This is a genomic window from Bacillus sp. 22475, assembly GCF_052044835.1.
GTDB classification, from domain to species: domain Bacteria; phylum Bacillota; class Bacilli; order Bacillales; family Bacillaceae_G; genus Bacillus_A; species Bacillus_A cereus.
In genome coordinates this window covers 1-56490 of the sequence record NZ_JBQENW010000027.1, presented here as the reverse complement: position 1 = coordinate 56490, position 56490 = coordinate 1, and the positions used below count along the sequence as shown (strand labels likewise).

The window sequence follows — 56490 nt, the reverse complement described above, 5'->3', positions numbered from 1 at the left end:
AAATTAAGATTTATACAAGATGAAAACCAATAAAATACACCCGTTTCTTTAAAGGATTGTAAACTTTTCATCTCTTTGTAAATTTAGTGTAAATTTTACTAGCAAACCGTTTACAGTGACTCAAGGTTCAGTTAATAATTACAGCGTACATGAAATTTAAGGAGTGGAATGCGTGGAATATAATGTTCAAGAAATGATCTTCCAATTCATTGGTGGATTAGGTATTTTCTTATTCGGGATTAAATACATGGGCGATGGACTGCAACAAGCAGCTGGAGATCGTCTTCGCGATATTCTAGATCGTTTTACAACAAACCCACTAATGGGTGTACTAGCTGGTATGTTAGTTACTGTATTAATCCAATCAAGTTCAGGAACAACCGCTTTAACAGTCGGACTTGTAAGTGCCGGATTTATGACATTAAGACAAGCAATCGGTGTTATTATGGGTGCAAACATCGGTACGACAGTTACTGCATTTATTATCGGAATTAAAATCGGAGAATATGCTCTCCCAGTTATGGCAGTTGGAGCTATCTTACTATTCTTCTTTAAAAATAAAAAAGTACATTCTGTAGGTCAAGTTGTATTCGGTTTTGGTATGTTATTCTTCGGTTTAGAATTAATGAGCGCAGGTATGAAACCTCTTCGTTCTTTAGAGTCATTCCAAGATTTAATGGTTAGTATGAGTGATAATCCAATTTTAGGAATTGTTGTCGGTACAGTCTTCACTTTAATTGTACAGAGCTCAAGTGCAACAATCGGTATTTTACAAGAACTATTCGGTCAAGGTGCAATCGATTTACAAGCATCTCTTCCTGTATTATTCGGTGATAACATCGGTACGACAATTACAGCAGTATTAGCAGCAATCGGTACTTCAATTGCAGCAAGACGTGCAGCATTAGTTCACGTTATCTTTAATATTATCGGTTCAATTATCTTTACAATTTTATTAGTACCATTTACAAGTTTAATTCAATATTTCCAAACGTCATTAAACTTAAATCCAGAAATGACCATTGCATTTGCACACGGAACATTTAACGTAACAAATACGATCATTCAGTTCCCATTCATTGCAGTATTAGCATGGATTGTAACAAAAATTATTCGCGGCGAAGATTCTGCTATTAATTTCAAACCGCAACATTTAAATCCAATCTTTATTGAACAATCTCCAGCCATCGCTTTAACAGAAGCTCAAAAAGAGATTATCCGTATGGCTGAGTTCTCATTACACGGATTAAAAGAAGCAAACCAATTTTTAAATACACAAGACAAAAAACACGCTGACATGGCTACTCAATTAGAAGGAGCTATTAACAATTTAGATAAAAAGATTACCGAGTATTTAGTTTTACTATCAGAAAAGCCTCTTTCACCTACGGATTCTGAAAAACATTCCGTATTAGCAGGTGTTGTTGGGGATATTGAACGTGTCGGTGATCATGTAGAAAATCTTGTAGAACTTGTAGATTTCCAAATTTCAAATCGTGTTTCACTATCAGACGAAGCATTAGCCGAATTAAACGAAATGTTAGAATTAACGATTTCAACACTGCAAGACTCAGTTGAAGCTTTAACAAACTTCGATACTGAACTAGCTCAAACTGTTATTGCAAAAGAACGCAAAATCGACCAAATGGAACGTGTTCTTCGTAAACGTCACGTATTACGTCTAAACGAACGCAGCTGTTCAGGTGATGCAAGTATCATCTTCGTCGATATGGTAAGTAACTTAGAGCGCATTGGCGATCACGCTGTAAATATCGCTGATGGTGTTTTAGGGGAACAAGGAAAAATCAATTTAAAACAATCATTATAATAAGAAAGAGACGCTAACTTAAGCGTCTCTTTTTTCATTATATTTTAACAACTGTTCTTCCTTTTAACTTTCCTTGCAATATAAGTGTAAACTTCTTCTCTAATTCTTCTAATGTACATTCTTCTGTATAAGATAGTAACTCTTTATTTCCCCATTCATTCGCTAAAAGCGTCCACACATCTCTTCTTACGTCTACTGGACATTGCACAGAATCTACCCCTAAAAGGCTTATGCCTCGTAAAATAAACGGATATACCGTTGTATGTAATTCCTGGCCTGCCACATTACCGCAAGTCGTTACACAACCACCATACTTTACTGTTTTTAAAGCTGTTTCTAACATATGTCCACCTACAGTATCAATAACTCCGGCGTATATCCCTTTTAACATCGGTCTTCCTGATTCATCATTCAATTCCGCGCGATGAATCACTTTTTTCGCTCCTAGACGTAGTAGCATTTCTTCCTCTTCCATTTTTCCTGTCGCTCCTACTACGTTAAACCCTAACTTACTTAATATACTAACAGCTACACTCCCTACGCCGCCTGTAGCACCCGTTACTAAAACATCTCCCATACTAGGCTTTATCCCTGCTCCAATAAGCTTATATACCGACAAAGCAGCTGTAAAACCTGCTGTCCCATACATCATACTTTCCTTTAATGACATTCCTTCTGGTAAAGGCACGATCCAAGATGATGGTACGCGAATATATTCTCCGAAACCACCAGAGGTATTCATACCTAAGTCATATCCCGTTACAATAACTTGATCTCCTATCTTAAAGGCGTTATCTTCACTACTCACAACTTCTCCTGCAGCATCAATTCCTGGCGTATGAGGATACGTTCTCGTAACACCTTTATTACCAGTAGCTGAAAGGGCATCTTTATAATTTAATGAAGAATAATGAACCTGTATTAATACGTCCCCCTCAGGTAAACTACTTACTTCTCTCTCTACAACGTTTCTTACAAACTGCTTACTTTCTGTTTCGTTCACAACGATTGCTCGGAATGGTGTATGATTCATTATGCTCTCTCCTTTATCCGTCAAATTCTTCTTTATTATATAGAAAAAACAAGTAAGCCTACTCATTTCTTCTTGGCTATATTTCAACAAATCTTACTTCCCTATCACTTTCTCATAATATATATTTTCATTTCTACTAAAAGCCCTTATACTTATTCTACATCTGAAAAATAATATATAAAAAATCTGACTTTTTATAAATAAATTGAATTTTTACGAAATGTAAATGATTTGTAATGTTTTTTTTCGCTAAATTTCATTATAATAAGTGGATATGAGTGTCGTATTTCAATCCAAATGAAGGAGTACAGGAAATGGAGCAAAACCCATCTTTGCAAGAAAATACACGCAGTAACCCGAAAAGAAATAAGAAAAAAATAAAAGTTATTATAAGCGCTATACTATTCGTTTTATTAATAGGCGGCGGTTATACTTGGTTTTTAGTAAATAAAGCATCTTCTGCTGTTCGAAATGCCGCACACGATTTAGCACGCGGTGATAAATCTGATTTACGTGATAAAGCTGTAAAACCTATTACAAATAATGTCTCTGTTTTAATAATGGGTGTTGATGAAAGTGATGTCCGGGGAAAAGAATATGGTGACGCTATAAGAACAGATGCGCTTTTACTTGCAACTTTTAATAAAGATAGCAAAACTGTTAAACTATTAAGTATCCCACGTGACACATATACTTATATTCCAATAGAAAAGAAAAAAGATAAAATTACACACGCTCATGCATTCGGTTCTGCTAAAAACGGAAAAAATGGTGGACCACAAGCAAGCATTGATGCAGTTGAAAAATTAATGAATGTTCCTGTCGATTATTTTGTAAAATTTAACTTTAAATCATTTATAAAAATTGTCGATGACTTGGGCGGTGTTGAAGTTGATGTACCAGTTGAATTTACTGAGCAAGATAGCAATGATAATGCTGAGGCAATTCACCTAGAAAAAGGTGTTCAAAAGTTAAATGGCGAAGAAGCTCTTGCTCTTGCTAGAACAAGACACATCGATAGTGACGCAATGCGCGGACAACGTCAACAACTCGTTATCGAAGCTATTTTAAAGAAACTAACAAATGTTGGATCTGTAACAAAAGTTGGCAACATCATTGATGATATTAACGGACAATTCGTTACAAACTTAACATTTGATGATATGCTTTCATTCTATAAATATGGATCGGATGCGGAAATTGAGAAATTACAAATTCAAGGTGATGACTGCTATATGGCAAAAGGTGACGACACATGTAGCAAATCTGCTGGTGGTGGCCGAACTTACTACTACAATCCAGATAAAAAAGAATTAGCTAATGTTACAAATGAACTTCGTACTCATCTTGGACTACCTGCATATACAAAGTCTGACTCAGACTCTGATTCGAAAAAGACAAAAGAATCTAAGTCTGAAAATTCAAGTGAACGCAAATCAAGTAACAATGAAGTGAAAAATAAGAACAAAAATAGCAGTGAAGATACAGAAACATCGTCTAACGACAATGAATAGTAAAGAAGCAGTACTCTATGGAGGTAGAGTACTGCTTCTTTTTATTTCGTCAAAACTAAAAATCAGAACTTTCTAACTATCTTTTTTAATATTTTTAAATTATAATAAATAGTAGCAATCTATTCCAATTATCAGGGGGCTCATACATATGAAAGCTGCAGTAAAACATAACATCTCAGATTTTAAAGACTACTTAAAATCCAACGATATATACATGGAAGAAAATATAGATGAAAATGATGGCTCTGTTCATTTTTCAGTAGGATTAGAGACTGAAGCTGGCGCAAAAATTCAACTTATCGCTGCTTTCCAAAACGAACATCCTACGGTGGATATATACTGCTTCAATGTTGCTCACGTGCCTGATGCAACATCAACAAATGATATTTTACATGTCATCAATGAATTAAATACATCTTATCGCTTTGCAAAATTCACATTAAACAAGCAAAATGCAATTGATATTTCAACATCTCTTGCATTCTCAGAACCAAACTTTAATCCGGCACTTGTCTTTGAACATACGAGAATGCTATATAAATTAGCAAATGACGAATATAAAAACTTAATGAAAGTTATTTGGGCGTAATCAATCTGCCTTCAAATAGCAGGATAAATAAAAGGATGGCGCTGCTTGCAGCCCATCCTTTTATTTCGATAACATATCAATCCACATCTTAACAGCAGTACCTACAATCAAAATCGATAACATATATTGCAGTACTTTTTGATTTATCCTCTTCCCGACTCGTGCTCCAAGTGGCGCAGCAAATATACTGGCAACCGCAATAATTAGAGCTGGAATGATAACTACTTGCCCAGTAATCACTTTTCCTGTAGTAATCCCTATTGAGGAAATAAACGTAATAGCGATAGATGTTGCGATCGTCATGCGCAGTGGTAATTTTAAAATAACTAGCATAATGGGAACTAAAAGGAACGAACCTCCAGCTCCTATAATGCCTGAGGCTCCCCCTACAACGAACGCTAACAAGCTTGCTAACCATTTATTATACTTCACATCTCCACTATTATTTTGTTTCGGTACAAACATCATAATAGCTGCAATTGTAGCTAATGCTGCATAAACAACATTGACTGTATGTTCCTCTAATATGTTAGCACCGAAACTCCCTATGAAGCTTCCTATTAATATACTAGCTCCCATATACACAACTAACGTTTTATTCATATCAGTACTTTTCCGATATGCCCACGCACCTGCAAAAGTTGCAAAGAATACTTGTACCGCTGTAATCCCGCTCACTTCATGTGACGTATAGCCAGTAAATCCTAACAATACTGGAATATATAAGATCATCGGATAATTAATAATCGCACCGCCAATTCCAACCATTCCTGATATAAATGATCCTATAAACCCAATTATAAAAAGTAATAATACTAAGCTCACCTTACATCCCCCGCCTTCTAAAAAGAAGGTGATTTAAATGAATAAGTTTACATTCCCATCCGAAGCATCTGCTAAATATGCCCCTACACCTGCAAACTCTACCCCTTCCATAATCTCTTCCTCTTTTAACCCTAATAAATCTACTGTCATTTGACAAGCTACAAGTTTAATTCCTTGTTCTTTCGCCAAATCAATTAAATCTGGCAAAGGCATTGCGTTATGTTTTTTCATAATGCCTTTAATCATCTTCGGCCCCATGCCAGCAAAATTCATTTTGGATAATCCCATCTTATCAGCACCGCGTGGCATCATTTTTCCAAATACTTTTTCTATAAATGTTTTCTTTACATTCACATGTTCATCTTTCCTTAAAGCATTTAATCCCCAGAAAGTATGAAAAATAGTTACCTCTTGGTCATACGCCGCTGCACCATTTGCAATAATATAAGCAGCCATTGCTTTATCGTAATCTCCGCTAAATAACACGATTGTCGTTTTTTTCTGCTGTTCCATGTTGTTCCTCCTCCAAATTACCTATAGGGGTATTTAATTGTTTATAAAAAGGCTCAAATCTTTTATCTCTATGCTATATGACTTTACCTTCCCAAGCTAACATACCACCTACCATATTGATCGCTTGAAAACCGTAGCTCTCTAAAAACTGAACTGCTCTTGCACTTCTCGCGCCAGAGCGACAAACGATAATATACTCTTTCTTTTTATCCAACTCATGCATTCGAAACTCTAGTAGACCTAACCTAATAGGAAGCACTCCTGGAATTTTCCCTTCCGCCACTTCTTCTACTTCACGAACATCAATTATAAGTAACTCTTCACTTCGTAATAATCTTTCCTCTACTTCTTTCGCTGTTATTTCTTTCATCTTGATACTCCTTCCTTACAAACCATTCATACCACCTGAAACGTTTATTACTTGCTGAAACCCTAGTTTTTTCAACATCTTTGCAGCTTGCTTACTTCTCATTCCACTTTGGCAAATAACGATTACTTCCATATTTTTATCTAACTGACTTGCTCTACTAGCTAACTCATTTAACGGGATATTCTGAAATCCTTTCATATGATTTCCTCTATATTCACCTACTGTACGAACATCGATAAGTTGTTTCCCCTTTTTTTCCACTATATTCTTTAATTCTTTTCCACTGATATTTTGCACACCTTTCACTGGTAAAAATCGTGAAATAACAAACCATGCAGCAAGTACAATGGAAAGCGTACTTACTATCGTGTTCATATAACCACCCTCTCTGCATTTATAACAATATTTTTTCCTACGCCTTCTTAATCCAAAATTTCAGCACATCAGCTTCTTCTACATGCTTTACGATGTCGTGACCACTTTTATTTGCCCACGCTGGAATATCCTTAACTGACCCTTTATCCGTTACATGTATTTCTAACACTTCTCCAGTTTGTAGAGCATCCATCGCTCTCTTTGTTCTTACAATCGGCATTGGACATGCTAAACCTTTCGCATCTAATACTTGTTTTATATTCATCATCAATTCCTCCAATTTGTTATTTTTATAATGACTCATGCACTGCACAACGATTTGGGCCAATCTCCATTTCACGCTCTTCTTCCACACTCGGATGAATTTTCCCCATATTCGTTTGACGAATTTCTTCATATGCATTTGGTTGTGGTGGTAAGTTCTCTGTCACAGTTTTACGAAACTCTACTTCATCAGCAATATTTAACCCTACATTCTCTTTAAATAGATCTTGTAAGCTCGCACTCACAATGCCTCTTTCATCCATTTCACTTATTTTTGAATAATGAGCTGGTAAAACAATTAAATCTTGAGACAGTTCCTTATAAAGTGTATATAACGTATTTCTTAAATCACTCACCCAATCTTCAGCCTTACCAGCAAGGTCAGGACGCCCAATTGAATCTACAAATAAAATATCGCCTGATAATAAATAAGAATCATCTACAATGAATGACGTACTTCCAATCGTATGCCCTGGTGAGTATAACGCGTCAATTACAATTTTAGTACCCCCCACCGTAATAACAGATCCTTCAACAAGCGGTTCGTATGAGAAAACAACTTCCTCTGCATCTTTTGGTGGTAACCAATACGTACCACCTACCTTTTCCGCTAACTTACGTCCTCCGGAAATATGGTCTGCATGTAAATGTGTATCCATTACATTCGTAATCGTAACGCCATTCTCTTTCGCAAACTCCTCATATGCTTCAACCGTTCTTACTGCATCAATAACTGCTGCTTCACCGTTAGAAACAATCATATAAGATAAACAGCCTTTTCCAAGACGATTAAATTGATATATACTTCCTCCGCCCTGTACATCCCCTACTTTTAACGGCTTCACATATTCACTCCAAGCTTTCATGCCACCAGCTAAATAATAAATATTTGCGAATCCCGCCTCTGTTAATTGCTCTGCCACAAATATAGAAGACCCTTCTTTTGCACATACTACTAAAACATCTTTATCTTTAGGTAATTCACTTACAATATGATCTACACCATCTAACAAGTCAAAGTAAGATTTATTAATAGAAGAAACTTGTTTCCCTTCAATTTTCCAATCTTCATAATCCGTCTCATTACGAACATCTAAAATGAATAACTCTCCGAATAAAACTTTCTCTGCCACATCTTTTGCTTGTAACGGTTTAACATTCATTTAATTACCCCCATAGGTATATTTTCGTTCAAAAAAAATTTACTTCTCTATATTCCCTTGCCACTCTATCATACCTGGAATGACATTTTTCACATTTAAATAACCTTTCTCATTCAACATTTGGCAAGCTATATCACTGCGATTACCAGTTCGGCAAATAACATAAATTTGCTTCGTCTCATCTAACACTGCGCTGTCTAATTCACCTAATGGTACCGAAATGGCGGATGGAATATGGCCAAAAGCAAATTCCGCTGCTTCGCGAACATCTAATACAATGCTCTCTTCTCCATGAGACAATATAGACTGTAATTCTGCATTCGTAATTGTATGAGGATATTTCACAACTTCATTCACTTCATGCTCGTTTGCTTTCCTAACATAATGCACCAATACATCCCCCTCTTGTTTCGTCCCGATATATTGATGTCCTACTTTACTCGCCCAACTTTTTATATCTACCGTAGATCCTTTATCTGTTGCCTTAACTTCAATCACTTGCCCTGGTGCCAATCCTTCTATCGCCTTCTTCGTTTTCACAATAGGCATCGGACAAGCCAAACCTTTACAATCTAAACTCATATCCACTTTTATACTCATAATCGATTCCTCCACAATTTATATACATATACCTGTAGGGGTATATTAAAACGTTTTTGAAAATCTGTCAACACTTATGTTTGACAGATTATCGGCTTTTTACAAGTAATTGAACAGCTTCTTTAATTAACTCTTCATTTGAACCATTACCACTTTCAAACTGTTCACGCAAACATTGCTCTAAATTCGTTCCAACAACGAGCCCAATTGTACGATCAAGGGCAGAACGAGATGCTGTTAACTGTGTAATAACTTCTCGGCAATCTTTTCCTTCTTCCATCATACGAAGCACACCACGAACTTGACCTTCAATACGTTTCAATCTATTTTTCATATCTTGATTATATTCCACTATAGACCACCTCCGTAATCGTAACTATATTATACATTACTTTGTAACTTTGTATAATAGCATATACCCTCAAGGGTATATTGTAAAGCTTTTTGTTTTTTGAACCTTTCTAACGTATAGTAAAAATGCAAAAGCCACTGATTTTATTGACTTTTGCATTTCTCAACTACACTGCATTATTATCTTACTTCTTATAAACTCCTTGTAAAACTATAATCCATTTCTCCACCTAGTGCTGCAGCTGTATCACCAGTTTCTCTAAAATCATGTGTATATATTTTTTCAAATGAATCGAAATCTACTTGCTTATAAAATTCAAAACAAGGGAATCCATCATGCTCTCCTTGAATATCAATACTACCATCCTTTTTCACACATACATGTAATAAATAATCTACAGGAGGTGCATATATATTTAATGGATTACTTGCACTCGCACTCATTTTAAATTGCACACCATCAGGATTCCATACGATATTCGTGCACACAATATTTTCAGTACTCGCTTTTCCTGTTCTTTTATTCACAGAACCATCTGGATTCGTAACCTTCTCTGTCGTAATACCCGTGTTCGCATATGAAAACACTTCTTCTTTATAAAAATCCACTACTACCTCTTGCTCAACTCTAGAGCGCATCGCATTTACCGCATACGGTGTGAATTCACGTGAATCACCTTCGAATTGAATTACTTTTCCTGTTTCCATATCCTTCTTAGCCTCAGTCCAAGACATTGGAATAAATACACTGGCTCTAATTTTCACGATATTAGTCATAAGAAACACCTCTATAATTTTATTTTAGATACGGCATAATCTTGAGTAAAACAGCCCACAATCTCGCTATCATAATAAATAGCTTTCTCTTTTACGCTTGCTACTTCCTTCTGAAAAATAGCGCTATATTTACAGCTAGATTATCGTTTTAAAGCTATATTCCATCTCTCCAGCTAGTGCTGCTGGGGTATCATCCGTTTTTCTGAAATCATGTTTGTATATTAATTCAAACGAACCAAAATCTACTTGTTTATAAAATTCATAGCAAGGGAAACCATCATGTACACCTTCAATATTCACAGTACCACTTTCATTAGCTCGTATAGTCAAAAAATAATCAGCTGCAGGTGCTGCTGCGTTTAAAGGGTTACTTGCACTTGCTCTCATTTCAAATGAAACTTCCTCTTCACTCCATACAATATTTGTACATACAATGTTTTCTGTACTTGTTTCTCCCTTTTGATACTCAATTGAGCCATCTGGATTTGTAATCTTCACGGTGACGATACAAGCATCTGCATATGTGAAAATTTCTCTTTTATAAAAATCAATATTTACTTCTTGTTCTAACCTTGAACGCTTTGTGTTCACAGCTTGTGGTGTAAACTCACGTGCATCTCCAGCATATTCAAACACTCTTCCTGTTGCAGGGTCCTTAATAGGTTCCAGCGATGCATACGGTGCAAAGACACTCCCTCTAACTTTTACGATATTGACCATATGAAACCTCCATTGATTCTATATTATATAAATCATTATTTGTTCTACCAACATAATATAGTCAATTTGATTGACTATATTATGTATAGTACAATAGACATTACATATAGTCAACTTAATTGACTACAAGCGCGGAGGTTATATATATGGATCAAAAATTTAACGAGTTAGATCTTACATCGCTTTTATCATTATCATTTAGCACATTAATTACTGAGCTACATGACAAATTAAGTGAATTAGGATTTGAAGATATTAGGCCAGCACATGGTTTTATGTTCAAACGCATCCTTCCTAATGGGGCAACTGGTATAGAGCTAGCTGAGTATTTAGGGATTTCCAAACAAGCTATAAGTAAAATGGTGGATTCTCTTGAGAATAGTGGCTACGTTACACGTAAAACACACCCTACTGATAAAAGGGGTAAAATCATCGTTTTAACCGAACGTGGTTTAGCAGTAATGAAAGCAAAAGAAGAAATAGTAGCTGAAATAGAACAGCGATGGATTGAAAACATAGGTACAGAACGAATGCAAATGCTAAAAGAAGATTTAACAACATTCGTTACTAAAGAAAATACAGAGAAATTATCATCAAATATACGTCCTGTCTGGTAAACAAAAAACGAATCCACTTTGATTCATCTTTTTCAAATACAAAAACTGTCCCGTAAATACGTTCTTCAACATTATTTATGCCTGTCTCTCTATGATATCCGACAAAATCAATACCTACAGGCGGTGTAATATCAACCTTACATACCCCTATTTTGCTCATTTGGATTACTCCATTTCTCTATGTAACTCCCTTTTTTCAAGAATAGAATATTTTTCCTATTTTAAATAAAAAAGAACGGACACAGTATCCTATGTCCGTTCTTCTACTCACACATACTTCCGATGCACCATCTTCCCATCATAAGAAAACACAACGCCCTTACTCTCCACAATGGACTCCATATGCACCGTTCTTCCCCATAGCTGATGAAGATATGGTAATACTTTTTCTAAGTATTTTAAATCGAGCTCGATTCCTTCGTAACTATGTTTAATGTATAATTCTCCGTTCTTTAAGTAGTCTCCATCTTCTACTACTAAGTACGGGAACCCACCATTTGTCCGCATATTTACGAGTTGATCACGCACATTCTCCCATTCTTTATCTATTACTTTATATTCTTTTCCTTGGCGCTGGAATAAGTACATATCTTCTCGCATAACAAGATCTTTATTTAAGTAGTTTCTTAGGAACGATACGTCCCATTCAATTTCGCGTACTTCAAACATTTTATCACGGCCAGATCCTGGTTTTACGCCTCGTCGTTTCATTTCTTCTGTTGGATTGTTGTACCGTTCTTCAATATCTTCAAACATTTTAATACCGAGGTAGTATGGATTAATGCTTGTTTTTGATGGCTGTACAACACCCGCATTTAATTTCGCAAATTCAATTGCTTCATCAGATGTTAAGTCCATTTCACGAAGTATGCGTTGATGCCAGTAGGACGCCCAGCCTTCGTTCATGATTTTCGTTTCAAGCTGCGGCCAAAAATATAACATTTCCTCACGCATCATCGTTAATATATCACGCTGCCAATCTTCTAGCTCACGGCTATATTCTTCAATAAAGAGGAGTAAATCTTTCTCTGGTTGCGGCGGGATTTTCTTCTTTTTACGTATATTAGAGCGTTCTTGTTTTTTATTTCGGTTATCTAAATTCCATAAGTCATCGTATTGTGATACCTTTTTCTTTTCTACTTCTTCCTCTTCTAAATCATCGATACTCCACGCAAGTTTCGGACGCATAAGTGACGGATCAATATGTTCTTGAATAGCGAGCACCGCATCTAAAAATGTTTCTACTTCTGCCTTTCCGTACTTATGCTCATACGCTTTCACACGGTCCGCTGTTGCGGCCATACTCTCTACCATATCTCGCTTCGTATTTGAAAAACGAATATTATTTTTGAAGAAATCACAGTGTGCTAAAACGTGCGCTACAATTAATTTGTTTTGAATTAAAGAGTTCGTATCTAATAAAAAGGCGTAACATGGATCAGAGTTAATAACGAGTTCGTATATTTTACTAAGTCCTAAATCGTATTGTAATTTCATTCTGAAAAATTGTTTTCCAAAACTCCAATGTGAAAACCTTGTCGGCATCCCATATGCACCAAATGTATAAATAATTTCCGCTGGACATATTTCATAACGCATCGGATAAAAATCAAGCCCAAATCCAGTCGCAATTTCCGTAATTTCCGCAATCGCATATTGCAGTGCTTTATCGTCACTTGCTCTCATTATTTTCCCTCCTTACACTTTCCCTTAAGAAAGTGTATGATGAAAAACAAGCTTTCATGAGGATTGATTGCATAATAAAAAGACACCCCCGCAAAAACGAGAATGTCTCATCTATTAACCTTCAATAATCTCCATCTTCTCCGTAATCGGAGTACGAGATTTTCCTTCTGGTGCTTTATCGAAATAGCCGATATGAAGAATTCCAACGATACGTTGGCCTCTTGTTAAACCGATTCCTTCTATAAATAATGGATTGTAGTTTAATCCGCCTGATTTCCAAACACAACCTAATCCACGTTCCCAAGCAAGAAGTTGGAAGTTTTGCATAAATGCACATGTTGCAGCGTAATCTTCGTCACGCTGAATTTGACGTGGATCTTCATTCATATATACAACGATTTGTGCAGGTGTGCTTAAAAAACGATCTGATAAAATTTTACCGCGTTTCGCTCTTTCTTCTTCTGTGAAAGAGTTTAATACTGCATCCACTAATTTCTTGCGTCCTTCTCCAATGTATAGTTTACAATTCCATGGTTCACGGTGCTTATGATTAGGTGCCCATGTTGCGTCGTTTAATAGTTCAATTAATAAATCTTTTTCTACTGCTTTATCTGTAAATGTACGTACAGAACGTCTTTCTTTAATCACATTTGCGATGGAAGTATATGTAGTCATATTTATCTCTCCCTTATTTTTATCTATATGTATAAGTTTATCGTTAGTATTGATATTGATTTTCAATTTCGATTATACCTTAGTTTTTTACTATTAATCAATGTTTTATGTTGGAAAACTTCTAAAAACATCATTCCATACTGTGAATAAAAAAACTTGATTTGTTCACAAGTATTTCACATTTTATGGAAATGATATGTGTACAGTTTTCTACATTATCCATCTAGGAGGAGTTTACATGTACAAAAAAATCGCAGTAAGTATGACTATGGCAGCATTATTATGTGGGATATCCACCTTCCCTACGTCCGCTGCCACACCGAAAGAAGTAACAATGCATCACCATAAACCAATTTCAGAAGAAGAAATGCAGTCGCTAGAAAAGCTCGGCTATAACAAACATGAAATTTGGAAAGCTGCCCACATTGCAAAAATTAGTAAAAAAGAAATAAAAGACGTTTTAGCTTACTATAAACAAAATAAATCTTGGGAGAAAACAGCCGAGCATTTCGGTGTAGATCCAAGTAAGCTGAAAAAGCATCATATGAATAAAGAAACAAAGCAAGCACTGCTACAACAGTTAGCAACTATGCAAAAATCCACACCGGATCAGCTAAAGCAAAAAATGAAAGAATATAACATCAAATTGCGTCACCTTACTGTGTTAACAATCATCTCTCAAAAAAGCAATACCCCTCTTGATGATGTATTAAAAATGAAAAAAGATGGAATGGACATTAAACAAATTGCCGAAAAATTAAATGTAAAAAGAGAAGATATACGAGCGGAAATGATGAAATTAGTGAAGTCTATTAAAGAACAAAAAACAAATTAAAATGCTAAAAAGGAAGAGCCATTCACCACTCTTCCTTTTCTTTATGAACTTTCAATTTTTAAGTATAAATTCCCGTCTTTCCCAAAAACTAACACAAGTAAATGATGTAAGTTAGAGGTGAGAAAATGTTCGGTTTATCATCTAAGAAATCAAAAAAGACTAATACAAAAACACTTTGTTCTATTCCAGAATTTATACAAACCATGAAAGAATCAAGCGATTTTGTCTCTTATAACATACTTAAAGATGAAACGTTGTGCTTGTTTTATTATAAATCTGTCGTGGAAGCACTTATTATTAAACAATTCATTTTAACTCCTATAAAAAAGGAATCGGAACAAATCCAAAACATCTCTGATTTATGTAATATCATCTCTATTGAAGACATTATTACCTCCCCTTCTATTGATGATATTCGTGAAAAATTATTAGGTGGATATATTTTAATACGCTTAAAAAACAATTCGAATCCTGATCAATATGCTTTAATTCGTGCCGAAAGTACTGTTTTAGGAAAACGATTATATAACGATACAGAAAATGAGTATAGCGTAATCGGGCCTAAAATCGGTTTCGTTGAAAACCTTGATACAAATATCCACTTATTACGCCGAAATATCGTAACTGAGCAACTCATTTTTAAAGAAGTTACCGTCGGATCTATATCAAAAACGAAAGTAGCAGTTGCTTATATAGAAGGAATTACAAATGAACAATTTGTCAACACCGCACTTCAACGGCTAGAAGACATTGACTTTGATGTCCCATTTGATTCAACTATGATTGAGCAATTTATTAGTGATAATAGCAATTCACCTTTTCCTGTTCTATTACCTACAGAACGATTAGATCGAGCTGTATTTGCATTAATTAACGGGGAAGTTTTAATTTTAACAGATGGCTCTCCATATGCTTTATCAGGACCAACAACGTTACTGGATTTTTTCATTTCACCAGAAGATTATTATTTACCGTGGATGATTGGATCGTTCTTTCGTATTATTCGTTTTTTCGGAGCTATATTTTCTCTTTTTTCCTCCGCTATTTATACAGCGGCTTTAACATATCATTATCAAATGATTCCTGCCGATTTACTAGGTCCTATTATTTTCTCGAGAGCTAACGTACCTTTCCCTCCTATTCTAGAAGCACTCTTTTTAGAAATTACAATTGAATTGCTTCGTGAAGCTGGAGCGCGTTTACCGACAAAAGTCGGACAAACGATTGGGATTGTTGGGGGGATTGTAATTGGCCAAGCATCCGTGGAGGCAGCTTTGACAAGTACAATTTTATTAATTGCAGTTGCTTTATCCGCTCTTGCATCTTTCACAACACCAACCGTAAAGATGTCTTCTACTATCCGGTTGTTACGCTTTCCGCTTATCCTTTTAGCCGGTGCATTCGGAGGATTAGGCCTTATTGTCGGATTTGTATTTATTTTAGCTCATTTAATTAAATTAAAATCACTTGGATCACCTTATTTATTACCTTTATATCCATTTCGTGGTTTAGGTACAGCAGAAGGTTTTCTTCGATTACCATTTAGTCAAACGGCTCAAAGACCTTCTTTCCTTAGACCAAAATCAAAATGGCGATATAATCCAAACAAAGCGAAGCAAAAACGTGATGGTGAGAATGAATGAAGAAAATTTTATTGCACCTTATTATCATTATCTTCTTCATTTTACAAACTGGCTGTACACAAACGTATATAGTGGATACGCAGCGTATTATTCATGTCGCTGGATTTGACATCACAAAAAACAAAAGATTCCAAGGAACTATTCTCTTCCCAGAGTACACACATGGTGTAAAGTCTAAACCAGAAACTCAATCAACATCTGCCCGTTCACTTGAGACAATCGCTTCACGATTAAATGCAAAATCACCTCACAATGTCGTTGTAGGTCAAATGCGTGTCGTCCTATTTGGAAAGGCTCTAGGAGAACGCGGAATGGGAGAGATTATTACTAACTTACAACGTGACCCAAATATCGGGCGCGATGTACAATTAGCAATTGTAGATGGATCAGCTGAGGAACTTTTAAATTACGGAAAAAAAAATGGATCTTTATACATTGCTGATTTACTTGAACAAAATATCCGAAATGAGAACATTCCACAAACCGCATTAGACATTTTTTTATATAATTACTACTCTTCTGTATGTGATGCCTATGTCCCTTATCTTAAAATGGACGATAATCATTCCGTCGCTGTCAAAGGACTTGCTTTTTTAAAAGGCGATAAAGTCGTTATGTATACGGATAAAAGACATTCTGTTTTAACAACATTACTTATTAATCCTACGAAAAATGGACGTTACGAAGCAGCGATAACAAAGGATAAACATAAAGGTATGGTTGTTATACAAAACTTAGCTGGGGAAAATAAGTATGATATAGATCAAACTGGCGACATACCAAAAGTAAAAATCCATTTAAAATTAAATGGATTAATTAAAAATTCTCCAAATTGGATTGATCTAAGAAAAAAAACAAATATCAACTATATAAAAAAACAAATTGAACGAAATGTTGAAAAAGACTGTGAAGATTTAATAAAACAATTTCAAGAAAAGGAAATTGATCCTTTAGGAATACGCGATGAAATTAGAAGTCATACGAGAAAATGGAATATAAAACAAATTCGAAATATGTATAAAAACGTAGCGGTGGATATAAATTTAGATCTTAATATTGTACAATCTGGAATCGGGGAATAGTGAGGTGAAATGAGCAATGAATACAATGAATAAAACAAAAACTGTCTCTCCATATTTTGCATTTATTTTACTGCATTCTCTCCAAGTCGGAATAGGAATTCTCGGATATCAACGTGTAATTTTGAAAAATGCAGGTTATGATGCTTGGATTTCTCTTATTATTGCAGGTATTGCAACTCATATTGTACTGTTTTGTATGTTAAAAATGCTTGAAAAAGACGGAGATTTAATTAGCATTCATACAACAACCTTTGGAAAATGGATTGGCTCTATATTTTCTGTAATTTTCACTCTTTATTGCTTATTATTTTGCCTTACTGTTCTTCGTACATATATGGAAGTAATACAAGTTTGGATCTTTCCTACCATTAAGTTATGGAAACTTACCCTAATGTTTTTATTGGTCACTTACTACATTATAAAAGGTGGCTTCCGCTCTGTGACAGGGATATGCTTTTGGGGTATTGTACTTCCTATTTTTGTTGTATTCTTTTTAATCTATCCGATGAAATATGCACATTTCCGTAATATCTTGCCTATTTTTACACATTCACCTTTTGACATGCTTATATCAGCAAAACAATCTGCATTAGAATTTCTCGGATTTGAAACAATTCTTATCTTCTATCCCTTTATTGAAAAAGGAAAATCTTTAAAAAGATGGGCTCACGCAGGGATTGTTTTTAGCACTCTAATTTATGTAGTTTTAGCTATTGTATCATTTATGTATTATAGTGAAGGACAATTGAATCACACTATTTGGCCTACTTTAACGATGTTAAAAATAATTAAAGTTCCTTTTATTCAACGGTTCGAATATATTATTATTTTTGTTTGGTTTTTAATAATTTTGCCGAATCTTTGTTTAACTATTTGGTCATCATGTCAAACGATGAAGCGTTCCTTTCATATTTCATTTAAATTTACACTACCATTTTTTATTTTCATCGTTTTTACAGCTTCTTTATTTTTTAAAAATCGGGAAAGTATCAACGCATTAAATACTGTACTATCTCAAGCGGGATTGTATATTGTATACGCTTATATCCCACTTTTATTTCTATTCCATTCGCTAAGATGGCGCTTCAAAAATCAGTCAAAAAAATCTTCAACCGATACACCGTAATCTCTGATACAATTTGATTAATACATTTGTAAAGGGGACAAGCGAATGAAAAAGTATGTATTTTCTTTACTTGCAGTACTGAGCTTAATTCTTGCTGGATGCGGAAGTACTGGTACAAATGACCAAAAATCTTCTGAATCAAAAAAAGAAGAACATGACCACGCATCGCACACTCAGCAAGCTGACATTCAAGAGAAAACAAAAGGAGTCGACACACTTCCGACCTTCCTAGATAAGCTTGATCCACAAATGAAAGATATCTACACCGTCGCTGGACAAAATGCAGAGCTATTAGATTGGATTCCATGCTATTGTGGTTGCGGTGAAAGTGTAGGACATAAAAATAATAAAAACTGTTTTATCCGTGAAATTAAAAAAAATGGTGAAGTTGTTTGGGATTCCCACGCAACGACTTGCGTCAATTGCCTAGAAATCGCAGTTGAATCTGCTTCCATGAAACAAAAAGGAAAATCAACGCTGGAAATTCGTAACTATATCGATAATAAATATAAAGAAGGCTATGGTAAACCAACACCTACGCCAATGCCAAAAGCTTAAAAAACGAGGAAACTCCTCGTTTTTTCTTTTCATTCACTTTTTTTCTTAACAAATTCTTTCAAGTGTATTTCTCCTTACTTATCACACACTATATATAACTCTCGGTAAGGAGGGTACACAGTGCAAACATATAACGACTATGATAAAGCTCTCTATTACACGTATTGCTGTAATTGGGATAAATTACTCGTTCTCATGGTTCAAACGAACGATCAATTATTTTCTAAGCGTATTGAGCATTTTTTACACGCTTATCAATACAGTAAAGAACTCCCAGAAGTTGATAAACAATTGCAGCTCCTATTTCAATATATTGACCACGCATCCCAAAAGTCGCATGTAGAAGAAGTAGAACAAATTCAAATGTAAACTATAGCGCTATTCTCTTCCGGAGAATGGCGCTTTTTTTAATATTTATATCAATAAAAGTTTCTCCTTATAAAACTTTTATTGATAAACATATTTTTTCTTTCTTTTCCATACCACTTCATACTATAATTTAGTATGTAACTATTATAAGAGAGGTATAAAATATGGGACGAGAAAAAAAGCAAGAATATGCTTTACTTACCGCATGGGGAGCTTCTTTTATCGCTACACTGGGAAGCCTTTATTTTTCCGAAATCATGAAATTTGAGCCTTGTGTACTTTGTTGGTATCAACGTATTTTTATGTATCCATTCGTTTTATGGCTCGGTATCGCTGTAGCAAAAAAAGATTATCGCATCGCAAGTTATTCTTTACCAATTGCAAGTATTGGTGCTTGTATTTCTTTATATCACTATGCAATTCAAAAAGTCCCAGCGTTTTCAGCTGCTGGAGCAGCTTGCGGTCGTGTACCCTGCACCGGAGAATTTATAAACTGGTTTGGTTTTATTACAATCCCGTTTTTAGCACTTATCGGCTTTATTACAATCGCTGTTTGTAGCTTTATTGTCATCAAAAACAAATAAGGAGATGAAAGAATGAAAAAAATGCTTATATTTGGTGGTATTATTATCGCCTTGTTTGCGGCAATTTTCGCTGTAACACAAATGGAAGAAAAAAAAGCTTCAACTAGCCCAAAAATTGATAATGCTACTGGTAGTCAAACAGATGGTCCTGACTACTACACAAATAAAATTTCTCTTTCAGATCTTCAAAAGAACTTAAAAGAGAAAAAAGAAGAAACAGTATACTTTTATCAAACATCTTGCGTTCATTGCCAAAAATTATCTCCTGTCCTAGTGCCAATGGCTAAAGACTTGAACGTTGATATGAAAGTTATGGATATTGAAAAATTAGATGCTCCTTGGGATGAATATAAAATTCAAGGTACACCAACAATCATTCATTTTAAAGATGGCAAAGAAGTGAGCCGTATTAGTGGTGAACAGCCGAAAGACAAATTAAAAGAATGGCTTGAGCAAACGAAAAAGTAACGAGAAAAGGAAACTCCTTCTACACATGAAATGGGGGTAAAATCCCACACTAATGTATAAGGAGGGGGTTTTATGCCAGAAGTAAGATGTTCTGTTTCCAACTGTTCTTTTTGGGGACAAGGTAACTTTTGTCAAGCAAGTGCGATCATCGTTCAGCCTGATGCAGATGAAACTGGTCAAACTGAAAATGATTCATATACAGCTGCTGTTTTAACAAACGAGACGCTAGAAAGTTCTGTAGCAACGAGTGTAGAGACTTGTTGTCATACATTTAAGCCTAGATATTAACAATTATTCCACCTCATATACGTGAGGTGGTTTTTTCTTTCCCTCTTCTTGTTTACGTCATCTCTAATTCTCCCTATAATAAAGTTAACATTTTTATGAATACGAAGGTGAAATACTATGGCTAAAACAATTGCAGATATCGCCAAATTGGCTGGAGTTGCAAAAAGCACAGTCTCTCGTTACTTAAACGGCGGATATGTAAGTGATAAAACAAAACTTAAAATCGAAGGTATTATTCAGGAAACAAATTTCTCTCCCAATACATTTGCTCAAAGTTTAAAAGCAAAAACAACAAATTTAATTGGTGTCATCATCCCCCGATTAGACTCCTTCGCTACAATGAAAACACTTATCGGGATCGATAAAACATTACAGGAAAATAACTATCAAATGCTTGTAGCAAATGCAAATCAAACAACCGAAACTGAAATACAAGCAATTGAAAACTTTATAAAACAAAAGGTAGCTGGCATTATTTTATTAACAAAAACATTAACGAATGAACATCAAAAAATTATGGCTAATTCAAACATCCCTATTTTATTCGTCGGGCAAGAATATAAAGATCAATATTGCCTCGTTCACGATGATTATGATGCAGCTTATGAGTTAGGGGCATACGTTTTATCGCAAGGCCATCGACATATTGCCTATTTAGGGATAGAAAAAGATGATATTTCTGTTGGAATAAATCGAAAAAATGGTTTTCAAAAAGCAATTGAAAATTTAGAACCGACTTGCAACGTTTCATATTACGAAACAACTTTCCGCATAGAAGATGCCATGAAACAAGTACAACATATTTTAGATAATAATCGCCCAACTCTTATCGTATGTGCTACAGATAACATCGCTCTTGGTGCAATGAAAGTCATTCACTCCCACTCCCTTTCTGTACCAGGTGATATTTCTGTAACAGGATTCGGTGGATATGATATTTCAGAAATGGTACACCCTAGTTTAACGACAATTGCGTTTGACTATGAGTATGCTGGAAAGCTTGCCGCCACTTCTCTTTCACAGCTTGTTGAAAACAAAACTATACCAAAAATATTACACTCTCGTTATACATTAAAAATCCAAGAAAGCGTTGACAAAATATAAAGGCGCTCTATAATAAAATTAAAACCGGTTCCACATTTTAAAAACAGGATTTTCAACATCATTTCCCTGTTTTTTATTTTAACTTATTGCGGAACCGGTTCCACAAAAGAAAATTTATAGTAAGGGGGAATTTTTATGGATATGAAGCAAATTGCAACTCAAGTAATACAGAACATTGGTGGAAAGGAAAACATTGTTCGTGCCACACATTGCGCGACTCGCCTTCGTCTTATATTAAAGGATGATACGAAAATAAACTCTGCAGAAATCGAAAACATCGATGGAGTAAAAGGTGCTTTCGCAACGACCGAGCAATATCAAATTATTTTTGGAACTGGCATAGTAAACAAAGTATATGATGAATTCTCAAAACTAATTGGAATAGCCGAACTAGATTCTACAACATCAAACGATATACCTAAGAAAAAAATGAATCCTATCGCCCGCCTAGCAAAGACACTATCTAATATTTTTGTTCCAATTATTCCAGCTATCGTCGCAAGCGGTTTACTTATGGGTCTACTCGGAATGTTGAAAGCGTTTAAATTAGTTCCTGGAGATCACTCGCTTATCCAATTACTTGATATGTTCTCAAGTGCAGCTTTCATCATTTTACCTATTTTAATTGGAGTTAGTGCCGCTAAAGAATTTGGTGGAAACATTTTCTTAGGTGCAGTTGTTGGTGGTATATTAACTCACCCAAACTTAACAAATCCTTGGACTCTTTCAAATGCAAAACCCACTGTTTTACATTTCCTTGGTATGGATATTGATATGATTGGCTATCAAGGTACTGTTTTACCTATTTTATTATGTGTATATGTTATGAGTACAATTGAAAAAGAACTTCGAAAACGTGTTCCGAACTCTTTAGATTTATTAGTTACACCATTCTTAACAATTATTATAACTGGCTTTTTATCACTTATTATTATCGGACCAATTGGATATAAAATCGGTGACGGCATTACGTACCTTTTAAATACAATTTATCAATTTGCAGGACCAGTAGCTGGACTTATATTCGGTGGATTGTATTCAACAATCGTTCTTACTGGCTTACATCATAGCTTCCACGCTATTGAAGCGGGCTTACTCGCAAATAAAGATATCGGTGTCAATTTCTTACTCCCTATTTGGTCAATGGCGAACGTTGCACAGGGCGGTGCTACTTTAGCTGTCTATTTCAAAACAAAAAACAAAAAAACGAAAGAAATTGCAATTCCAGCAGCAGCTTCAGCATTTTTAGGAATTACAGAACCAGCTATTTTTGGTGTCAATTTAAAACTTGGTAAACCATTTATTGCAGCAGCTATTGGCGGCGCAATTGGAGGCGCTTACGTTGTTTGGATGCAAGTGGCGGCTAATGCATACGGTTTAACAGGTATTCCGATGCTTACAATTGTTGCACCTCTTGGCATGATGAACATGATTCACTATATAATTGGTTTCGCTATTGCAGTTATCACTGCTTTTGTTGCCACATTCATTTTATATAAAGAAAGTAAATAATAACGGGGTGAAAACCTATGTCAAAATATAAAACAATACTGCAATCTAATAAAGACGAATTACATTCTTTATATGAAATTGCAAACCAAGATTCATGGAAACCAATTTATCATATCCACCCAACATTTGGATTAATGAATGATCCTAACGGTGTATCATACTACAATGATGAATATCACGTTTTTTATCAGTGGTATCCATTTGGTCCCATTCATGGAATGAAGCATTGGGGGCATGTGAAGTCAAAAGACCTTATTAACTGGGAGCGTATGCCTGTAGCCATCATCCCTACTGAAAGATATGAATCACACGGTGCATATTCTGGTAGTGCTATCGTAAAAGATGGCCTTCTTCATTTACTTTATACAGGGAATATAAAAAAGCCTGATGATTCCCGTGATGCAAAACAATGTATGGCAACAATGGATTCACAATATACGATGACGAAATATAGTAATAATCCTGTTATTGATATAATTCCTGACGGATATACAAAACATGTACGTGATCCAAAAGTCTGGAAACATAATGATATGTACTATATGTTACTCGGTGCCCAACGTGAAAATAAAACAGGAACTCTATTACTATACAAATCACAAGACCTATACAATTGGCATTTCCAAGGCGAAATTACAACAAATTTAAAAGAATTCGGATTTATGTGGGAATGCCCCGATTACTTCCAATTATCAGGGAAAGATGTACTTCTCTTTTCACCGCAAGGAATTGAAAAAGACGGAGAAAACTTTCACAATGTATACAATGTCGTTTATGCTATAGGCCATTTCGATATTAAAAATTTATATTTCCATGTTGATTCCTATTACGAAGCTGATAAAGGATTCGATTTTTATGCCCCTCAAACTTTAGAAGACTCTACTAGTCGTCGCCTATTGTTGGCTTGGGCAGGATCAAGTGAAATCACATATCCTTCTGATGATTATATGTGGGCTCATTGCCTAACACTTCCACGTGAATTAACATTAGAAGATAACATATTAAAACAAAAACCAGTTTCAGAATTAACAAAACTACGAACTACAAAAAAAGACATTTCAGGAGATATAACAGCTGGATTAAATGTATTATCAACGCTTGATGATGAAGACTCCTATGAATTAATTGTTACACTTAAAACAGAAGATGCAAAGCGTTTTGGACTTTCTCTCTTCCACAATGAGGAGGAATGTTTCCCCATTACATTTAATCGGGAACAAGGTACTATTTCTATAGACAGGGGCAACTTCTACCATCAATTTGGCGAAGAATATGGATTTGAACGCTGTAAAAAAATCGATATTCAAGATACGATAGAACTACAAATATTTGTAGATAAAAGCATCGTGGAAATTTTCTTATACGATGGTTCAACAGTCTTTACGTCCCGAGTTTTTCCTCGAAAAGACATGAAACATCATATCGCAATCTTTTCAGATGCAAAACTAAACTTTACCATCACACAATATAAGCTGAAAAGAGGGATTGTATGAGAAATGTCTTTTGTATAGGTGAACTATTAATTGATTTTGTGTGCCGAAATACTAACGTTTCTTTAGTAAACGGTTCAGATTTCGAAAAAAAAGCTGGTGGAGCACCCGCTAACGTTGCTGCTGCGATTACAAAATTAGGTGGATACGCTACATTTATGGGGCAAGTAGGAAACGACCCATTTGGTGAGTTTCTTGAACAAACTTTACAGCGTGCACAAGTCGATACATCCATGCTCATAAAAGATAAACAAACAACACTCGCATTCGTATCCATCGATCAAGATGGCGAACGTGATTTTACTTTTATGCGTGGTGCAGATGGTGAATATCAATTCAATAGCATTGATTTATCAAAAATACAAACAAATGATTTAATACATTTCGGTTCAGCGACAGCTTTACTATCAAGCCCATTAAAAGAAACGTATTTTAAGTTGTTACAATATGCGAAAGATAAGGGCCATTTTATTTCTTTTGATCCAAATTATCGAAGTGCACTCATTACAAATACAGAACAATTCTCTCAAGATTGTCTAACCTTTATAAAACATGCACACTTCGTAAAAGTAAGTCAAGAGGAAGCTACTATGCTCTCTAAAGAGAGTGATTTACAACAAGCTGCACTCAAATTATTAAATTATGGCGCAAAAGTAGTAGCTATTACACTTGGAAAAGACGGTACCCTTCTTGCGACAAATGAAGGTCAAACCATTGTCTCTTCTATTTCCATTCAACAAGTCGATACAACTGGTGCTGGTGATGCTTTCGTTGGAGCAATGTTATATCAGATTTCCCAAAGTGAACATACACTTTCGTATCATTTCAAAGACTTAACAGCGTTTATCTCCTTTGCAAATAAAGCAGGCGCTATCACATGTACAAATTACGGTGCAATTGCCTCTCTTCCATCATTAACAGATATAAAAGCATACGATTAATCGTATGCTTTTTTACATCCCTCTCCAAAAATCATGCATAATAAAAAAGTACAAAATAACGAGAACGGCCGTCCCGCATAGGGTAATGCGCCGATATATACTCTTCTCTCCTTCCCTCGCTTTCACAAACGCCCAAATAAATCCGAAGAATAATATTAAATCAACATATGGAACATAAAAAGAAAAGACGAGAAACGCATATAAATACACGAGAAATAAACAGGTCGTTACTAAGAAAACTTTAAACGCAAATTCACTTTTCATAATATAACCGCCCCCTATCTGTACTGTATTATATTCAGCAAAATACAATAGTTGCAGTTAAACTCCAAGTATAAATAAGCTACCGTCTATAATACGGTAGCCATTACGGAACATTGTATTTCCGTTTATATATATTACTTAAAATCGAAGAAGGAATTTGCTCGTAACGAATTTTCTCTCCTGTTTCATCTATAATATACGAATTGTTTCCTATATAATATATTCCATCTTTTCGTTTTGAGTACACCGGATATCTTTCATTTGGCAATACAGTTTTTACCTTCGTTAACTGTCCATTTGGTTCTTGCCAATATATATCCGCGCGGTCTACTAACGTAAGCACTCCAATTTGTTCTTCTTCTATTTTTCGACCATTCCAGCTCACAACGCGATAACCAAGCTTATTCGCTTCATATTCGGGGCTCGTATGAAAACGAGAAATGATTACTTTTGTTTGTAATTGTACTCGGTCATATAACCATTGTATATCCCTGTCATGCATACGAATACAGCCATTTGATTCCCTACTTCCAATCGTCCATTCCCGGTTCGTCCCGTGAATCGCATATTCATTCTTATCTAGTCCAAGCCACCTCGTACCGAGAGGGTTATTCGGTGCACCCCCAGCTATTTTTTTTCGATGGTATTCTTTATTTTTAAATTTCGTTATAATACAAAAATTACCTTCAGGCGTAGGTGTACGATCTCTTCCAGTCGTTACTGGAAATGTTTTTGTGTAATTTCCATTCTCAAAAAAAGACAACTGGTTTGTCGTAAGATTCACTAATATTAAATGATCTGTATCAGCAAAAGCACTAACCGGTAGGAAGAAAAATAATAGTAAAACGAAACATACCCTTTTCACCTATATCCCCCCTAGCGCTCACCATAATAATTGTAATTAGCTTTACTTTGCTCTTATAAATGAAAACTATCCATTTACAATAACGCCCCCATTTACATGTATCATTTGTCCGGTAACATAAGAAGAATCACCAGACGCTAAATATACGTATGCCGGCGCTAACTCATATGGTTGACCAGGCCTTTGCATCGGGACATTGCTCCCAAACTGAGAGACTTTCTTCTCATCAAAGCTCGCTGGAATAAGCGGTGTCCAAATCGGTCCTGGTGCAACACCATTTACCCGAATCCCTTTTTGGACTAAAGATTGAGAAAGTGATCTTGTAAAAGCTACGATTGCTCCTTTCGTTGCGGAATAATCAATTAACGTTTCATTTCCTTCATATGCAACGATAGATGCCGTATTTATAATGACATCCCCTTTCTTCAAATGAGAAAGGGCTGCTTTCGTAACGTGAAAATAAGAAAAAATATTAATACGAAATGTTTTTTCTAGCTGTTCTGCTGTAATATACTCTAGCCCTTGCTGTGGATATTGCTGTGCAACGTTATTTACTAAAATATTTAAACTACCTAACTGCCGGGCGGTCTCTTTCACAATATCTTTACAATGCTGTTCATTACTCAAATCCCCCGGCAACAATACACACTTTACACCTTCTTTTTCAACACGTTGTTTCGTCTCATTTGCATCTTCTTCCTCATCTAAATAAGCAATCGCAACATTTGCTCCCTCTTTTGCAAAAGCGATGGAAACTGCGCGTCCAATTCCGCTATCTCCTCCCGTAATTAACACATTCTTTCCTTTTAACTTTTCACTTCCTTTATAATTTGGATCTTCAAACTGCGGAAGGGGGCTCATTAATGATTCAATCCCCGGCTGTTTATTTTGATGTTGCGCAGGCATTGTTATAAAGTTTTTTTGCTGTGGCATAGCTGCTTTCAACTCCTTTTCCTTATCATGTGCACAATAAAAAACTGAAATTCACACATCGTTTTACGATTAATATTCGAATTTAAGACACAAAATATGAATTGTTATAAACTTTTTATGCAAAACTATTGCAAAATAGTTAAAAAACGAATATTATATATAACTGTTGTGAAAATTATTCGTAAACAGAAAGGATGTTTATATGTTTAACCTTTCAAAACATAAAACTTCTATTAAAACTGAAATTATGGCAGGTATTATTACCTTCTTAACAATGGCATATATCATTGTCGTAAACCCAGTCATCCTTGGGGATGCAGGTGTTCCATTTGAACAAGCATTTACAGCAACAATTATCGCTGCTGTTGTCGGAACATTATTTATGGCAATCTTTACAAACTTACCAATCGCAATCGCGCCAGGTATGGGATTAAATGCTTACTTCTCTTACTCTGTTGTAAAAGCTCATGAAGGCATGACTTTCGCAATTGCATTCTCTGCTGTATTCGTAGCAGGTATGATTTTAATTTTGTTATCATTCACATCTTTCCGTACAAAATTAATGGAAGCAATTCCTGAAAACTTAAAACATGCAATTACTGCTGGTATCGGTCTTTTCATCGCCTTTATCGGTTTACGTTTAACAGGTATCGTTACAAAAAATGATGCAAACTTAGTTGGACTTGGTGATCTTCACTCTGCTCCAGTTCTACTAGCATTGGCTGGGCTTGGAATTACTATTGTTCTTATGTCTTTAAATGTAAATGGCGCACTATTTATTGGTATGCTATTAACTGGTATTATCGCTTTCTTCACAGGACAGTTAACATTCTCAAACGGTGTTACATCAATGCCTGGATTACCAGAAGGAATTATCGTTTCAAATCCAATTACTGCTGTATCTGATGTAATTAACTACGGATTGTACGGCGTTGTATTTTCATTCTTCCTTGTTACATTATTTGATACAACAGGTACATTACTTGGGGTAGCTCAACAAGGTGGATTTATGAAAGACGGAAAACTCCCGAAAGCTGGACGAGCTCTTCTATCTGACTCATTTTCAGCAACAATCGGTTCTATGTTCGGAACAACACCATCAACAGCTTACATTGAATCATCTGCTGGTGTTGCAGCTGGTGGTCGTACTGGTTTAACAACTGTTACAGTAGCTGTTCTATTCGCACTAACAGCATTCTTCGGCCCATTAGTAAGTGCTGTTTCTGGTGTATCAGCTATTACTGCACCATCATTAATTATCGTTGGTAGTCTTATGATGGGTTCAGTTCGCCACATCGATTGGGACGCATTTGATGAAGCATTCCCAGCATTCTTAGTAATCTTAAGCATGCCACTTACATCAAGTATCGCAACAGGTATCGCACTTGGATTTATTTCATACCCACTTATGAAAGTGGCAAAAGGGAAATTCCGTGCTGTTCACCCACTTGTGTATGTATTTGGAATTTTGTTTGCTTATCAATTGATATTCTTACCACATTAAAATCCCTCTTCCTGAGGGATTTTTTTATAAATACTGTTTGACAACACCATTCGTTTGTGGAATAATTCAAAATAGTTAAATATTCGATGTCTTATCAAGAGCAGGTGGAGGGATGAGCCCTACGAAGCCCGGCAACCGACCCATTTATGGGCACGGTGCTAATTCTTACAACACATTGTGTTGAAAGATAAGAGTAATATGATAAGGCGTCTTTTCTATATGAAAAGGCGTTTTTTATTTTCACTCCCTCCTCTCTCTTCTTAGTTTAGGAGGGATTTTTTTATGAAAAAATTATGTTCCATCGTACTTATTTTTCTCTTATTTACATTAGCAGCTTGTACAAATGAACAAGATACTATCTCTTCACAAAAGCAACAAACTGTGAGAAAGGCGACTACAACGGTAGAAAATCAATTACAAACAGAAATTCCAAGCCAAATGAAGAAGCCATTAAAAATCGCATTAATTATGCAAATGTCCATCGGAACTTTTTCCTCTCAATATATTGAGGGTGTCAAAAAACAAGTTGAGCTATTTGGCGGCAGTGTACAAGTCTACAATTCTGATAACGATTTAGCAAAAATGGCTGCAAATTTAGATACTGCTATTAATTCAAAAGTGGATGGTATTTTAATTGATCATGGCCGTTCTGAAGCACTAAAACCTGGAGTAGAAAAAGCGTTACAGGCGAACATTCCCGTAGTTGCGTTCGATAACGATCTACGCTTGCCAGGTTTGACAATTATTGATCAAGATGACTATAGTCTTGCATGGAAATCATTAAAAACGTTAGCGGAAGATTTGAATGGACAAGGAAATATCGCAGTTGTATGGGTCGGCGGTTTTGCTCCAATGGAACGTCGCAATGTTATCATTGATGCTTTTTATAAACGGTATCCCAATATAAAAGAAGTTGCAAGATTCGGTACTGCTAGTAATAACACACCGCTCGATACACAAACACAAGTAGAAGCTTTACTAAAGAAATATCCGAAAAAAGGCGATTTACAAGCTATTTTCGCTTCGTGGGATGAGTTTGCTAAAGGGGCTGTTAAAGCACTTGAACAAGCTGGTCGTACAGATATAAAAGTATATGGCATTGACTTAAGTAATGAGGATTTACAACTCATGCAAAAAGAAAACTCACCTTGGACTGCTACAGCTGCAACTGATCCAGCTGAAGTAGGTAAGGTTCAAGTACGATTTTTATACAAAAAAATTGCTGGTGAACAAACGCCAGATATTTATTCACTAGAACCTTATTTAGTAAAGAAAAATAGTTTACCAAAAGAAAATATAACAATGGATCAGTTATCAAAATATATAAACGGTTGGGGAGACTCAAAAGATGCATATTCCCCTTGGATGAAAAAATTAGAGAAGGAGAAAAAATGATGACGTTCTCTCTTCAAAACATTACACATTCTTATCATGTCGCTACACCTGTTCTAGAAGATGTTTCTATTCATATTCAAAAAGGAAAAGTACACGCTTTACTAGGCATGAACGGTGCGGGAAAAAGTACTTTACTAAAAATAGCAACTGGTGAAATTCAACCAGTTGTTGGCGATATAAAAATTGATACTCAGTCTGTTTCCTTTACTTCACCGCGCGATGCAAAAAAGCATGGCATTTCTTTCGTAACACAAGAAGTAGATCACGGACTTATTCCCGGATTATCTGTATTAGAAAATGTACTAATCGATCATTTAGCAATGCAAAATAAAGTACTGTTTTCAAAGTCCAAATTAGTCGCACTTGCTAAACAACATTTGCAAACTGTACAGGTAAATTTAAATGTTTCGGAAGATGTTTCAAACTGTTCATTACATGAAAAACAATTACTTCTTATCGCAAGAGCTTTATCTAACAATACAAATTACCTTTTATTAGATGAACCTACTTCTTCTCTTGGACCAAAAGAAGTTGAAACCTTTGGGAAACTATTAAAAGATTTAACATCAAAAGGAATTGGCATCCTTTTAGTTTCTCATCGTTTATCAGAGATTCGAAATTTCGCGGATGATGTAACTGTATTACATAACGGTCAAGTTGCCCTTTCTGAAACCATTACAACAATTACAGATCAACAAATTGTGGAAGCAATGACTGGAAAACAACTTACACTTCCTATTAATACAGCACCAAAAACCGGGAGCGAGGAACTATTTAAAGTACAAGAGCTTCTATTACACGAAGGTCATTCTCCCCTTTCTCTTACAATACGAAAAGGAGAAACTGTTGTGATATACGGATTAATTGGAAGTGGAAAAACAACACTTGCTGAAACGTTATTTGGTGCTCGTCATACTTATCACGCAGAAATAGACGGTCAAAAACTAACGATTAAAACACCACGAGATGCGATTAAAGCGAAAATCGCACTTGTACCAGAAGAAAGAAGAAAACAAGGCGTATTTCTTTCGGAAGATATTATAAGTCACACAAATTTACATCAATCAGGTTGGAAACGAAAACAAACCGAATTAAATGATGCTACTACAGCAATTTCTTCTTTCGGTATTTCACCAAATGACCCAAAGGCACTTATTCATTCACTTAGCGGTGGAAACCAACAAAAAGTCTCAATTGCAAAGTGGAGTGGATTCAAACCTAATCTATTTCTTTTAGACGAGCCAACTAAAGGTGTAGACATCGCTGCGAAACAAGACATTTTTCAATTCATTCGCAACATTACAGAAAACGGAAGTTCCGTAATTTATTTCACAGGAGAACAAGATGAAGCGTTGCATATCGCTGATCGCATTCTTATACTGGCAAACGGAGAATTTGTAGGTGAATACTTACCAAACGAACTATCTCCTGAACAGCTTTTACATTTATCTGAAGGGAGTTATTCCATTGAATCTCGTTCATAAAACGAAAACTAAGAAACTATATTTATCTACTCATCTTTTTTATCAATTTAGTACAATTGCTATTATTATAGGTGTTACAATTTTTTTCTCTATCGTCAATGATTCTTTTTTAACATATAACAATATTAGTGATATTTTACGTTCTATTTCCATCGTAACGTTACTTGCAATCGGCGTTACCTTTACATTGATTGTAGATGGGTTTGATTTATCAATCGGCTCTACCGCTAGTTTAGCAACAATTGCAGCTGCTTCTTGTCTCGTTTTATATCGACAAGAACTATTAGTCACACTTCTTGTTCCTATTCTTTGCGGGTTATTAGTTGGATTATTAAATGCACTACTCGTTATCCGAATTAAATTACCCGATTTACTAGCTACATTAAGTATCATGTATATCGTCAATGGACTACACTTAACATTTTCAAAAGGCTCCTCAATTTATGAAGGAATGTCCGGTGCAACAGGACATTTTATTCCATCCTTTTTATTTATCGGTCAAGGTTCCGTCTTAGGAATTCCAGTCCCTGTCATTATCATGCTTACTATCGTTTTAATTGCACATCTATTTTTAGAAAAAACAACGTACGGTCGTTTCTTTTATATGACTGGTGGGAATCGAGAAGCTGCTAGATTAGCTGGTATTCCTACTGATCGTTACCGTGTATATGCTTATATGATTAGTGGTTTACTAGCTTCTATTGGCGGCATTATTCTATGCAGCCGCGTTGGAACAGGACAAGTTTCAGCTGGCGCTCCATTATTAATGGATGCAGTCGCAGCTGCCTATATCGGTTATGCAATGTTCGGCGCTAAAAAACCAAATATAGTCGGAACATTCCTCGGCTCGGTATTAATCGGAATTATACTAAATGGCCTCACAATGATGAACGTTCCTTATTATGCACAAGATATTATTAAAGGCAGTATTTTAATTACAGCCCTAGCCTTTTCATTTATTAAAAAGAAGCGTAAATAAAAAGTAGAGCATCGAATTCGATGCTCTACTTTCCCTTTGCAACAATCACACGAAAGCCTCCACGATTACTAAACTATGAAAAAGATAACAGCAGTTAAAAATTATTAATATTTCTCATTCATCTGTAATTCTTTACTATACTTTTGAATGAAAACTGACGAAACAACCATTACCATTCCTACACTAAATCCAATAAGCTGATCCAGTAGCATCTCATCATGTATGAGCCAGCGAAGTAGAAATACCCCTCCAAAAATAAGCATTGCAGTAAATCCGGTATGCCTAAGTCCTTTATATACATTTTTCATATGTATCACCTCTCCACATACATTTATCCATATTATACCATACCCTAAAAACGTGTATAACCAACATTCGGCATTGAAACGAATAATAAAAAAGACTGCAGAGAAACTCTTCTCCACAGCCTTTTTATTATTTTTGCAAGAACGCCTGTAAATCTGCAAATTGTCTCTTTGCATCTTCATAGCCTTGCTCATATAAATTTTGTAGTTTTGCTGTATCTTTTTCCATACGATCTACTTGAAGCGGCACTTCTGGGCGAATAACAAATAAATTCCCGGCTTGTTCTTCTTTTTCAATGTAGTGAAGTGTTTCATTATACACTTCATAACGATTGAGCATCGTGTTAACAAGATTCGGATATTTTTTATAGGCTTTTCCTGCAATCCATCCGAATTTTGATTTTTTCTTTGCGTAGCCATGATTTCTCGTTAAAATAACAACTGATTTTTTAAATCCGTCTTCTTGCGCTTTACGAACTGGAATCGGATCAGAAATCCCGCCATCTAACAGTTGTTTACCACGGTAATTTACTACCGGTGCAATGAAAGGCAATGAACTAGACGCTTGTAATAAATTTAGCGCATCATCATTCGTTCCTTCTTTTTCAAAATAAACAGATTGTCCTGTTTCACAATCTGTTGTTCCTACAAGGAAACGTTCCGGACTATTAAAGTATGTTTCAAAATCAAACGGCACATGTTTTTCTGGAATTTCATGAAAAATGAAATCCATATCAAATAGCTGACGTTTTCTCCATAAATTTTTATACGATAAATATTTCGGATGTGATGCATAATCAATATTGACCGTTTTATTTCTATTTCTTTGTTTGGAAAGATACGACGCTGCATGACAAGCACCAGCTGATACACCAATTACATATGGAAAATATAAATCTTGTTCCATAAAGTATTCTAGTATCCCGCCCGTATATACACCACGCATACCGCCGCCTTCTAATACTAACCCGGTATTTTCAAGCATGTTACTCTCTCCTCTATATATTGACTCTTTAATTATTCACTATGTTAAGTATCTTTTTCTATTATATATGAGTTCTTTCAGAAATTATATTCAAAAGGCTTGAGAAGAAGGAATTTTTTCTTCCAATTATATTTCCAAATGATTGGTGACATCCTTTATAAACCTTTGAATAAAGTCTTGCTCTTCTTTCGTATACCCATCTAAAAGTAACAGCCACTTTCCTTCAGCTTGTTTATGCAATTTTTCATGCGCTTTATATATTTCATTTCCTCTTTCCGTTAAGCGGAAGAAAATTGCTTTTTGATTATCTAACATTTGCATCTTCTCAACGAATTGCTTTTGAAACAACTTTGTACATATTTTAGAGATTGCACCCTTCGTCATGCCCATTTCTGCCGTAATTGCCGTTACATTCATCAAACCATTTTTTCCGATACACTCGATAACATGTAACTCAGATAAAGACATATCACTTACACCTGTCTCACGAAGAAACTTCTCGTTTTGTCGTTTTAAATGTTCTTCTTTTTTATGCAAAAGTGTACGAATGTCTGAAAGTATTTCCATTTGTTTCGTTGCATGCTTCAATCCGTTCGCCTCCTAAGTTTCCGAAGAAACAATTTAACTATATACCATTTTAAAATCATTTTTTCATCTTTACAAGTTAGAAAATCATGTTAAAATAAATTTAGTTTCCAAGGAAACTAAATTACAAGGAGGTTAACATTATGAAAAAATCTAAACTAAATTTCATTTTATATGTTGTCTGTATTAGTGCCTTACTCGGTTCCTTCACTCAAAATATTTACACACCTATCTTACCGATGATTCAAAATTCTTTTCATACTTCTTTTTATCTTGTAAATTTAACCGTTTCACTATTCACATTCGTTCTTGCGATTATGCAGCTTATTTACGGGCCTTTAATTGATATAAGAGGGAGAAAATCTATTTTGATTCCTAGTTTAATTATTAGTACAATCGGCTCAATTGGTTGTGCTTTTTCATCAAACATCTATTTATTTTTATTCTTTAGAGCCATTCAAGCTTTAGGAATTGCAGCTATACCCATAGTTGCCGCAACAATTATTGGTGATTTATTTGAGGGAAAAGAACGAGGTGAAGCGATGAGCCTATACCAAATGTTACTTGCTCTCGCACCCGCAATTGGCCCTCTCATAGGTGGTTATCTCGGCAGTATACATGGCCACTTATCTGTCTTTCTCTTTTTATCTACAATTGGCATCATCTTATTAATCATAAACATTTCACTACTCCCGGAAACAAAGCCAAATATAATTACGCAATCTAAATCCCAAAAGAATTACTCTCTTATCTTAAAAAATACAACTGGATTTTCTATTACTCTTATTGGCTTCATTCAATTTTGTATTTACTTTTGCTTTCTCGTTTTTTTACCGAGCATTTTAGCAAATTCATTTCATTTAGCTGCAAATGCAATTGGTCTTATGTTTGTACCAATGTCTCTTTCTATCATGCTAGGAAGTTTTTGCTACAAGTTTTTGCAAAAACGCCTCACAACAAAGCAAACTTTATTTATTACGAGTTTCTTCAATATTATATGTGTCGTTTTATTCTCTTTCACATATAAAATCAATATCCCATTCATCATTATCGTTACATCTTTGTACGGTTGTAGTATGGGACTTTCTATGCCAACTCACACTACTTTATTAACAGAAGAATTCGTGCAAGAACGTGCAACAGCTATCGGTATGTACAACTTCATCCGCTATCTTGGTATGGGCACAGGGCCACTTATAGGTGGATTTCTTTTATTTAACCAAAATTACTTTTGGATTTTCTTCCTAGGCGCAATTATGTTTTTACTTGTAATCTTATATGCAATAAAAATGCCAAGTTTTCATTCTGTACAAAAAGCAAAATAGAGCCCCAAAAAAGGTCGGCTCTATTTTAAACTCTTTGATCCGCAACGATATGAATATCAATATACCTCGTTTGCCTCATAATCTCATTTACAATAGAGCCTTTTCGTATTTCTTCCCACCTTGTTCTAGCCGATTGTCCAAGTAAAATTTGCGTTACTTGTAATCTTTTTGCGACTTCAATAATAACATCTGCTGGCTTTCTTCCTTTCGCCTCTTCTAATACAAAACTCGCATCAAATTGATTCGTGAGCGTCTTCCACTCTTCAATCGTTTGTTTTTTACCTGCTGAAAGAGAATCTATATTTTCCCTCTCAACGTTTAATACGTACAATTCAGCATTTAACCGATCAGCCATGCGCCATCCCCGTCGTATTAATTTCTCCGCTGTTGAACTGTATTGTACACAAACAAGAATTTTTTCTTTTACGCCAATCGGTTCTATTACTGTTTGGCTAATTTTCTCGTCCATATCATCTGCCACTTCACGAAGTGATAATTCCCTAAGTGCTCCTAAATTATTAAGCGTAAAGAAATTTTGTAAACTTTGCTGAATTTTTTCTTCTTTATATATCTTTCCGTCTATTAGTCTCTTCCTTAATACCTCGGGCGTTGCATCAACGAGCTGAATTTCATTTGCTTTTTGTAAAATAAAATCTGGAACTCGTTCTCTTACTTTTACATTCGTAATTTGAGCTACAATATCATGAACACTTTCTAAATGTTGAATATTAAAAGCTGATAATACCGATATACCCGCATCTAGCAATTCCTGTACATCCATATAACGTTTCTTATGTTTAGAACCAGGAACATTACTATGCGCGAGTTCATCCACCACCACTACTTGCGGCGCACGTTTTATAATTCCTTCCACATCAAGCTCATAAAATCCCTTTCCTTTATACTGTATTTCTTTTAAAGGAACTTTTTCTAAATCAGCAATTGCTTCTTCTGTCTCTTTTCTCCCGTGCGTTTCAATTAAACCAATTACAATATCAATTCCATCTTTTTTCATCTCTCTTGCATCAAAGAGCATTTTATAACTTTTTCCTACACCTGGAGCTGCCCCTACATATAGCTTTAACTTTCCGCGATTTTGTTGCCGTATATATTCTAAATATTCCTCTGGCGTTCGCCTTTGAAACTTCGGTTCATAGTCATCTGCATACAAAATAAAAACCGCCTTTCATTCGAAACAACGCTACCTCAATCCGTTAGATTGAGGTAGCACTGTTACTATTTCATTAATTTCTGTAATGCTACATTTAGCTTTAAGACGTTCACTCGATCTTCTCCAAATAAACCAAGTGCAGCTCCTTCTGTTTGATCTTTAATCAATTGATTAAGTTTTTCTTTCGGAATATTCGTTAATTTCGAGATGCGATCCACCTGCACCGAAGCCGCTTGTGGACTAATATCCGGATCTAGTCCTGAACCTGAATTTGTCACTAAATCTATCGGTACTTCTGTAACTGGAACAGCTGGATTTTTTTCCTTCCAGTCTGCAATACTTTTCTCTACTCGTTTTGCTAAATCTGGATCAGATGGTGCATAGTTATTTGAACCAGATGCTTCAGCCTTATATTCAATACTAGAAACACGCCCTTGAAAATAACGTGGATCCGTGAAATTTTGCCCGATTAATTTAGAACCAATCACTTCATTTTTATCATTATATATTAGACTTCCATCCGCATTATCCTTCATTACTGCTTGCGCAATACCTGTAACAATAAGTGGATATACAAGACCGCACAACACTAGAAATGTAAAAGTAATACGGATGATTGGTGATAGTATACTTTGTTTCTTCTCCATCTTTTTCCCCTCTTCCTTATATGAACAAGCCGACAATTATATCAATTACTTTAATTCCAATGAACGGAACGATAACTCCGCCAAGCCCATAAATAAGTAAGTTTCGGCTAAGCAATGCATTAGAACTCATCGGTTTATATGCAATACCTTTCATCGCTAACGGAATGAGTAATGGAATAATAACAGCGTTAAATATTAATGCTGATAAAATCGCTGACAGTGGTGATGTTAATTTCATAATGTTCAATGCTTCCATTTGCGGAATCGCAAGTGTAAACATCGCTGGAATAATCGCAAAATATTTCGCTATATCATTCGCAATACTAAACGTCGTTAACGCACCTCGCGTCATTAACAATTGCTTACCAATTCCTACAACCTCAATAATTTTCGTCGGATTCGAGTCTAAATCAATCATGTTCGCCGCTTCTTTCGCTGCTGTCGTACCACTATTCATCGCTAATCCAACGTCAGCCTGTGCTAATGCCGGAGCATCATTTGTACCATCACCTGTCATCGCTACAAGTTTCCCTTTATCTTGCTCTGCTTTAATAACCGCAATTTTATCTTCTGGTTTACACTCGGCAACGAATTCATCTACTCCTGCTTCTTTTGCAATCGTTGCTGCTGTTAACGGATTATCACCTGTACACATAACCGTTTTAATCCCCATTTGGCGCAACTGTTCAAAACGCTCACGCATACCCGGTTTTACTGTATCCTTTAAATAAATTAAACCGTAAATACGATTATCTACTGCAACTACAAGTGGTGTTCCGCCCTCTTTTGAAATTAAGTCTGCTTTTTGATTTACATCTTTCGGAATTGTTCCACCTTGTGACCCAACCCATTCAATAACGGCACCGACAGCACCTTTTCTCACTTTCGTTCCGTCTTGTAAATCAACACCACTCATTCTCGTTTCTGCTTTAAACGGAACAAACTCCCCTTGTTCTGCAAGTTCTCTATTATATGATATAGATTTTCCCTGCACATACTCGATAACAGATCGACCTTCTGGCGTTTCATCTAAAACAGAACTAATAGCAGCCCACTTTCCAACTTGCTCAATCGTTTCATTTCCTACAGGCAATAATGTATGAGCCATCCGGTTTCCAAAAGTAATCGTACCTGTTTTATCTAAAATAATTGTATTAATATCGCCCGCAGCTTCTACTGCTTTCCCTGACATCGCTAGCACGTTAAATTTTGTCACCCGGTCCATCCCAGCAATACCAATCGCTGATAGCAAACCACCAATTGTCGTTGGAATTAAACATACTAACAATGCTACGAGTACAGCTGTATCAATTTGAAAACCTAAATAATTTGTAAAAATCGGCAACGTCACAACGACGATCAAGAAAATAAGAGTTAAGCTCGTTAATACTGTATTTAAAGCAATTTCATTTGGCGTTTTTTGACGAGCAGCTCCTTCTACTAAAGAAATCATTTTGTCGATAAATGATTCACCAGGATTACTCGTAATGACAATTGTAATTTCATCACTTACCACCATCGTTCCACCTGTTACGGAACAAAAATCACCACCCGCTTCTTTTATTACAGGAGCTGATTCTCCTGTAATTGCAGATTCATCTACAGACGCTAATCCTTTGATTACTTCACCATCATTCGGAATCATTTCTCCTTGTTTTACGATAACAACGTCACCTTTTCTAAGATCAGTTGCTGAAACTTGGACAATGTCTCCATTTTCTTTTACAACATTTGCAAACACATCTTTCTTCGACTGTTTTAAAGAATCGGCTTGCGCTTTACCGCGACCTTCTGCTAATGCTTCTGCAAAATTCGCAAATAAAACTGTAAATAATAGAATAAGAGAAACTGTTATATTAAACCATCCTGGTATACTACTAGAACTGCTTGGAAGAAAAGATAAAATGAACGTAATGATAAACCCAATTTCCACAACGAACATAATCGGATTCTTTATCATGACTTTCGGATTCAATTTCGCAATGGATTGCTTCATCGCATGTGTTACGATATCACGATCCATCGTTTTCGCTTGTCTAACCTCATCTTCTACAGCATGTATTTGTGTCTCATTTACTTGTTTTTCTTTTACTACTACCGGTCTCATCATGTACCCTCCATTACTTCAATGTAAGAAATTCTGCAATTGGTCCGAGTACTAACATCGGGAAAAATGTTAATGCACCAACAATTACAATCGTTCCGATGAAGATGCCACCAAATAAACTATTATCTGTACGGAACGTTCCGACTGTTTCTGGCACTACCGTTTTTTCTTTCAACGAAGCTGCCACAGCTAGCATCGTAATTAAACTGAAGTAGCGTCCTAAAAACATAACTAAACCAGTCGTAATATTCCAAAACGGTGTATTATCTCCTAATCCTTCAAATCCAGATCCGTTATTCGCAGCTGACGATGTATATTCATATACAACTTGTGTTAAACCGTGGAAACCGGAATGAGAAATAGCATCCGTTCCTAAATTTGTTGAAAGAGCTAATGCCGAAAATCCTAAAATGAGCAATGGATGAAATAAAATCGTGACTGCGATTAATTTCATTTCCTTACCTTCAATCTTTTTACCTAAAAACTCTGGTGTCCGTCCAACCATTAACCCAGATATAAACACCGCGATAATTGCATACATAATAATGTTTACAAAGCCTGCTCCAACTCCGCCATACACTGTATTTAACATCATATTTACGAGGGGAACTAGACCACCAATTGGTGTTAACGTATCATGCATCGTATTAACAGCGCCTGTTTCAGCAGCTGTCGTTACTGTTGCGTATAGTGAAGAAAATACTGTTCCAAATCGTACTTCTTTCCCTTCTGTACTTCCTTGTACATGTTCGATACCCATTCCATTTAATGCCGGGTTCCCGTTTAGTTCAGATGTCGTAATCGTTATAAACCCTAGTAAAAATACCATAAATAGTGACACGAAAAGGATGCGACCTTGTTTTTTATTTCCGACCATTCGTCCGTACGTAAATGGAAGTGCTGTTGGTAATAACATCATAAGCATCATTTGCAAAATATTACTCATTTGTCCTGGATTTTCGAAAGGATGCGTAGAGTTTGCTCCGAAAAATCCACCGCCGTTATTTCCAAGTTCCTTAATGGAAACGAATGATGCAACAGGTCCACGTAAAATACTTTGCTTTGCACCTTCAATCGTTTGTGCTGTAACCGCCCCATCTAACGTTTGTGGTACGCCAAGTGCGACAAAAACTAGTGCCGCAATAAATGCGATAGGAAGAAACACTCTCGTTAACGCTCTCGTAAAATCAACGAAAAAGTTACCAAGTTCTTTTCCAGCAAGTCCTCTTATAAAAGCCATAACGAGCGCTAATGTCGTTGCTGGTGCCGCAAACATTAAAAATGTAATTCCGATTAATTGTGATAAATAAGATAAACCATTTTCACCGCTATAATGCTGTAAGTTTGTATCAGCCATAAAACTAATTGCTGTATTAAAAGCGAGCGTAGGCTCCATCCCTTCAATATGCGCTGGATTTAGTGGCAGCACACCTTGTAATCTGAAAATGAAGTATACGACAACGATCATAAATCCATTTAATAAAACTAATGATAATGCGTACTGTTTCCACGTTTGATTGTATGCTTTTACACCCGTAATTTTAAAAATAAGTTTTTCAAAAGGCCCGAATACTTTATCTAACGTTTTGCTACCTTGAAAAGCTTTTTCTAAATAAATCCCCGTTGGCTTTGCTACTAAAATAAACAAGAGCATTGTAATAATGACTGCAACCCAAATCATAATGAATGATTCCCCCTAATTAAAACTTCTCTGGATTTAATAATGCATACACTAAATACACTGTAATTACTGCGACAATAACCGATAAGACAATCATCATGATTGCTTTCCTTCTTTCACAACTTTATCTGACCAACTTGCAAGACTTGCCATCGATGCAACTAATAAAATAAAAATCCCGACCATTACAACATCTAACATAACTATCCCTCTCTTCTTTTGTTAAAATTTACCATTTAAATATTAAAAAAGAACACTGAGCTCTACTCAGTGTTCAAAAAATGAACAACAAAAAGTAAACCTCCTCTCTAAACGCTTACGAGGTTAGCTGTCGGATTCGGGCCTAAAGAGTAGCCCTACTTTCAAAACTGAAAGATTCACCCCAAGTGACGATGCACAAAATTGGTTCCCCCGCTCCATTTCTGGAACTCAGCGATTTTAGGTTTTTTTGGAAATTTTATGAATGATTTATGAGAGTAAATATACTCCTCTATATTTCACTTGTAAAGGGGGAAATTGCTGAAAATAATAATATTTACATTCATTTAAACGCTTACATTGAAGATTATTACTATTATTTCATCTATTTTCTTTATTTCTCTTTTCTTTTCTTAAAAATGACCTTTTAAATATGAAATAAAAAGAGCGAATCATGAAGTGCATAGCTTGTTGCACTCAGCATTCGCTCTTTTTTATTCAACCTTTATTCTCCTCGTAAAAATGCACGTAAATTTCTCCCACGAATATAAACTTGTGTCAATTCTGCATGTAGCTGCTCATACTCGGCAATATCCATCTCTAAATACAAAGCATCTTTTGACGGTAATATAATATATGGCCCGGGAAAAAGGGGATCAATCTGAACCAATTCTTGAACTCGCTCTACCGATACTGCCCAACGATTTGCTATATCTCCAAGTAATAGTACCTTCATCATTTCTTCCCCCGCCCTATTCAAAAAATAAAAAAGAAATATTATCACAATTTGTAAACACGACAAACTTAGCTCCAATTGTTTCATAGAGCCTCGCTGGATATCGTTTATTCCTTGTAACAACAGTAATAGGTGCTTGAAAAGAAAAGCGAATGTGTTCTGTGAAAAAACTAACGATTGGAAGCTCATCCCCTAGTAAAATCACCTTCTTAATACACTCACAAATACTAGTAAAGTCCTGCTCCTTACTGCAGATATAAGTCCAATCAAACCCACAATTCCTAACTTCAGCCGCTATCTCTTCATTTGCTGTAAAAATAATTAACTCATGTTGAAATGATACTAGATCTCTTAAACTATTTACCTTACTTTCTTCTCCAACACAAATAAGTGTTAGTTCCATGTACCTCATCCTCCTTAGTATAAAAGAAATCAAACATAGATTGATATTCCCCTATACTAATCAGATCGATGAAGTGATGTATCCATCATGGCACCGTCCTCTCTCAAGACGCTTACGAAGTTAGCTGTCGGATTCGGGCTTTGAGAGTAGCCCTACTTTCAAATTTGAAAGATTCACCCCTAGTGACACTGCACAAATTGGTTCCTCCGCTCCATATAATTGGACTCAGCGTTTACAAAAAAATATATTCTGGCTGATATATTACTCCTGTATTTTGAAAAAGTAAACAGAAAAAAAGCCAGTTATAAAACTGGCTTTTCACTTATCTATACACGCGTTCTATTCACTTTATATGCAAAATGATTCGTCGGTCCATGACCACTACCAATATTCAATGGCTCTTCAATTGCTATACTAATAAATCGTTTTGCTTCTTGAACAGCATCTTCAATTGAGTATCCTTTCGCAAGTCCTGCTGTAACCGCTGAAGCAAATGTGCACCCACTTCCGTGCGTTTGCTTTGAAGGAATTCGCTCGCTTCTAAACTCAATAAATTCTTCTCCATCAAAGAGGAAATCAATTACTTCATTACCTTGATATTCTGCATGTCCGCCCTTCATAAGCACATATTTAGCACCTAATTTGTGCAATACTTTTGCAGCTTCCTTACTATCTTCAACATTATGAATCTCCATCCCAGTTAACACTTCTGCTTCTGGAACATTCGGTGTTATAACGGTTGCTACTGGTAATAAATATTCTTTTAATGCATGAACTGCTTCTTGCTGTAATAATGATGCACCGCCTTTTGCGATCATAACGGGATCTAGCACAATATTATTCCAGCCAAATTTTTTAATTTGTTCTGCAACAATTTGAATTATTTCACTACTAAATAACATTCCTAGTTTCACTGCATCTGGTGTTAAATCCGTACCAATTGAATTCAGCTGTTCTGTAATACCTTCTAACGGAACAGGATATACCCCTTGAACGCCAAGCGTGTTTTGAGCAGTAATTGCCGTAATAGCCGTCATTCCGTATACACCAAGCTCTTGGAAGGTTTTTAAATCCGCCTGAATTCCAGCACCGCCGCCGCTATCAGATCCTGCAATTGTTAAAGCTTTATTCACTTTCATCCCACTCATCCTTTTCTATCCAAAATAGCGATGATAAATCGTTTTTGCTTCGCTTATATCTTTCGTTCCATGTACGAGCACACGGCCATCTTTAAAGGCGACTAACCTCTTGTCTTCAACAGAAAATGATAATAAATATGGATTTACATTTAAATCATTCACGCGACCTTCCAGCAACTCTTTATATTGTTCAAAATTCATTTCTTCTTTATGAGGTGGTCTAATTTGAACTGTATTTCGCCCGCATAAAACTGCTGTTTTTGATGTGTTCTCTTTATTTAAATATGGATACAATGCATTCTCTCCACATGAAGGACAATTATGCTGGCGAAGCTTTTGTACATTCATACATAAATACTCATTCTTCCACATATCAAACGATACAAGCCCATCTCGAAGTGATTCGTAATCTTCTACTAACAGTTTAAGAGCTTCTGTTACTTGATGAGAAACGACAAGAGATACAGCAGGTGATATAATACCCGCTGTATCACATGTTGCCCCGCCAAGCGGAATCGACTGTAATAAACATGATAAACATGGTGTTTTACTAGGAAGGATTGTGTAAGAAAGACCGTAACTACCTACACATGCACCGTAAATCCATGGAATAGAATATTTTTGTGCTATATCATTCACAATAAAGCGTGTTTCGAAATTATCAGTCGCATCAATAATTACATCGACGTTTGTAACAAGTTCTTCTAGCTCTTCAGCTGTTACATCTTGAACGAGAGCTTTTATTGTTACATCGCTATTAATCTCTTCTAAACGTTTTTTAGCCGCTATAGCTTTTGGGAGATTATTCTTTACGTCGCTCTCTGCATACAATTGTTGTCTTTGTAAATTACTCCAATCTACATAATCACGGTCAACAATTGTTATCTTGCCAACACCTGTTCTTACAAACATCTCTGCATTTGCACTACCTAATGCACCTGCACCGATAATAAGTACATGCTTTTCTCTTATCTTTTGCTGCCCTTCTGCTCCAATTGGAGAAAATAGTTCTTGGCGAGAATATCGATTATTCAACTACGCTCATTCCTTCTAAAGGACTACTTGCAGTTGCACAGCGCTTACGTGCAATACGACCTGCTTCAAATCCTAAACGGCCTGCTTCAATACTTAGTTTCATTGCCTGCGCCATTTTAATAGGATCTTTTGCTCCTGATACAGCTGTATTTAATAACACGCCATCTGCTCCTAATTCCATTGCAAATGCCGCATCAGCTGGGCTACCAATACCAGCATCAACGATAACTGGTACTGTCGCTTGTTCAATAATGAAGCCCAAATTTAATGGATTTACAATACCAAGTCCTGATCCGATTGGAGATGCTCCTGGCATAATCGCATGCACGCCAAGCTCTTGTAATTTACGTGCTAATACAACATCATCAGATGTGTACGGAAGTACGATAAATCCTTCTTCCAGTAACATTTCAGATGCCTTTAACGTTTCTACCGGATCCGGTAATAACGTTCTATCATCACCAATAACTTCTACCTTTATCATGTCACAAAGCCCAGACGCTTTTGCTAATTTTGCAATGCGAACAGCCTCTTCAGCATTTTTTGCCCCTGCTGTATTTGGTAATAACGTATATTTTTTCACATCAAGTTTCTCTAATAAATTAGGTTGCTTTGCATCAAAGATATCCATACGACGTACTGCAAACGTTAAAATTTCAGCTTCAGAAACGTCAATTGCCTTTTGCTGTACGTCAAAATCAGGGAATTTACCTGTACCTAATAAAAGTCTAGAATGAAATGAAAATGGTCCAATGTTCAACATAATCAACCGCCTCCTACGAAAGTTACAATCTCAATTTGGTCTCCATCAAAAACAGATGTATCTGTATGATCATCTTTTTGTAAAATATCTTTATTACGCTCTACTACAACAATTCTGTTATCTAGCTCTAAATGTGTAAGTAACTCAGCTACTGTTTTTACACTCGCTGGCACTTCAATTTGGTTACCATTAATTTTTAAATTCAAACTTCCATCCCCTTTCTAAACTCTTCTAGAAAGCAATGAATCTAGCAAATGATTCTCTTGCTTTCCTTCTATTAAATCAGCCATATATTGGCCAGAAATAGGACTTAATAAAATACCGTTCCGATAATGGCCCGTGCAAGCATATAAACCTTTTATTTCTTCATGCTCTCCCATATAAGGAGCTTCATGATTCGATTGTGGTCTTAATCCTGCCCACGCGCTTTCCCATTCTGCTTCTTTTAAAGCTGGCAATATTGTATAAGCACGCTCTAATATAGAAGTTATACTTTCTGGCTGCACAGTTTTATTGAACGTATGGTGCTTCATTGTTGCCCCAATTACGTAACGTCCACCGCGCTTTGGAGTAATGTAAAATCTTTCTTGAAAAATAGGTGCTTTTAAAAGTTGTTTTCTACTTCTTACCGCAACCACTTCTCCTTTAACTGGATATGTACCCCAATCGCGGTGAAAATAATTGAGTAACTTCGTGCTCCATGAACCTCCTGCAATAACGACTTTCTCACATGTGACAATACCTTCACTTGTAATAACTCCAGTCACTTTATTATTTTCAATACGAATATCAAATACTTCTGTCTGTTCATATATATCAGCACCTGACATTGCCGCAGAATGTGCGAATGCTTTCGTAAGCTCTGGTGCAATAACATGACCGTCTTTCGGATAATATACTGCTCCTATAATGGATTCGGATAGATACGGCTCTTTTTCCCGCACATGGTCTCCCGTTAGAAAGTAGGAATCTTCACCTGTTTTTTGCTGCCAATCCATAATGTGAAGGATTCTTTTCTTCTCATCTCCATTTTGAGCAATACGATAAATTCCTTTTTCTTCATATCCAATATCAATACCCGTCTTTTCACGTAAAACTGTTGCAAGTTGTGGAAATATAGCTCGGCTTTCTCTAGCAAGTTCAAATAGCGGATCATACGCATCCCATTCTGCCTGAACACCAAGTAGACCAGCAGCTGCTTTTGAAGCTTCCGATGCAATTCTTTGCTTCTCTACAATCGCTACTTTATGTCCTCTTTCTGCTAGAAAATGTGCAACTGAACTACCAATTACACCACCACCAATAATCGCTACATCATACTTCTCACACATGTTTTTCCGCCCACTTTCTTATTGATTCCTTATAAGATTTCGCTTTGCTATACGGGTCACTACTACTTACAATTCCGGACATAACTGCTATACCGCTTACACCGTTAGTAAGGACATCCACTGCGTTTTCTGGAGTAATTCCTCCAATTGCTGTAATCGGTATAGATAAACACCTTGCAATGTCAGAAATTTCTTCAAGCCCTCTCGCTGGCACACCTTTTTTACAATCTGTCGGAAATACATGACCATAAACGAGTGAATCCGCTCCATTTTTAAATGCTACTATCGCTTCATCTAGCGAATGCACAGAATAACCGACATGCAAATACGAAAACTTTTCTTTCACTGACTTTACATCTGTGCTTCGATACCCTAGTTGAACACGAGGAATATTTAATAAAATTGCAATATCAATTCGATCATTTATAACAATTTTAGAAGCGGGAAAGCCTTCCATTAAAAGACTTTCCACACCTTCATATAACTCCTTCGTACTCTTCTCACGCTCACGAATATGCAAATAATCAATCTCACTCTCAATTTGCATCGCTACATTCACTAACTCTTCGAATGGCATATGGCCATTTGAGATTACGTGGAGCTCATTTTTCATATTCATTCGCCTACTTTAAAATATTTTCGAATAGTTCATCGGCTGGAACGGTTTCTTTCGTCATTCCTTTGTCCTTCAGCCATTTATTTTGTTTCTCCCAAGATTCTTTTGAATCTGATAAAAATGGCTCATCTTTCGTTTCCATCTTCTCTAATAAAATTTTCATACTTTCCTTTTCAACTTCTGGCACAAGTGGGAAGTTTTCTTTTTCTTGATGATTTAATAAAACATTCAATGCTTCATCTGGGTTTTTCTTCATGAAATCATAGCCTTTTTTCGTACCACGTAAGAAAGCTTGCAACGCTTCTTTATCTTTTTTCAACGTTTTATCACCTGTTACAAACACAAGTTCATGATAGTTCGGTACTCCGTAATCAGCTGGATTAAAGTAAGCTGGTTCATGGCCTTCATGACGCATAACCGGTACTTCATGATTAATGTATGCCCCTGTTACCGCATCCACTTTTTTCGTAATTAAGGCTGGTACTAAATCAAATCCAACATCAACTACTTTCACTGTATCAGGATTACCACCAGCTTCTTTTACCATCGTTTTTAAATACATCTCACTTAAAGGTGTCCCAGAATATCCTACTGTTTTCCCTTCTAAATCTTTCGGTGATTGAATGCCCGCTGATTTCAGCGATACGACATGATTTAATGGTGAACGTACGACAGCCCCAATTGATTTCACTGGAATTTGCTCATTTGCTCTTGCCATAACAACATCTGGCTGATAATACAAGCCAACTGTCACCTTCCCTGCTGCTGCCAATGTTAATGGATCAGTCGTATTAGAAGGGAATTTAATATTTACCTTTACACCTTCTTCTTTAAAGTATCCTTTTTCAATTGCTGCATAAATAAAGCTATGTACCGCATTTGGATACCAATCTAACATGACTGTTATTTCTTTCTCTTTTTTACTTTTTTCTGATGCTGAATTACTCGAACATCCTGTAATCATTGCAATTAATAATGTAAACACAAAGATGCGCTTTAAAAATTTCATGAATGCTTCCTCCAACTAATGAATTTCTTTTCTAATATGGAAATAAGTACGACGAAGAAAATAGCTAATAATGATAACAATACAATGGGTGCAAATACGCCAGCTCCATCTAACTGAGTCATCATTCTCTTACTGAAATATCCAAGTCCAGCTTGTGCACCGAGCCATTCTCCAATTGCTGCTCCGATAACACTAAGCGGAACTGCAATTTTTAAAGCTGAGAAAAAATAAGGAAGAGCAGACGGCAACTTTAATTTAAGAAAAATATCTCTTTTCGTTGCTCCATATATAACTAAGAGCTCCTCCCATTCTTTTTTTGTACTACGCAGTCCATCATACGTATTGACCGCAATCGGGAAAAACGTAATTAAAACTGTGACAACAACCTTACTCCAAATTGTGTATCCAAACCATAAAACAAATAGCGGAGCAAGCGCAGTAATCGGAATCGTTTGTGAAGCAACTAATAATGGATAAAATGCTCTTTCCATCCATGTACTCGCATTCATTAACATCGCTAGCCCTACACCTAATACGATAGAAATAACAACACCTATTAAAACGACGTATAACGTTGCAGGTAAATGAACCGTAAATAATATGTCTTTTAGTTTCCATATCTTCATTACAATCGCAGACGGTGACGGTAAAATGTACATCTCATCTACAATTCTTGCTCCTATTTCCCACACAGCTAGTAAAATACTAGAAAGTGTAATAGCAGGAACTAATTCTTTCAATCGGTTCATCACACAAGTACCTGCCTTTGTAACATACTAAGAAGCTCATCTTTCAGCGCTAATACTTCCGGTTTATATAAATCTTTTCGTGTTCTGTTATGATCAAGTGGTACAATCCGCTCAGTCAAAGTCTTTATCGGCTGCTGTTCCACTACTAAAACTCGGTTCGAAAGAAATAACGCTTCTTCAACATCATGAGTAATGAATAAAATTGTTTTTTCCCACTCTTGCCATTGTTCAAACAGCCATTCTTGCAAAGAGGCCTTCGTTAAAGCATCTAACGCGCTAAACGGTTCATCTAATAACAATATCTCCCCGCCCGTTAACAAAGTTCGGATAAAAGATACGCGTTGCCTCATACCACCAGATAAATCTTTCGGATGTTTTGTCTCATATCCTTGTAAACCAAATTTATATAACAGTTCCTTTGCCTTTACTTGTGCTTCTTTCTTCTGTACACCTTGGCACTCTAGCGGCAGAGCAGCATTCTCAATAATTGTTCTCCACGGCAAAAGCATATCTTTTTGCGGCATATATCCTACAGGATGGTGCTTTGTTTCTGTCAGTTCTATCTGTCCAGTACTTACCTTCTCTAGGCCTGTAATAAGGCGAAATAAAGTACTTTTCCCACATCCACTCGGTCCGATAATACTGACAAACTCTTTCTCATGTATAGAAGCATTTAATTCATGGATGATTGGTTTCTCATCGTAATGAAAAGAAACATTATGAAACTGTAGTATGTTCTTGCTCCTCAAATCCCCACATCTCCTTACGATAGGACATATCCCAGAATAAATATTCAAATCGACTGGAATATAAGAAAATCTCCTCTAATCTATCTAGTTCTTTCTCAGACTTTCCAACTGCCATTTCATTTAATAAATCTATTAACCAAATACAAAGATTACCGTATTCTTCCGAACTATATCCTTGAATCCACTCACCAAAAAACTCATGATCTCTTGCTCCAGGAATATCATTTAAACGCTTTCCAATTTCCCAGTAGCTCCACATACATGGAAGAAGCGCTGCTATTAATTCTGCAAGTGTGCCATTTTGAGATACAGACATCATGTAATTTGTATAAGCTAAATTTTTAGCAGATGGTTTCGCAGACTCTATCTCCTCTATAGAAATTCCAAGTCTTTTTGCATATTGTTTATGGATTGTCATTTCGCCATTTAATATCCCATCAATTTGTTCAGCGAACTTTCCCATTACTTGTGGATTCGTTGCTTTTACAACACCAATCGCATATAACTTTGCATAATCTAGCAGATATAAATAATCTTGAATAATATAATACTGAAATTTATCTTTTTCTAACGTGCCATCTCCCATACCCACTACAAACGGATGATTATGACTCATCTCCCAAACCGGTTGCACAGTTTCTAATAATCTATCGCAAAATTTCATTTCTCTATCCCCTTTCAATATATGTATCTAAATAAAAAACCACTTCTATATATAAGAAGTGGTTACAGCAAATAAAATTATACATTTATTCGATGTTCCACTTCCCTTCGCTAGTATTACCTAGATCAGGTGTTATAAGGGTTAAGGATTATTCCTCTCTCAGCAAATCAAGCACCCCTAGTGGTTTCAATATGAAATTTTCAAATAAAAAAGCCCCGTTTCTATACGCAAAGAAACGGGGACTCATTGTTAGTGTCCGAATTGCTTCCCTACGCTAGCATAATCTAGATCAGGTAATAAAAAGGATCAAAGGCTTACGGCCTACTCTCAGCTGGCAACACCAGCTCTCCTAGCAAACTATAAAATTATCACTGTCAGTATAACACCCTAATAAGACATCATCAACTGTTTTAATTTTCTTAATTATCAACGAAATATTGAAGTTATACAATACATACATTCTATTTTAGAAAATAAAACCCAAATTAATTGTATAAAAAGGAATCATTATCCTCAAAAAATTTATTTTTATATTGATTTCATATTACATTTATGTGAATACACCCACTATATTATATCTTTATACTATAATAAAATTACAACTATACAACTAGAGGAGGTCTCTATTCCATGAATATGAAAGCTACTACTTTAACAGCAACTACTGTAGCGATTGCTTCTTTACTTCCTTCTATGGGTGAAACAAATGTACAAAAAGCAAACGCTGAACAATTACCTAATGTTAAAACTGGGTATGTCAAAGTCGATCAAGTAGCATTACATACAGAAGATAACGTAAAAAGCACATCAATTGATACAATTCGCTTTAATACAAAAGTGAACATCCTTGAAACAACTAATGGTTGGTATAAAGTATCTGTTCATAATAAAGTAGGTTATGTACAAAAGGATGCTATTTTACTAAAAAACAAACTTCAATCTAATGATCAATACATCGTCAATGCTAATGCATTAAACGTTCGCTCTGAACCTAATTTAGAATCTTCCATTTTAGATGTATTACCAAATGGCAAGTTTATTACCGTTCAAGAAGATCAAGGCGAATGGTATAAAATATCACATAATGGCCAAACGGGTTACGTACAAAAAGCATTCATCTCTAATGGTTCACAACCCTTAGTAAAAGGAATCACCGTTCAAAATAATACAAAATATACTGTTGCAACACCTAATCTGAATGTACGTAGCAACACCAGTACAAGTAGCGCTCTACTCGGTTCATTACAAAACGGTACACAAGTACAAGTAGTAGAAACTGTAGGAACTTGGTATAAAATTCGTTTTGGCACAGGATACGGATATGTAGCAAAACACTATGTAGTACAAAATCAACCACAGGCTAAAACAGATCAGCCTTCATCTATTCCAGCTGCTTTCAAATTCCCTGCTCAAGGAAGAATTAGCTCAACCTTTGATATACGCTGGGAACAAATGCATTATGGTATAGATATTGCTGCTCCAGGGAACGTCTCTATCCAAGCTGCTGCTGCAGGTAAAGTTGTGAAATCTTATTATTCAGCTAGCTATGGAAATGTTGTGTTCATTGCGCATCAAATCAATGGGAAATTATATACAACTGTTTATGCTCATATGAAGGATCGCACTGTACAAACTGGTGATCAAGTACAAGCTGGACAATTAGTAGGTCATATGGGCAACACAGGTCATTCATACGGGCAACATCTTCATTTTGAATTACATAATGGAGAATGGAATTTTGAAAAAACAAATGCAGTAAATCCACTGCCATATTTAGTTAGGTAAATTGTATGCCACGCAATATACCTCTTATAATTGAATACGTAGCCTTTTTAGGTTTAATCTGTTGTTTAATCATTTACAATACAAACATTGTATTTTTATCTATTATTATTGCTTTTGTTGCATTAGAAATTATGATGGAATCATTTCAAGTGCAACTAAAACAAAAAATTGCCCATATTTATAACGCTATATTTCTTTTGAGTGCTCTCATAACAAATATAATTAGTAATGGCTTTTATTTATCTACTGTATTTCCAGTATTCTTTATGGCTGTTTTATTATTTGTAGCTAGATATATTAATGTCCCTTATAACCAAAAACAAAAACAAGAAGCTTAGAAAGAGGAGACACTGTGTACCAATCTGTCAAAGATACTCCAATAAAATACATATTGAATTTGTATAAGAAAGCCAATACTTTTTTTGGTATACAAGGAAGTTATACTGCACAACTTCTCCTATATGGAATGTTGTTTCTTGTCTTAATCACTTTCTCCTTGTTTTACTAACAAAAAAGGATCTCACATAAACTGGAGATCCTTTTTAATTTATATTAATTTTTCATATCGAAAATTTTGTTTATCCACAAGCATATTTTTCATAAATAAAGCTCAGATTATATTTTTTCTCTAAGCTCATTCGTTGTTCGTCATCGCACCAATAGAAAAGAATATCATGAATCGTTGCGTAACGCTTATTTTTAAGAAATAGCCTAAAGAATGATGGTAAACAATCATGTAATTGTATAAATATATAATTGCGTAGTGTTTCTTCTTTATATTCAATGCCCTTACAAATATACAGTAATTCTTCACAATAATATGCATGCTGTGGAACTTGTATCATTTCGAAAAATGGCACATAAGATAGTAACTTTCCAATAAAATGACCGTATCGATCCATTACCCCTATCGTCATATGCTCCATCATTTCTTTCATCACATATAAATAATCATCTACATGCGTTGTTTTCAACGGGTCTAAGCGATCGGAAATTTGAGATAATACAGCTCTTTGACATGCTAAAACTGCCTGACTAGGTCCATAATATGATAGGAAATCTGTACACTTACGATATTTCCGTAATAAATCATGTGTATATAAATCATATACAAAAGTATTACAATACATTGCTAAACTCATCATATCACTATTTAATTGCTCTTTTGATAATGATTTCGCTCTCTTGCACATATAAAAGAATGTAAATTCCAATACTTCTTTATGAGATAATAGATGTTTACAATCTGTTATACATTTCTCATTAAATTTAACTCTATCCCAAATTTCAATATCCCTATCTGTCAATTCACCGATACGATGTTTAATAATTAAATAGTTTAAAGCAACTGATTGCGTCAAAAGATCCCATGTTTCATATTCCAATGAAGTATGAACAAACTCAGCTAATCCTTGCTCTATCATAAAAGCATTTGCCTCTTCATACCAACCAATCTCTTGGCATAAGCGAAGAATACGCACTAAAGTTGGAATTTCATCTTTATGAAACTGCGGTAAATTCTTTACTTTATTCATGCCATATACGATAAATGCCGCTAAATTTTCTTCTTTATAAAATTCTTTCTCTTTCCATACTAATATAGTTCGTTCTTTCCCCTCACCTTTTGGGTGACAAGGTACAAGCAAAGAAAATAATTCAGCGAAATTATTTGGTTCTATATATGTATCTGTAACCAAATTCCAATTTGGATCGCCCTGTACAGCCTTCATATAATTCCCCTTCCCTTTTCATCTACGTAGGAAATATTAATTTATTATCGCACCACTAAAAATTAATATTGTTATATTCAAAATCCCTCATAATACTTATATCTATCAGTATATCATCTTTTCTCTTATTAAAAATGAAGAATAACAAATTTAAAAAAACTGTGGAAATTATTAACCTTATCCTTATTATATAATGTCTCAGATACATCACGCTAACATATTAGTTTAATCCATATATACTAGAATAATGCATCTGAACTTTATATATAATTTAGCTCTTTATGAGTGACCATTAAAATCTCGGTTAATTAAAGTTTCAATTTACTCTGTACGCTCTGAGATTTCGCTCAAGGCAAATCCAGCTTGATCATCTGCCGATTCCCTTATAGCTAAATCTCCTAGTGCTAACATGCCAATAAGCTGACCACTATCAACTACTGGTAACCGTCTAATTTGATACTGTGCCATTAGCTCTGTAGCTTTTTCAATAGAATCATTTGGAGAAACTGAGATAATATTTGTTGTCATTACATTTGTAATTTTATTAGATCCAGGATGTTTTTCAGCAATCCCTCGAACAACTAAATCTCGATCAGTAACAAGCCCAACAACTTGCTCATTTTCAACAACAGGAATTAACCCAACCGATTCTTCCTTCATTTTTACAGCTGCCTCATATACATTGTCTAGCGGTGTACAATGTACAATATGGGTACTCATTAAGTCTCTAACTCGTGTCATTATTTATTTCCTCCTTTTTATACATACCATAGCTTTTCCAAAATTCCTTTATTTATTTCTGGAAAGTAAAATGATAAAAAGGATCAACAAAATAAAAAAGAGCCAGCATAATGCTGACTCTTTTTTGTATGACCCGTACGGGATTCGAACCCGTGTTACCGCCGTGAAAGGGCGGTGTCTTAACCACTTGACCAACGGGCCATGGCTCCGCAGGTAGGACTCGAACCTACGACCGATCGGTTAACAGCCGATAGCTCTACCACTGAGCTACTGCGGAATAATATATGGTGGGCCTAAATGGACTCGAACCATCGACCTCACGCTTATCAGGCGTGCGCTCTAACCAGCTGAGCTATAGGCCCATATACTTACAGGGGCAGTAGGAATCGAACCCACACTGGAGGTTTTGGAGACCTCAGTTCTACCTTTAAACTATGCCCCTAAATGATGCCGGCTAGAGGACTTGAACCCCCAACCTACTGATTACAAGTCAGTTGCTCTACCAATTGAGCTAAGCCGGCATAAAAAAAATGGTGGCTCGGGACGGAATCGAACCGCCGACACGAGGATTTTCAGTCCTCTGCTCTACCGACTGAGCTACCGAGCCAACATAAATGGCGGTCCCGACCGGGGTCGAACCGGCGATCTCCTGCGTGACAGGCAGGCATGTTAACCACTACACCACGGGACCATTTGGTTGCGGGGACAGGAT

At 35.8% G+C, this 56490-nt stretch carries 63 protein-coding genes, 7 tRNA genes, 1 pseudogene and 5 riboswitches; of the genes and pseudogenes, 24 read left to right on the top strand and 47 right to left on the bottom strand.

What is annotated here, in order from left to right:
- Positions 1-172: 172 nt before the first annotated feature.
- Positions 173-1828 carry a Na/Pi cotransporter family protein gene (locus tag ACTJJY_RS26455; protein WP_440606994.1) on the top strand — a complete coding sequence of 552 codons (1656 nt, stop codon included), beginning with the start codon at positions 173-175 and terminating at the stop codon, positions 1826-1828.
- A gap of 37 nt (positions 1829-1865) precedes the next feature.
- On the opposite strand, the gene ACTJJY_RS26450 is transcribed toward ACTJJY_RS26455, so the two are convergent.
- Positions 1866-2861, bottom strand: coding sequence for a YhdH/YhfP family quinone oxidoreductase (locus ACTJJY_RS26450; protein WP_440606993.1), 996 nt, complete (start codon positions 2859-2861; stop codon positions 1866-1868).
- Between the two features lie 314 nt (positions 2862-3175).
- Between ACTJJY_RS26450 and ACTJJY_RS26445 the strand changes: the two genes are divergently transcribed.
- Positions 3176-4375: an LCP family glycopolymer transferase gene (locus tag ACTJJY_RS26445; protein WP_440606992.1), complete on the top strand. Its 1200-nt coding sequence runs from the start codon at positions 3176-3178 to the stop codon at positions 4373-4375.
- Positions 4376-4523: 148 nt separating this feature from the next.
- The gene (locus ACTJJY_RS26440) at positions 4524-4964 is read left to right on the top strand and encodes a hypothetical protein (RefSeq protein ID WP_000642362.1); all 441 of its coding nucleotides are present in this window, start codon (positions 4524-4526) and stop codon (positions 4962-4964) included.
- Between the two features lie 60 nt (positions 4965-5024).
- Here the strand turns inward: ACTJJY_RS26440 and ACTJJY_RS26435 are convergent, their stop codons facing one another.
- The 10 genes from ACTJJY_RS26435 to ACTJJY_RS26390 all read right to left on the bottom strand — a co-directional run bounded on the left by ACTJJY_RS26435 (position 5025) and on the right by ACTJJY_RS26390 (position 10922).
- Positions 5025-5789: a sulfite exporter TauE/SafE family protein gene (locus ACTJJY_RS26435; protein WP_440606991.1), complete on the bottom strand. Its 765-nt coding sequence runs from the start codon at positions 5787-5789 to the stop codon at positions 5025-5027.
- A 33-nt stretch (positions 5790-5822) separates the two neighbouring features.
- Entirely contained in the window at positions 5823-6302 is a 480-nt protein-coding gene (locus ACTJJY_RS26430) for a DsrE/DsrF/DrsH-like family protein (RefSeq protein ID WP_000437741.1), read from the bottom strand.
- Positions 6303-6375: 73 nt separating this feature from the next.
- Positions 6376-6672: a rhodanese-like domain-containing protein gene (locus tag ACTJJY_RS26425; RefSeq protein ID WP_440606990.1), complete on the bottom strand. Its 297-nt coding sequence runs from the start codon at positions 6670-6672 to the stop codon at positions 6376-6378.
- 15 nt (positions 6673-6687) lie between these two features.
- Positions 6688-7047 (bottom strand): rhodanese-like domain-containing protein, encoded by a 360-nt coding sequence (locus ACTJJY_RS26420; RefSeq protein ID WP_440606989.1) that lies wholly within the window; start codon positions 7045-7047, stop codon positions 6688-6690.
- A gap of 37 nt (positions 7048-7084) precedes the next feature.
- Entirely contained in the window at positions 7085-7315 is a 231-nt protein-coding gene (locus ACTJJY_RS26415; protein ID WP_050821650.1) for a sulfurtransferase TusA family protein, read from the bottom strand.
- Between the two features lie 22 nt (positions 7316-7337).
- A complete protein-coding gene (locus ACTJJY_RS26410; RefSeq protein WP_440606988.1) occupies positions 7338-8474 on the bottom strand; it encodes an MBL fold metallo-hydrolase in 1137 nt (378 codons plus the stop codon).
- 39 nt (positions 8475-8513) lie between these two features.
- Positions 8514-9074 carry a sulfurtransferase TusA family protein gene (locus ACTJJY_RS26405; protein WP_440606987.1) on the bottom strand — a complete coding sequence of 187 codons (561 nt, stop codon included), beginning with the start codon at positions 9072-9074 and terminating at the stop codon, positions 8514-8516.
- A gap of 88 nt (positions 9075-9162) precedes the next feature.
- Positions 9163-9426, bottom strand: a complete 264-nt coding sequence (locus tag ACTJJY_RS26400; protein WP_000456206.1) for a metal-sensitive transcriptional regulator — start codon at positions 9424-9426, stop codon at positions 9163-9165.
- Between the two features lie 191 nt (positions 9427-9617).
- Complete coding sequence (locus tag ACTJJY_RS26395; protein ID WP_440606986.1) at positions 9618-10202, bottom strand: DUF3238 domain-containing protein; 585 nt, start codon at positions 10200-10202, stop codon at positions 9618-9620.
- A 135-nt stretch (positions 10203-10337) separates the two neighbouring features.
- A complete protein-coding gene (locus ACTJJY_RS26390; protein WP_440606985.1) occupies positions 10338-10922 on the bottom strand; it encodes a DUF3238 domain-containing protein in 585 nt (194 codons plus the stop codon).
- Positions 10923-11068: 146 nt separating this feature from the next.
- Between ACTJJY_RS26390 and ACTJJY_RS26385 the strand changes: the two genes are divergently transcribed.
- Complete coding sequence (locus ACTJJY_RS26385) at positions 11069-11539, top strand: MarR family winged helix-turn-helix transcriptional regulator (RefSeq protein ID WP_440606984.1); 471 nt, start codon at positions 11069-11071, stop codon at positions 11537-11539.
- Positions 11540-11549: 10 nt separating this feature from the next.
- On the opposite strand, the pseudogene ACTJJY_RS26380 reads toward ACTJJY_RS26385, so the two are convergent.
- The 3 genes and pseudogenes from ACTJJY_RS26380 to ACTJJY_RS26370 all read right to left on the bottom strand — a co-directional run.
- Positions 11550-11699: pseudogene (locus tag ACTJJY_RS26380) on the bottom strand (neutral/alkaline non-lysosomal ceramidase N-terminal domain-containing protein); the annotation flags it as partial.
- Positions 11700-11806: 107 nt separating this feature from the next.
- Entirely contained in the window at positions 11807-13225 is a 1419-nt protein-coding gene (gene spoVR, locus ACTJJY_RS26375; RefSeq protein ID WP_097998145.1) for a stage V sporulation protein SpoVR, read from the bottom strand.
- Positions 13226-13339: 114 nt separating this feature from the next.
- Positions 13340-13900 carry a nitroreductase family protein gene (locus ACTJJY_RS26370; protein WP_440606983.1) on the bottom strand — a complete coding sequence of 187 codons (561 nt, stop codon included), beginning with the start codon at positions 13898-13900 and terminating at the stop codon, positions 13340-13342.
- A gap of 238 nt (positions 13901-14138) precedes the next feature.
- Between ACTJJY_RS26370 and ACTJJY_RS26365 the strand changes: the two genes are divergently transcribed.
- The 13 genes from ACTJJY_RS26365 (at position 14139) to ACTJJY_RS26305 (ending at position 25900) form a co-directional block, all read left to right on the top strand.
- Positions 14139-14735, top strand: a complete 597-nt coding sequence (locus ACTJJY_RS26365; protein WP_440606982.1) for a hypothetical protein — start codon at positions 14139-14141, stop codon at positions 14733-14735.
- Between the two features lie 125 nt (positions 14736-14860).
- Positions 14861-16378 carry a spore germination protein gene (locus ACTJJY_RS26360; protein WP_440606981.1) on the top strand — a complete coding sequence of 506 codons (1518 nt, stop codon included), beginning with the start codon at positions 14861-14863 and terminating at the stop codon, positions 16376-16378.
- Positions 16375-17460, top strand: coding sequence for a Ger(x)C family spore germination protein (locus ACTJJY_RS26355; RefSeq protein WP_440606980.1), 1086 nt, complete (start codon positions 16375-16377; stop codon positions 17458-17460). The genes ACTJJY_RS26360 and ACTJJY_RS26355 overlap by 4 nt, the downstream gene beginning before the upstream one ends.
- Positions 17461-17476: 16 nt before the next feature.
- A complete protein-coding gene (locus ACTJJY_RS26350) occupies positions 17477-18586 on the top strand; it encodes a GerAB/ArcD/ProY family transporter (RefSeq protein ID WP_440606979.1) in 1110 nt (369 codons plus the stop codon).
- Positions 18587-18631: 45 nt separating this feature from the next.
- Positions 18632-19144, top strand: coding sequence for a PCYCGC domain-containing protein (locus tag ACTJJY_RS26345; RefSeq protein WP_000761026.1), 513 nt, complete (start codon positions 18632-18634; stop codon positions 19142-19144).
- Positions 19145-19264: 120 nt separating this feature from the next.
- Complete coding sequence (locus ACTJJY_RS26340; protein ID WP_001195459.1) at positions 19265-19513, top strand: YhdB family protein; 249 nt, start codon at positions 19265-19267, stop codon at positions 19511-19513.
- A gap of 164 nt (positions 19514-19677) precedes the next feature.
- The gene (locus ACTJJY_RS26335) at positions 19678-20097 is read left to right on the top strand and encodes a disulfide formation protein C (protein WP_000532264.1); all 420 of its coding nucleotides are present in this window, start codon (positions 19678-19680) and stop codon (positions 20095-20097) included.
- A 12-nt stretch (positions 20098-20109) separates the two neighbouring features.
- The gene (locus tag ACTJJY_RS26330) at positions 20110-20565 is read left to right on the top strand and encodes a thioredoxin family protein (RefSeq protein WP_440606978.1); all 456 of its coding nucleotides are present in this window, start codon (positions 20110-20112) and stop codon (positions 20563-20565) included.
- A 72-nt stretch (positions 20566-20637) separates the two neighbouring features.
- Entirely contained in the window at positions 20638-20853 is a 216-nt protein-coding gene (locus tag ACTJJY_RS26325) for a DUF1540 domain-containing protein (protein WP_001115482.1), read from the top strand.
- 117 nt (positions 20854-20970) lie between these two features.
- Positions 20971-21957 carry a LacI family DNA-binding transcriptional regulator gene (locus ACTJJY_RS26320; protein WP_065224734.1) on the top strand — a complete coding sequence of 329 codons (987 nt, stop codon included), beginning with the start codon at positions 20971-20973 and terminating at the stop codon, positions 21955-21957.
- 135 nt (positions 21958-22092) lie between these two features.
- The gene (locus tag ACTJJY_RS26315; RefSeq protein ID WP_098840320.1) at positions 22093-23469 is read left to right on the top strand and encodes a sucrose-specific PTS transporter subunit IIBC; all 1377 of its coding nucleotides are present in this window, start codon (positions 22093-22095) and stop codon (positions 23467-23469) included.
- A 17-nt stretch (positions 23470-23486) separates the two neighbouring features.
- Positions 23487-24962 (top strand): beta-fructofuranosidase, encoded by a 1476-nt coding sequence (gene scrB / locus ACTJJY_RS26310; RefSeq protein ID WP_440606977.1) that lies wholly within the window; start codon positions 23487-23489, stop codon positions 24960-24962.
- Positions 24959-25900, top strand: a complete 942-nt coding sequence (locus ACTJJY_RS26305) for a carbohydrate kinase family protein (RefSeq protein ID WP_440606976.1) — start codon at positions 24959-24961, stop codon at positions 25898-25900. Before scrB ends, ACTJJY_RS26305 begins: the two co-directional genes overlap by 4 nt.
- A gap of 12 nt (positions 25901-25912) precedes the next feature.
- Here ACTJJY_RS26305 and ACTJJY_RS26300 read toward each other — a convergent pair whose 3' ends face one another.
- The 3 genes from ACTJJY_RS26300 to ACTJJY_RS26290 all read right to left on the bottom strand — a co-directional run bounded on the left by ACTJJY_RS26300 (position 25913) and on the right by ACTJJY_RS26290 (position 27962).
- Positions 25913-26164: a hypothetical protein gene (locus ACTJJY_RS26300; protein WP_000834199.1), complete on the bottom strand. Its 252-nt coding sequence runs from the start codon at positions 26162-26164 to the stop codon at positions 25913-25915.
- A gap of 103 nt (positions 26165-26267) precedes the next feature.
- Complete coding sequence (locus ACTJJY_RS26295; protein ID WP_000831959.1) at positions 26268-27029, bottom strand: L,D-transpeptidase; 762 nt, start codon at positions 27027-27029, stop codon at positions 26268-26270.
- A gap of 66 nt (positions 27030-27095) precedes the next feature.
- The gene (locus ACTJJY_RS26290) at positions 27096-27962 is read right to left on the bottom strand and encodes an SDR family oxidoreductase (protein ID WP_440606975.1); all 867 of its coding nucleotides are present in this window, start codon (positions 27960-27962) and stop codon (positions 27096-27098) included.
- Between the two features lie 202 nt (positions 27963-28164).
- Between ACTJJY_RS26290 and ACTJJY_RS26285 the strand changes: the two genes are divergently transcribed.
- From ACTJJY_RS26285 to ACTJJY_RS26270, 4 genes are all read left to right on the top strand, one after another.
- Positions 28165-29466: an NCS2 family permease gene (locus ACTJJY_RS26285; RefSeq protein ID WP_000482717.1), complete on the top strand. Its 1302-nt coding sequence runs from the start codon at positions 28165-28167 to the stop codon at positions 29464-29466.
- Between the two features lie 88 nt (positions 29467-29554).
- Positions 29555-29660, top strand: a riboswitch (SAM riboswitch).
- A gap of 88 nt (positions 29661-29748) precedes the next feature.
- Entirely contained in the window at positions 29749-30861 is a 1113-nt protein-coding gene (locus ACTJJY_RS26280) for a sugar ABC transporter substrate-binding protein (RefSeq protein ID WP_440606974.1), read from the top strand.
- Positions 30858-32345, top strand: coding sequence for a sugar ABC transporter ATP-binding protein (locus ACTJJY_RS26275; RefSeq protein ID WP_440606973.1), 1488 nt, complete (start codon positions 30858-30860; stop codon positions 32343-32345). Before ACTJJY_RS26280 ends, ACTJJY_RS26275 begins: the two co-directional genes overlap by 4 nt.
- Positions 32329-33324: an ABC transporter permease gene (locus tag ACTJJY_RS26270; RefSeq protein WP_440606972.1), complete on the top strand. Its 996-nt coding sequence runs from the start codon at positions 32329-32331 to the stop codon at positions 33322-33324. The genes ACTJJY_RS26275 and ACTJJY_RS26270 overlap by 17 nt, the downstream gene beginning before the upstream one ends.
- A 104-nt stretch (positions 33325-33428) precedes the next feature.
- On the opposite strand, the gene ACTJJY_RS26265 is transcribed toward ACTJJY_RS26270, so the two are convergent.
- From ACTJJY_RS26265 to ACTJJY_RS26255, 3 genes are all read right to left on the bottom strand, one after another.
- Positions 33429-33632 carry a hypothetical protein gene (locus ACTJJY_RS26265; RefSeq protein WP_440606971.1) on the bottom strand — a complete coding sequence of 68 codons (204 nt, stop codon included), beginning with the start codon at positions 33630-33632 and terminating at the stop codon, positions 33429-33431.
- Between the two features lie 127 nt (positions 33633-33759).
- Positions 33760-34614, bottom strand: a complete 855-nt coding sequence (locus ACTJJY_RS26260) for a patatin-like phospholipase family protein (protein ID WP_440606970.1) — start codon at positions 34612-34614, stop codon at positions 33760-33762.
- Positions 34615-34740: 126 nt separating this feature from the next.
- Positions 34741-35202, bottom strand: coding sequence for a MarR family transcriptional regulator (locus tag ACTJJY_RS26255; protein ID WP_440606969.1), 462 nt, complete (start codon positions 35200-35202; stop codon positions 34741-34743).
- A 140-nt stretch (positions 35203-35342) separates the two neighbouring features.
- Between ACTJJY_RS26255 and ACTJJY_RS26250 the strand changes: the two genes are divergently transcribed.
- Positions 35343-36524, top strand: a complete 1182-nt coding sequence (locus tag ACTJJY_RS26250; RefSeq protein ID WP_440606968.1) for an MFS transporter — start codon at positions 35343-35345, stop codon at positions 36522-36524.
- Between the two features lie 25 nt (positions 36525-36549).
- Here ACTJJY_RS26250 and kdpDN read toward each other — a convergent pair whose 3' ends face one another.
- The 18 genes from kdpDN to tenA form a co-directional block, all read right to left on the bottom strand.
- Entirely contained in the window at positions 36550-37695 is a 1146-nt protein-coding gene (gene kdpDN / locus ACTJJY_RS26245; protein WP_440606967.1) for a KdpD-like non-kinase potassium sensor, read from the bottom strand.
- Positions 37696-37760: 65 nt separating this feature from the next.
- Complete coding sequence (kdpC, locus tag ACTJJY_RS26240) at positions 37761-38342, bottom strand: K(+)-transporting ATPase subunit C (protein WP_440606966.1); 582 nt, start codon at positions 38340-38342, stop codon at positions 37761-37763.
- Between the two features lie 16 nt (positions 38343-38358).
- Positions 38359-40449 carry a potassium-transporting ATPase subunit KdpB gene (kdpB, locus tag ACTJJY_RS26235; RefSeq protein ID WP_001248009.1) on the bottom strand — a complete coding sequence of 697 codons (2091 nt, stop codon included), beginning with the start codon at positions 40447-40449 and terminating at the stop codon, positions 38359-38361.
- A 13-nt stretch (positions 40450-40462) separates the two neighbouring features.
- Entirely contained in the window at positions 40463-42130 is a 1668-nt protein-coding gene (gene kdpA / locus ACTJJY_RS26230; protein WP_000638330.1) for a potassium-transporting ATPase subunit KdpA, read from the bottom strand.
- 19 nt (positions 42131-42149) lie between these two features.
- Positions 42150-42227: a K(+)-transporting ATPase subunit F gene (kdpF, locus tag ACTJJY_RS26225; protein WP_225988584.1), complete on the bottom strand. Its 78-nt coding sequence runs from the start codon at positions 42225-42227 to the stop codon at positions 42150-42152.
- Entirely contained in the window at positions 42227-42331 is a 105-nt protein-coding gene (locus ACTJJY_RS26220) for a SipW-dependent-type signal peptide-containing protein (RefSeq protein WP_000887894.1), read from the bottom strand. Before ACTJJY_RS26220 ends, kdpF begins: the two co-directional genes overlap by 1 nt.
- 98 nt (positions 42332-42429) lie before the next feature.
- Positions 42430-42575: riboswitch (cyclic di-AMP (ydaO/yuaA leader) on the bottom strand.
- A 258-nt stretch (positions 42576-42833) separates the two neighbouring features.
- Entirely contained in the window at positions 42834-43067 is a 234-nt protein-coding gene (locus ACTJJY_RS26215; protein WP_440606965.1) for a hypothetical protein, read from the bottom strand.
- 13 nt (positions 43068-43080) lie between these two features.
- On the bottom strand, positions 43081-43467 hold the full coding sequence (locus tag ACTJJY_RS26210) for a hypothetical protein (RefSeq protein WP_440606964.1): 387 nt from the start codon (positions 43465-43467) through the stop codon (positions 43081-43083).
- Between the two features lie 93 nt (positions 43468-43560).
- Positions 43561-43708, bottom strand: a riboswitch (cyclic di-AMP (ydaO/yuaA leader).
- 85 nt (positions 43709-43793) lie between these two features.
- The gene (thiD, locus tag ACTJJY_RS26205) at positions 43794-44606 is read right to left on the bottom strand and encodes a bifunctional hydroxymethylpyrimidine kinase/phosphomethylpyrimidine kinase (RefSeq protein WP_063546492.1); all 813 of its coding nucleotides are present in this window, start codon (positions 44604-44606) and stop codon (positions 43794-43796) included.
- A 15-nt stretch (positions 44607-44621) separates the two neighbouring features.
- On the bottom strand, positions 44622-45641 hold the full coding sequence (gene thiF, locus ACTJJY_RS26200; protein ID WP_440606963.1) for a thiazole biosynthesis adenylyltransferase ThiF: 1020 nt from the start codon (positions 45639-45641) through the stop codon (positions 44622-44624).
- Positions 45634-46404, bottom strand: coding sequence for a thiazole synthase (gene thiG / locus ACTJJY_RS26195; RefSeq protein ID WP_000931980.1), 771 nt, complete (start codon positions 46402-46404; stop codon positions 45634-45636). Before thiG ends, thiF begins: the two co-directional genes overlap by 8 nt.
- Positions 46405-46406: 2 nt before the next feature.
- Positions 46407-46610 carry a sulfur carrier protein ThiS gene (gene thiS, locus ACTJJY_RS26190; RefSeq protein WP_001049502.1) on the bottom strand — a complete coding sequence of 68 codons (204 nt, stop codon included), beginning with the start codon at positions 46608-46610 and terminating at the stop codon, positions 46407-46409.
- Positions 46611-46625: 15 nt separating this feature from the next.
- Positions 46626-47735: a glycine oxidase ThiO gene (gene thiO / locus ACTJJY_RS26185; protein ID WP_000333304.1), complete on the bottom strand. Its 1110-nt coding sequence runs from the start codon at positions 47733-47735 to the stop codon at positions 46626-46628.
- Entirely contained in the window at positions 47728-48348 is a 621-nt protein-coding gene (gene tenI, locus ACTJJY_RS26180) for a thiazole tautomerase TenI (protein WP_000787167.1), read from the bottom strand. The genes thiO and tenI overlap by 8 nt, the downstream gene beginning before the upstream one ends.
- A 10-nt stretch (positions 48349-48358) precedes the next feature.
- Entirely contained in the window at positions 48359-49360 is a 1002-nt protein-coding gene (locus ACTJJY_RS26175; protein WP_440606962.1) for an ABC transporter substrate-binding protein, read from the bottom strand.
- Positions 49357-50109: an ABC transporter permease gene (locus ACTJJY_RS26170; protein WP_440607000.1), complete on the bottom strand. Its 753-nt coding sequence runs from the start codon at positions 50107-50109 to the stop codon at positions 49357-49359. The genes ACTJJY_RS26175 and ACTJJY_RS26170 overlap by 4 nt, the downstream gene beginning before the upstream one ends.
- A complete protein-coding gene (locus tag ACTJJY_RS26165) occupies positions 50109-50858 on the bottom strand; it encodes an ABC transporter ATP-binding protein (RefSeq protein ID WP_440606961.1) in 750 nt (249 codons plus the stop codon). Before ACTJJY_RS26165 ends, ACTJJY_RS26170 begins: the two co-directional genes overlap by 1 nt.
- Positions 50827-51522 carry a thiaminase II gene (tenA, locus tag ACTJJY_RS26160; protein WP_000666826.1) on the bottom strand — a complete coding sequence of 232 codons (696 nt, stop codon included), beginning with the start codon at positions 51520-51522 and terminating at the stop codon, positions 50827-50829. The genes ACTJJY_RS26165 and tenA overlap by 32 nt, the downstream gene beginning before the upstream one ends.
- A gap of 85 nt (positions 51523-51607) precedes the next feature.
- Positions 51608-51711, bottom strand: a riboswitch (TPP riboswitch).
- Positions 51712-51771: 60 nt separating this feature from the next.
- Positions 51772-51883: riboswitch (TPP riboswitch) on the bottom strand.
- 269 nt (positions 51884-52152) lie between these two features.
- Between tenA and ACTJJY_RS26155 the strand changes: the two genes are divergently transcribed.
- The gene (locus ACTJJY_RS26155) at positions 52153-53307 is read left to right on the top strand and encodes an SH3 domain-containing protein (protein WP_440606960.1); all 1155 of its coding nucleotides are present in this window, start codon (positions 52153-52155) and stop codon (positions 53305-53307) included.
- Positions 53308-53312: 5 nt separating this feature from the next.
- Positions 53313-53645, top strand: coding sequence for a hypothetical protein (locus ACTJJY_RS26150; protein ID WP_001137823.1), 333 nt, complete (start codon positions 53313-53315; stop codon positions 53643-53645).
- Positions 53646-53885: 240 nt separating this feature from the next.
- Here the strand turns inward: ACTJJY_RS26150 and ACTJJY_RS26145 are convergent, their stop codons facing one another.
- From ACTJJY_RS26145 to ACTJJY_RS26105, 9 genes are all read right to left on the bottom strand, one after another.
- Positions 53886-55037 (bottom strand): DUF3965 domain-containing protein, encoded by a 1152-nt coding sequence (locus ACTJJY_RS26145; protein ID WP_223617971.1) that lies wholly within the window; start codon positions 55035-55037, stop codon positions 53886-53888.
- 321 nt (positions 55038-55358) lie between these two features.
- On the bottom strand, positions 55359-55778 hold the full coding sequence (locus ACTJJY_RS26140) for a CBS domain-containing protein (protein ID WP_000199012.1): 420 nt from the start codon (positions 55776-55778) through the stop codon (positions 55359-55361).
- Positions 55779-55907: 129 nt separating this feature from the next.
- Positions 55908-55979 (bottom strand) — tRNA-Glu (locus tag ACTJJY_RS26135).
- A 1-nt stretch (position 55980) separates the two neighbouring features.
- A tRNA-Asn gene (locus tag ACTJJY_RS26130) sits at positions 55981-56055 on the bottom strand.
- 8 nt (positions 56056-56063) lie between these two features.
- Positions 56064-56140 (bottom strand) — tRNA-Ile (locus ACTJJY_RS26125).
- Positions 56141-56149: 9 nt separating this feature from the next.
- A tRNA-Trp gene (locus ACTJJY_RS26120) sits at positions 56150-56220 on the bottom strand.
- Positions 56221-56226: 6 nt separating this feature from the next.
- Positions 56227-56299: transfer RNA gene (locus ACTJJY_RS26115), tRNA-Thr, on the bottom strand.
- Positions 56300-56309: 10 nt separating this feature from the next.
- Positions 56310-56385: transfer RNA gene (locus ACTJJY_RS26110), tRNA-Phe, on the bottom strand.
- A gap of 8 nt (positions 56386-56393) precedes the next feature.
- Positions 56394-56469, bottom strand: a tRNA-Asp gene (locus tag ACTJJY_RS26105).
- Between the last annotated feature and the right edge of the window lie 21 nt (positions 56470-56490).

What these genes read in the sequence shown, in the direction of transcription:
- ACTJJY_RS26300 (WP_000834199.1), bottom strand. Translation starts at nt 26,164, where the DNA reads ATGAAAAGTGAATTTGCGTTTAAAGTTTTCTTAGTAACGACCTGTTTA.
- ACTJJY_RS26395 (WP_440606986.1), bottom strand. Translation starts at nt 10,202, where the DNA reads ATGACTAATATCGTGAAAATTAGAGCCAGTGTATTTATTCCAATGTCT.
- ACTJJY_RS26350 (WP_440606979.1), top strand. Translation starts at nt 17,477, where the DNA reads ATGAATACAATGAATAAAACAAAAACTGTCTCTCCATATTTTGCATTT.
- ACTJJY_RS26385 (WP_440606984.1), top strand. Translation starts at nt 11,069, where the DNA reads ATGGATCAAAAATTTAACGAGTTAGATCTTACATCGCTTTTATCATTA.
- ACTJJY_RS26445 (WP_440606992.1), top strand. Translation starts at nt 3,176, where the DNA reads ATGGAGCAAAACCCATCTTTGCAAGAAAATACACGCAGTAACCCGAAA.
- ACTJJY_RS26430 (WP_000437741.1), bottom strand. Translation starts at nt 6,302, where the DNA reads ATGGAACAGCAGAAAAAAACGACAATCGTGTTATTTAGCGGAGATTAC.
- ACTJJY_RS26275 (WP_440606973.1), top strand. Translation starts at nt 30,858, where the DNA reads ATGATGACGTTCTCTCTTCAAAACATTACACATTCTTATCATGTCGCT.
- ACTJJY_RS26450 (WP_440606993.1), bottom strand. Translation starts at nt 2,861, where the DNA reads ATGAATCATACACCATTCCGAGCAATCGTTGTGAACGAAACAGAAAGT.
- kdpC (WP_440606966.1), bottom strand. Translation starts at nt 38,342, where the DNA reads ATGGAGAAGAAACAAAGTATACTATCACCAATCATCCGTATTACTTTT.
- ACTJJY_RS26150 (WP_001137823.1), top strand. Translation starts at nt 53,313, where the DNA reads ATGCCACGCAATATACCTCTTATAATTGAATACGTAGCCTTTTTAGGT.
- ACTJJY_RS26420 (WP_440606989.1), bottom strand. Translation starts at nt 7,047, where the DNA reads ATGAACACGATAGTAAGTACGCTTTCCATTGTACTTGCTGCATGGTTT.
- ACTJJY_RS26285 (WP_000482717.1), top strand. Translation starts at nt 28,165, where the DNA reads ATGTTTAACCTTTCAAAACATAAAACTTCTATTAAAACTGAAATTATG.
- ACTJJY_RS26140 (WP_000199012.1), bottom strand. Translation starts at nt 55,778, where the DNA reads ATGACACGAGTTAGAGACTTAATGAGTACCCATATTGTACATTGTACA.
- ACTJJY_RS26440 (WP_000642362.1), top strand. Translation starts at nt 4,524, where the DNA reads ATGAAAGCTGCAGTAAAACATAACATCTCAGATTTTAAAGACTACTTA.
- ACTJJY_RS26360 (WP_440606981.1), top strand. Translation starts at nt 14,861, where the DNA reads ATGTTCGGTTTATCATCTAAGAAATCAAAAAAGACTAATACAAAAACA.
- ACTJJY_RS26210 (WP_440606964.1), bottom strand. Translation starts at nt 43,467, where the DNA reads ATGGAACTAACACTTATTTGTGTTGGAGAAGAAAGTAAGGTAAATAGT.
- thiG (WP_000931980.1), bottom strand. Translation starts at nt 46,404, where the DNA reads ATGTTGAACATTGGACCATTTTCATTTCATTCTAGACTTTTATTAGGT.
- spoVR (WP_097998145.1), bottom strand. Translation starts at nt 13,225, where the DNA reads ATGAGAGCAAGTGACGATAAAGCACTGCAATATGCGATTGCGGAAATT.
- ACTJJY_RS26155 (WP_440606960.1), top strand. Translation starts at nt 52,153, where the DNA reads ATGAATATGAAAGCTACTACTTTAACAGCAACTACTGTAGCGATTGCT.
- kdpA (WP_000638330.1), bottom strand. Translation starts at nt 42,130, where the DNA reads ATGATTTGGGTTGCAGTCATTATTACAATGCTCTTGTTTATTTTAGTA.
- ACTJJY_RS26315 (WP_098840320.1), top strand. Translation starts at nt 22,093, where the DNA reads ATGGATATGAAGCAAATTGCAACTCAAGTAATACAGAACATTGGTGGA.
- thiD (WP_063546492.1), bottom strand. Translation starts at nt 44,606, where the DNA reads ATGAAAGTGAATAAAGCTTTAACAATTGCAGGATCTGATAGCGGCGGC.
- thiO (WP_000333304.1), bottom strand. Translation starts at nt 47,735, where the DNA reads ATGTGTGAGAAGTATGATGTAGCGATTATTGGTGGTGGTGTAATTGGT.
- ACTJJY_RS26290 (WP_440606975.1), bottom strand. Translation starts at nt 27,962, where the DNA reads ATGCCACAGCAAAAAAACTTTATAACAATGCCTGCGCAACATCAAAAT.
- ACTJJY_RS26370 (WP_440606983.1), bottom strand. Translation starts at nt 13,900, where the DNA reads ATGACTACATATACTTCCATCGCAAATGTGATTAAAGAAAGACGTTCT.
- ACTJJY_RS26320 (WP_065224734.1), top strand. Translation starts at nt 20,971, where the DNA reads ATGGCTAAAACAATTGCAGATATCGCCAAATTGGCTGGAGTTGCAAAA.
- kdpF (WP_225988584.1), bottom strand. Translation starts at nt 42,227, where the DNA reads ATGATTGTCTTATCGGTTATTGTCGCAGTAATTACAGTGTATTTAGTG.
- ACTJJY_RS26170 (WP_440607000.1), bottom strand. Translation starts at nt 50,109, where the DNA reads ATGAACCGATTGAAAGAATTAGTTCCTGCTATTACACTTTCTAGTATT.
- ACTJJY_RS26250 (WP_440606968.1), top strand. Translation starts at nt 35,343, where the DNA reads ATGAAAAAATCTAAACTAAATTTCATTTTATATGTTGTCTGTATTAGT.
- tenA (WP_000666826.1), bottom strand. Translation starts at nt 51,522, where the DNA reads ATGAAATTTTGCGATAGATTATTAGAAACTGTGCAACCGGTTTGGGAG.
- ACTJJY_RS26425 (WP_440606990.1), bottom strand. Translation starts at nt 6,672, where the DNA reads ATGAAAGAAATAACAGCGAAAGAAGTAGAGGAAAGATTATTACGAAGT.
- ACTJJY_RS26330 (WP_440606978.1), top strand. Translation starts at nt 20,110, where the DNA reads ATGAAAAAAATGCTTATATTTGGTGGTATTATTATCGCCTTGTTTGCG.
- scrB (WP_440606977.1), top strand. Translation starts at nt 23,487, where the DNA reads ATGTCAAAATATAAAACAATACTGCAATCTAATAAAGACGAATTACAT.
- ACTJJY_RS26325 (WP_001115482.1), top strand. Translation starts at nt 20,638, where the DNA reads ATGCCAGAAGTAAGATGTTCTGTTTCCAACTGTTCTTTTTGGGGACAA.
- ACTJJY_RS26265 (WP_440606971.1), bottom strand. Translation starts at nt 33,632, where the DNA reads ATGAAAAATGTATATAAAGGACTTAGGCATACCGGATTTACTGCAATG.
- ACTJJY_RS26305 (WP_440606976.1), top strand. Translation starts at nt 24,959, where the DNA reads ATGAGAAATGTCTTTTGTATAGGTGAACTATTAATTGATTTTGTGTGC.
- ACTJJY_RS26145 (WP_223617971.1), bottom strand. Translation starts at nt 55,037, where the DNA reads ATGAAGGCTGTACAGGGCGATCCAAATTGGAATTTGGTTACAGATACA.
- ACTJJY_RS26175 (WP_440606962.1), bottom strand. Translation starts at nt 49,360, where the DNA reads ATGAAATTTTTAAAGCGCATCTTTGTGTTTACATTATTAATTGCAATG.
- ACTJJY_RS26220 (WP_000887894.1), bottom strand. Translation starts at nt 42,331, where the DNA reads ATGTTAGATGTTGTAATGGTCGGGATTTTTATTTTATTAGTTGCATCG.
- ACTJJY_RS26215 (WP_440606965.1), bottom strand. Translation starts at nt 43,067, where the DNA reads ATGATGAAGGTACTATTACTTGGAGATATAGCAAATCGTTGGGCAGTA.
- ACTJJY_RS26405 (WP_440606987.1), bottom strand. Translation starts at nt 9,074, where the DNA reads ATGAGTATAAAAGTGGATATGAGTTTAGATTGTAAAGGTTTGGCTTGT.
- ACTJJY_RS26280 (WP_440606974.1), top strand. Translation starts at nt 29,749, where the DNA reads ATGAAAAAATTATGTTCCATCGTACTTATTTTTCTCTTATTTACATTA.
- ACTJJY_RS26260 (WP_440606970.1), bottom strand. Translation starts at nt 34,614, where the DNA reads ATGCTTGAAAATACCGGGTTAGTATTAGAAGGCGGCGGTATGCGTGGT.
- ACTJJY_RS26390 (WP_440606985.1), bottom strand. Translation starts at nt 10,922, where the DNA reads ATGGTCAATATCGTAAAAGTTAGAGGGAGTGTCTTTGCACCGTATGCA.
- tenI (WP_000787167.1), bottom strand. Translation starts at nt 48,348, where the DNA reads ATGAAAAATGAGCTCCACGTAATCTCAAATGGCCATATGCCATTCGAA.
- ACTJJY_RS26335 (WP_000532264.1), top strand. Translation starts at nt 19,678, where the DNA reads ATGGGACGAGAAAAAAAGCAAGAATATGCTTTACTTACCGCATGGGGA.
- ACTJJY_RS26415 (WP_050821650.1), bottom strand. Translation starts at nt 7,315, where the DNA reads ATGATGAATATAAAACAAGTATTAGATGCGAAAGGTTTAGCATGTCCA.
- kdpB (WP_001248009.1), bottom strand. Translation starts at nt 40,449, where the DNA reads ATGAGACCGGTAGTAGTAAAAGAAAAACAAGTAAATGAGACACAAATA.
- ACTJJY_RS26345 (WP_000761026.1), top strand. Translation starts at nt 18,632, where the DNA reads ATGAAAAAGTATGTATTTTCTTTACTTGCAGTACTGAGCTTAATTCTT.
- ACTJJY_RS26355 (WP_440606980.1), top strand. Translation starts at nt 16,375, where the DNA reads ATGAAGAAAATTTTATTGCACCTTATTATCATTATCTTCTTCATTTTA.
- ACTJJY_RS26410 (WP_440606988.1), bottom strand. Translation starts at nt 8,474, where the DNA reads ATGAATGTTAAACCGTTACAAGCAAAAGATGTGGCAGAGAAAGTTTTA.
- ACTJJY_RS26365 (WP_440606982.1), top strand. Translation starts at nt 14,139, where the DNA reads ATGTACAAAAAAATCGCAGTAAGTATGACTATGGCAGCATTATTATGT.